Here is a 54,499-nt window from a genome sequence, read left to right as displayed (position 1 = left end):
CCGCCGCGATCGACTGGCGGGTCCTGCCCCTGCGCAGCCTCGGCGGTGATCCGGAGCGCACCGACCCGGGCGGCCCCGGGCCGGAGCCGTTCAAGGCGACGCGCTGGCTCGACCACCTGCCCTACCTCGCGGAGGTCCTGGACTCGGTCCCCGCCCCGCTGAACGCAGTGCGCTTGATGGCGCTGGGGCCGGGAGCCGTCTCGAACCCGCACTGCGACCCCAAGTACCGCCTGGACCGGGGCATCGTGCGCCTGCACATCCCCGTGGTCACCGACCCGGGCGCCGTCCTAGTCCTGGACGGCGTCGAACACTGCTGGCAGCCGGGCACCTGCTGGTACGGCGACTTCTCCCGCGAGCACCTGGTGCGCAACACCAGCCAGACGGTGACCCGGGTCCACGTCGTGATCGACGCCCTGCTCACCGCCGACCTCGCAGCCTGGTTCCCCGACTCCTGGCAGGACCTGCTGACCCACGGCGAGATCCTGCTCAACCACACGAGCCCGGCCGATGCCCCCGCATGGCCCGGTGGACTGCCGTACGAGGCGCTGCTGCCGTCCGGGTTCGCGGACTTCGACGCACCCGCCCCGCTGGACGGCTCCCTCATTCCCGCCCGCATCGACCGCGCCGACGGCGTCCTCGCCCTGACGATCGCCGGGCGCACCTTCGCCCTCGTCCCGGCCGATGGCACCGAGTTCCGGTTCTCCGGCTGGAGCGAGCAGCGCACCCTCCAGCCGGACAAGGACGGCACCGGCCTGACCCTGCGGGTCCGCCGCGGCCGCGCCCTTGCCGACCGGCATGTGACCGCAGCGCCCCGCACCCCCTGACCCGCACCGCACTCCCGAGAGGAACGCCCATGCCCCGCCTGAACAGTCACGACGACTTCACGCCGCTCCAGGAGGTCATCGTCGGGTCCGCCGCCAACTACGTAGGGCACGACCGCGACGTCAGTTTCGAGCTGTTCCACCACGAGAACCTGAAGGGCTTCCGGTCGGACTGGGCCTATCCGCGCCTGACGAAGGCGGCGGCCGGCCACCGGGAGAGCTGGGCCATCAAGGCGCGGTACGCCGAGGAGCTGCACGAGGACGTGGAGGCCCTGGCGGACGTCCTCGCCGGTCTCGGGGTCGCCGTGCACCGGCCGCTGCCCCTTCCCCCGGACGCGAAGAACATCGCGGGCCTGGGGTGGGAGGCTGCCCCGACCCCGGCGTTGAACGTCCGGGACAACACGCTGATCCTCGGCAACCAGATCATCGAGACTCCGCCCGCGATCCGCTCCCGCTACCTGGAGACCCGGCTCCTCTCCCCCGTCTTCAATGCCTACTGGGAGGAGGGTGCGCGGTGGACGACGATGCCCCGCCCGACCCTCACCGACAACTCGTTCGACCTGTCGTATGCCCGGGACACCGCGACCACCCTGGGCGGGCCGACGGAAGCCATCGAGGACCCGCGGCCGAGCCCGTACGACGTCGGTGTGGAGATGATGCTGGACGGCGCGCAGGTGCTGCGGCTGGGCCGCGACCTGGTCGTCAACGTCGCGCAGGAGAACCACACCCGGGGTGCCGAGTGGCTGGAGAGGCATCTCGGCCACGAGTACCGCGTCCACCGGGTGTGGCGGATGGCGGACAACCACATCGACAGCATGGTGCTTGCCCTGAAGCCCGGGGTCTTCCTGGCCCGCCACGACGGCATCCGGGACCTGATGCCCGAGCCGCTGCGCTCGTGGCGCTACCTCGTGCCGCCGGAGCCGGACGCGGGCGCGTTCCCGGTGTACGACGACTACGAGGACCTGGTCCTCACCAGTCCGTACATCGACCTCAACGTGCTCTCCGTCGACGAGCACACGGTGTTGGTCAACGAGGAGTGCACCGGCCTGGTCAAGCTGCTGGAGGCCGAGGGCTTCGACGTGGTGCCCGTACGGCACCGGCACCGGCGCCTGTTCGGGGGCGGCTTCCACTGCTTCACGCTGGACACCCGCCGCACCGGCGGCTTCGAGGACTACCTGTCGTGAGCCTCCCGGGCGTGCTGTTGCTGGACGCGGCCGGCCCCGAGGCGGGTCTCCTCGCCACGGCGGCCGCCGCCCGCGGGCACCAGGTCCACGCCGCGACCACCGCCGCGGCGTACGCGGACTACAGGCCGGAGTTGAAGGGTCTGCTGGCCGGGCGGGTCGTCACCGACTTCGCCCGGCCCGGCCGGGCTCTCGACGAAATCGCCGCGTTCGCGCGCCGCCGCGGTGTCGGCGCGGTGCTGACCGTGAACGAGTACCTGACCGAACTCGCCGCGCGGCTATGCGCCGAGTTGGGGGTGCCCGGCAACGATCCGGTCCGGGCAGGAGCGGCCCGGGACAAGGCCGCCATGGCCGGGGCGTTCACGGCGGCCGGGGTCCGCGCCCCGCACACGGTCCTCGTTCGAAGCGATGCTGAACTGCGGGCGGCGCTGGCAGACCCCCGGGTCGGCTTCCCGTGCGTGGTCAAGCCGCGGTCCGGGGCGGGCTCCGCCGGCGTCACGGTGGTGACCGACGCGGTCGGCGCGAGCGCGGCCGCCGATGTCGCCCGTGAGTCAGTGGGCATGTATGGGAGCGGTGGCGACTCGGGCCTTCTGGTCCAGGCGTACGCCGCCGGGACGGAGTACAGCGTCGAGTCCTTCACGCAGGGCGGTGCCACGACGCACCTCGCCGTGACCCGGAAGCAGGTGACCGGCGGCGCGAAGAGGGTGGAGACGGGCCACAGCCTGCCCGTCTCCCTACCCCCGGCCATCCAGGCGGCCGTGTACCGGGAGGTGGAAGCGGCCATCCGCGCGGCTGGGATCAGGCACGGGGCCTCGCACACAGAGGTCATCGTCAGTGGGGATGGGCGGTGCATGGTCATCGAGATCGGCGCCCGCCTCGGCGCCGGGCAGATCGGGCTCCTGATCCAGCACGCCCTGGGCATCGATGTGTGGGCGGCGCTGCTCGATGTCGCCCTCGGCCGTCCGGCCGCGCTCGCCCCTTCCGCCCTCGGATATGCAGCCGTGCGGTTCGTGACCAGTCCGCACGCCGGGCGGCTGACGTCGCTCTACGGCTTCCCGCGGACGGGGCCGGGCGTTCCGTTCGTCCGCTGGCGTGCGGCAATCGGCGGCCTCGTCCGCGAGCCGGGCGCCAACGGTCACCGGCTGGGGTCGTTCGTGGTCACCGGCCTTGATGCCGATGAGGTCGAGGAGCGGGCCGACGCTCTCCTGCGGCGGGTCCGTATCCACGTGGAACCGGCTCCGGAGAACACCGGTCAGGTCAGGCCGGCGAGCACCTCGGCCATCGCGCCGTAGCTGTCGCGGACCGCGTCCACCTTGGCCAGCCGGTGGCGCTCAAGGCGGATCGCGCCCAGGTGCCGGGCCTCGTAGACCCGTGCCCGCCACACCGCTGCGGGCGATCGGTCCGGCGCACCGTAGGAATCCCAGAACGCGGTCCGCTCGTCCTCCTTGGCCGTGGCCATGCGGATGGTCCAGTCAGCGGCCGGGTCACCGAACCATGTCCGGTCGAAGTCCAGCACCCCAGTGATCACCGGCTCCGGGGCTGCCGGGTCCATCAGAGCGTTGACGGTCCACAGGTCCCCGGTCAGCAGCCTCGGTTCGGTGACCTCGTCGAGCAGGGCACGGTCGTGCGCGGCCACTGCGGCGACCTTCCGTACGTCGGCCGCGTCCAGGCCGGCGCCGTCCAGGTCGGCGGCGATCTCCTCCAACGAGGTGATCACGGCCTCGCTCCACGTCCCGTGCCCCGGTCCGCCGACGGGCCCGAAGTGTGGGCCCCGCACGTCGTGCACGGAGCGGGTGACGGCTCCCATCTGCCGGAAGAACGTCGGCCACGCGGTACGCGGGTACGTCCCCAGGTGCTCCGGTGCCGGGACGCCTTCCAGGTGGGTCTGGATCATCCAGTCCCGGGTGATCACCTCGTGCGACCAGTCCGCGGCGAGCACCTGCGGCATCAGCGGCGCGATCACAGACAGCCAGGGCTGGCTCGCGTACTCGTTGCGCATCAGCTGGTGTTCGCTGCGGAACTGGCGGCTCTCCGGTGGCGCGGCGCGCAGGATCACAGGCTGGGGCTGCCCGGCCAGGGTCAGGCGATAGACGTTGTTATACATGCCCGTGCCCAGCTCGACCGCAGAGGTCACCACGGCCGAGGGACCGAAGGCCCGGCGACAGACCCCTTCGATCTCCCGTGCTGTCAGGGGCTGCTGAAACTCTTCCGAAGAGCGCTCGACCGGCTGGAAGTCCATCTCACTCACCTGTGTGCACCGTCCTGGACGCGCGTCATCCTGCCCTCCGCAACCTACGCTTCGCTGCTCCTCGTGGGCCGCCGAACCGCGAGAACCGCGCACGCGCCTCACTCCCAATCTCCGAAGCCTTTCCATGTATGGATACCTTGCTTTCCACTCATCGAGAGCTTACCTTTCCGATCATGGATAAGGGAGAGCTGAGCCGTAGGTTGACCAATGTCCGAACCAGCCACCGCCAGGTGCAGACCCTCAAGCGGGAGCTGCACGCTGCGGAGCGACAGCGGGACCGCGATGTCGCCGGGCTCGATGAGTTCGCCCAGTCCCACAAGGAGGCCAAGGCCGAGGCCAGCCGGCGCACGCTGGCCCGGGAGTTGGGGGTCACCCACCCGGTGATCAAGAGCATGATCGAGCGGGCGGGGAGGGACGCCTACCCGGTGGACCCGACGCGCCTGATCCCGGTCCTCTCCGCCTCCGAGGCCGCGCGGTACGTCAAGAGCGGCGCCTTCGGTCACGTCACGGGCGCGACCGCGGCCTTCACCGAGACCGACATCCTGCTGGAGTCCGGCCGGCACCCGAAAGCGTTCGCCGACGGCACGCGGATCGCGGCGCCGAACATGCTGCTGCGCAACGCGGAGGGCGAGCTGCTGGGGGTGGAGGAGTGCCTGGCCGGGTACGGCGGCACGGGGCCAAGCAACAGCTTCCGGCTGCTGCAAGAACTCGGTTGGCGTGAGGAGGTCGCTCGCGAGGTCCTGCACTACCGGTTCATCGAGTTCGACATCGAGCAGGGCGTCGTCCGGACGAGCGAGGAGAGCCTGCACCACTGCGGGGGGAGCCTGGAGTACACCGACGGGCACCTCGTCGCGCGCCTGCGTCGCGGCCGCCCCTGGACCCCCGTCGGCCGGACCGCCCCCGTCGGCGACCCTCTCGGGCTCCGCACGTGGGTCGACGAGATCCTGACGAAGCCGGAGACGTACCCCTGGGTGGCAGGTCCTCGCGTCGCCCGGGTCTATCTCAACCGGGACACCGCCACGGGGTTGCAGGACCGCATCCGCTACCGGCCCGGCGTGCGGAACAGCCCCTTCAGCGTCGTGATCGAACAGGGCGAGCTTCAGCTGTGGTGCAGCGCCATCTATCCGTCGGACTGGGCGGAACTGCTCTCCAAGGAGCAGCTCGACGTCCTGGCGGCCGTGGACATGTACCCGGCCGACGTCGAGCCGAGGGGCTGGCTGGACAAGTTCCTCCCCCGCCGCCGGGAACGGCCTGACTACATCGACATCTCCGCAGACGGCACGAGCGTGCTCCAGCACGAGCCGGACGGCTCGGAGCTGGACGGCGAGACCTTCGAAGGGGCCTGAACCGTACGAACAGCGCACCCCGACATCACGCATGGCGGACGGCCCGCGCCGGGCCCGTCCGCCATTGCGCTCTCACTCAACTCCCCCATCACCCCAGAACCGCAACCGAGAAGCCCCAAAGGTGGTATTGTTTTCCTTGCTGGAAGGGGATGGCACTCCGACCGGCTCCACCACTCGAAATCTCGTACCAGGGGGCTCATCCCCCGAATTGGAGAAGACTTGCTGAACCACAACGACACCGCGCACGAGACCGCTGCGGAGTCCGACGTCGCCCACCTCATGGAGGGCCGCAACATCACGCTCGACGAGATCGCGGTGGAGCTCGCCGCGATCGAGCTGCGGCTGCGGCAGGTCGCTTTCGCGGCCGAGACGCCCGCCACCCCGGTCGAACTGGAGCCGATGATCGACACGCTGCGCTCGAAGGCCGGGCAACTGCGCGAGATCAGCGACGAGGCCGGCAAGCTCGCCAGGATCGTCGAGGGCGATGTCCCGCTCGCCACGAAGTTCTCCGGCGTCGGCGATCCATGGGGGGCCGCGGCGCGCGGCACGGACCGCGAGGACTTCGGCGGGCCCGCCGTCGTGCCCTCCGCGCGACAGCTGATCCACCTCGCCCACGGGGCCCGGATGCCGGGAGCGGAGACGACCACGTACCCGGAGGCCATGAGGGGGATGCGGGTGATCTGGGAATCTAAGGCGGCACAGGCCCGGCGGCGGCGCGAGCGGGACGCGGCGGTCGACGTCGAGGTCCTGGCGCTGGAGTGCGAGACCTGCCACGTCGGATCGGGCGAGCACTGCGTCACCAAGAACGGCCGGATCTCCGAGCGGCCCCACACAAAGCGGATGCGGACGGCGGAGGCCAACGTCGACGCCCGCCTCGGCTACCTGGGCGACAACCCCGTAGCCGTGCCCGGCGTCGACTGATCTGCCGCTGACGGCCACAGCTGAAGGACCCCGTACCGGCTTCCGGTACGGGTCCTTTCGCGTGAGCGGACAGCCACCCGGTCGGGCGGCGCGAGGTGCGGAGAGCAGGGACAGGGCTGAGCCTGGGGGGATGACCCCCGCCGCGAAGCTGGTCGTGTATCCGCCTGATGAGAACGGCTGGCGCCGAGTCCGCTACGACGGCGTCGCGATCGGTGTAGCGCACCGCCCCTCGGATATCCGGGCCTTCCTCGCCGCGGCGGGGATGGAGGAAGCGGAGGACGTGGACCTGACCGACCCGGGGTTCGTTGAGTGGCGGGGCGCCGGCCCGGAGACATGGGAGCCCACCCGGTAGGTCGCGGGGCTGCCTTCTCGACACGACCGGTGTGAATTTTTACACCGGGGTCAGCCGGAGCGGTACGCCCGGCGGGCAGTGAGCGCGGCCGTTGCAGTGCGCGGGTCAAGGGCGATGCCGAACTCTGCGAGGGCGATGTCCTGCACGTCGCCGGAGCTCGCGGCGGAGTCCTGGTTGAGCGCGAGGTCGGCGGCGCCGAGCGCGAGGACCTGGTCGCGGTCGGCGGCGGCGGGATCGGTGAGTGCGGCCAGCACGGTCCGCCAGAGGGTGGGCATCAGTCCGCGAGCGGCGCCAGCGCCGTGTAGCAGTCGCGGCAGACGGTCAGCGGCCCATCGGACTGGGTGGCGGTCACCACTCGGATGAGCAGTCCCGGCTCGGCAGCAGCGAGACAGACGCCGGTACCGGGGATGTTGTGGAACATGCGGCACAGGCAGCGGCAGCCACCCGGCCGGTGCTGCTCCCAGCCGAACATCCAACGCATTCGGATCGTGAGGACGGGGCTATCGGACTCGCCGGTCACGACCGACTCCCTTCGCGGTGAGCATCAAGCATGGCAGGGCCGTCGACATTGAGGGGCCGGATCGGGCTGCCCCCTCGACCTCGGCGACGTACCAGCGCCCATTTTCAAGATCGCTAAGGCCACGCATAATTCCGGTTATGCGCGGGACCCAATGATCGACTTATTCGTCATGTACATGCTATTTCCTAGTAGGAAAAAAACGCGCTGGAGGCGGTACGCTACGGACTGCGACCACCCCACAGGCGGGCGCACCAATCCAAGAACACGCAGGTCAGAGCAGCTTTTCAGGAGAACCATGGTGCGCGGGACAAGCCCGTCGCCAACCCAACCCGGAGGACATACGCGTGCGCGCCAGTAAGGATCTCCTCGGAGTCACCGACACCATCACGGCCTGGCTCGAATGGGGGCTCTGGCTCGGGGTGGGCGCCGGGGTGCTCACGGCCGCGGCCGGTTGCGTCGGCGTCGCCCTGGCGCGGCAGTCCGAGAACTCCTACATGGCCCGCAACGCCGGGGGCCTGATCCTCCGGGGTGCCGCCCTCAGCATCGGATGCGGCGTCTTGAGCGCGGTCCTCCCCCTCCTGACCGGCGGGACGGACCGCGGGCCCTCCCGCGATCCGAAGCCTGTCGAGTCCGGCGGCGACAGCGGCCTGGCCGACGTGCTGATGTGGGGCGGTCTGGCCCTCGGCGGCCTGGCGGTGGCGGCGCTGGCCGGTTGGGGAGTCTGGAGCGTACGGCGTCGTCGCATCACGAAGCGGCGCCGGCGGCAGGCCCTGGAGCGCTCACACGACACGGTGGCCGCCGCGTACGGGGACTACCTCGGCGACGTCCTGGAGTGGCTGGACCGGCCGTCGCTGAGCGACGTGAGCGTGCCCGAGACGGCCACCCTGGTTCAGGCTCTCGCCATGGCGGACGACGCCCGGCTCGGTGACGACCTCGACCGCTATCAGCAGGCCGTCGCCGCACTGCGGACCGCATGGCAGGCGGCGGACGACCACGCCCGCCGTACCGGTCTGCGCCAGCTCCCCCCTATCGAGCGGAGCGCGGCCGAGCAGGCCCGCAAGCTCCTCGCCACGGCGCTGGACAACGGTTCCGGCAGCGAGCACGAGCGACGGAGTGCGTACGCGAAGGCCCGCAAGCTTCTCGACGGAATCCTCGTCGTCCCCCCGCAGGCCGTTGCCGCGCTGGAGAACAGCCACCGCCTGGCCCTCGCGCCCAAGCACCTCTGATCCGGGACACGAGACGACGATGCGACGCCCCCGCAGGACTCCGCCGCCGACCGCCCGCGAAACGCGCCCCGTACGGCAGGCTCCCGATGAGCAGCCCCTCGTGCTGGCCGCGCGGCTGTACGAGCTGCACCACGAGACCGGCAAGGACAAGCCGTATCTGGAGCGCTGGCCCGGCGACCATGAGCTGTTCGGCGTGCTTCAGTTCGCCCAGGAGCACGCCAGCCAGCTCAAAGGGGAGACGTACCGGAAGGCGGCGGTGCTGAGGATGCAGCTGGCCGAGTGGCTGCGTCTCGTCGCTGACCCCTTCCAGCTCTCCGCGATCGACGACGCCCGCGCCGGCGGCGTCTCCTGGAAGGAGATGGCCCTCGCCCTCCGGTATCTGGACCGGCTCGGGGAGCCGAACCCTGGCAGTGCGATGAACCTCCGCAAGCGGCTGTACGTAGCCGTCCACGGCCGCCCCGGCGACCGGCGACAGCCACAGGTCGCGCACCTCATCGACCGGCGGGCCATGGAGGCCCGCATCGCCGAGGCTCAGTTCATCGCTGCCGGAGAAGCGCGCTACGCAGAGCTGGACGCAGTCGCGCGGGCCCTGCTGAAGCACCACGAGTCCGGAGAGATCCCCGCGGACCCCGACGATGACGGGTTCTGGTGGGAGCAGCTCGCCGAAGCCGTGGACGACCGCCGCAGCGCCTCCGAGCGCGCCAACCTCCTGGTGTACGTGCGCGGTGTCGCGCGCGAGGCACGGGCCTACGGGAAGAGGACGGGACAAGCCCCAGCGACCACGGAGCAGGCGACCAGCGTCCTGGACGCGGCGGCCGGGCTGGTGGACCTCGACGCGGACGGCTGATCTCCCCGCCTGCCGGAAACGCGAAGGCCCGGACCGAGTGATCGGTCCGGGCCTTCGCGCCGTGTGCCCTTACGCCGTGGCGGACTGCTCCGAAGGGCAGCACCGGGCGGCCTGCTTGAAGCCCATGATCGGAGCGTCTCCGGATCGCGGACGGTGCGTGCTGCACTCGTCGAGCAGCTTGGTGAAGCCTCCGCACGCGGCTCGGGGGCAGGAACAGGCGGTCGGGTCGGGTTGGCCGTTGATTTGGAAGAGGTGCACCTCGAAGCCTGCGGTCATCCGTACGTCACCACCAGGATGAAGGTGACGGCCACCGCCGCCAGGATGGCCAGGCCGGCGAGCAGGGAACGGGCCTGCCCTTCCGCACGGCGCTGTTCGTGCGCCTGAAGCCCACGTGCCACCCCTCGCGCGATCTCGTCCTCGTTCATACGGTCGTCTCTCCTTCTGCTTCCGTCGTGACTGGTGACGCCTTCCGGCTGGAGCCGGTCCGCCCGTTGTTCACTCCGCGCCGCGCGGCCGGCCACGACAGGGCGGCTCCGTGCGTGTGCTGCCGGTGGACGACATCACGGGACAGGCCAGCCGCCGCACCGATCTGCTCGTAGGTGACCGGGGCGCTCTCCGGTCTGCCCACACCCTGCCGGGCGGCCCCGGCGGCTTCGTGAGCGGCGCGGCCCGCGGCGTCCGCAACGAGCATCAGCAGCTCGATGCGGCGCAGGGGGTCTATGGCGCGGCTGGCCGCGCGGGCCAGGAGCTCGACGCGATCGGCGCCCTGGACCTGGTCGGCCTGCCGCGCGAGGTGCTCGACTTCGGCGGCGAACATGTCGACGTCGTACGTCGTCAACGGGAACCCCTCTTGTTGGTTGTAGCCAACGGCACAGCTGAGCGTATCGAGTCCTGTTGGCTCCAGCCAACGAGTTCCGCGAACCTCTCCCCTCGCGCGTCACGGAGTGGTATGACTCAGGTATGACCGATTCGAAGAACCCGCCCAAGGCGAAGACGGCGATCACGATTCCGCAGGAGGTCCTCGACCAGCTCAAGGAGCGGGAGGCCGCGGGACAGATCAGCAGCGTGTCGGGGCACATCACGTCTCTGCTCCAGCGCGAGCAGGAGGCTGCCGAGGTGGACGCCGTACTCGCACGACTCTTCCCCGGCGAGCGCCCCACCGCTGAACACCTGGACTGGGCGGCGAAGGCTCTCGGCGTCAGCACCAGCGCCGGGCAGAGCAGCGCCGCGTGATCGGCGGCCGCATCCTCGACACCACGGCGCTGACGGCCGCCGCTCGGGGGAGTCTCTACATGCAGGCCCTGCTGTCGGTCGCGCACCAGCGCGTGATCCCGCTCCTCGTCCCTTCCACCGCCCTGTCGGACGCGTACGCCGACCTGAAGCCGGATGCAGCGCACGCCCTGTCGGCCATCATCCAGTTCCCCCTCCTGACCGTCGCGGCGCTGGACGAGGCGGACGCTCGCGGGGCGGGCCTCCTGCGCTCGAACATCGACAGCGAAGCCGGCACCGCGGCCGGGCACGTCGCGTACCTGGCGGCCGCCAGGCAGTGGCCGGTGATCACAGGGGAGCCCGACCGGCTCCGTGCGCTGTACCCGGACATCGAGCTGGAGGACCTGCCGTGACGATCGACCGCGAATCGAACCCGTCGGAACCGCGCACTGCGAAGTCGACCGGGATCACCCCCGACGGGTACACCGCGAAGTTGACCGCCCTCATCACTCCGACAGTCACCTCGGTCTCCCCTGCGGCTGTTTGCGCACTGACCACTGGTCCCGTGGCGTGCGGGTCCCCACGCCTTTCCGCTTAGCCCAGCATGACGAAGGCCCCCGCCAGCGGCGGGGGCCTTCGTCATGCTGCGGGCCGGTCAGGCCACGGCCTGGTCCTGGACCTCCTCGGGCTGCTCCGCACCGCCCGTCTCCGCGCGAGAGCTGGGGATGGCCTTCTTCGGATACACCTTGTCGATGATGCCGAGGTACTGGTCGAGCTGCGCGCGAGCGGCCTCCGCCTGGACGCGGATGGCGTCGACGTCACTTCGGGACATGGCCGCGATGTGCTTCTCCCTGACGCCGCCAAGCGCGGTGGTGAAGCGCCCCAGGGTGTGCTGGGTCCGCACGACGGCCGTAGGCGCGACGAGAGCGGCGGGGCTGTCGTCGGTGTCGTCGCTGATGAGCTTGACGGGGTAGCCGAGCTCCTTGGCCGCCTGCTCGAAGAGGGCGGCCGTGGGGCGGGTCCGGTTCTGCTGCGCCGCGAGTTCGTGAGCCTTGGGAATCACCTTCAAGGCCGCCTCGTCGCCGTACTGGTCGATGACCGCCGCGATGACGACCGCATGGGAGGGGCGGCTGATGCGGTGCACTTTTTTACACTGATCGTTCAGGGCCACCACCTTGGCCAGGGCGGCAGCCTCTCGGACCAGACGGTGCACGTACTTCGTGCTGATCTCCAGGACCTCGGCGCCCCACTCCTCGAACTTCGCGTGCCCCGAGTGCTGCCACAGGTCCTCTTCCTTGGCGTAGGCCAGGAGGAGCCCCTTGTTGACCGCGCCGACGGCCTTGATGTCGGCGACGGCCTCCTCGCCGTTCTCCTTGGCCTCCTTCAGCAAAGCGGTGACCTGCGCGAGCCGCTCCTGCGGAGACCCCTTGATGGCCACAGCGGGGTTGATGACGTTGGTTCCGGTGAAGCGGTTGGCATCCAAGCCAGGGACCTTCACCGGCTCCTTGGCGGCGGCGTCCCGCAGAGGGCTGCGGGTCATGCTGGGACGAGCTGTCATTTGGCGAGCTCCAAGACGAGTTCCTTGGCGAGTTGATGAAGAGGGGAGTCGGCCTTGAGGCGGGGCATCTTCCCGAAGCTGTGAGCAAGGCCGGTGCGCTTGTCCTCGGAGGCGGGGATCTGGGCCTTGAGCACAGGCAGTCCGTCCGCTTCGAGCTCGTTACGGACTTCGTCGACGGAGCTGGAACGAGGGTTGAACCGGGTCAGGAGACACACCAGCCGCGGCCGGTGCCCCGTCATCCCTTCGACCGTGTCCATGGCCCCGAGGATCGAACCGCCGCGATAGGTCTCCATCCCGCTGGGGTAGAGCGCCAGGACCAGCAAATCGGAGGTCCGGATCGTCGCATAGTGGAGATTGGCCGGGTCGTTCTCCCACGCCTTGGTGTCAATCGCCGAGATGCCGTGGGGCGACCGCAGGCGGTTCACCTCGGCTGCCAGCGAGGGCGCGTCAGGCACTCCGTAGACGGGAGAGCCGAGTCCTGGGCCCGTGACCGGCAGCATGTTGGCCCACGCCTTCAAGGAGCCGTCGGCCTTCTTGTCGGAGTCGTCGGCATCATGTCCCACAGCAGGGATGCCCATCACGCCCCAGTAGCGCAGGCAGTGGATCAGGGACGTCGACTTGGAGCCCCCGCCCTTGCCCACGAACCCAACTGTTCGTCCCTCGGCTGGGAGGGGGTTCTTCATCGTCCAGTCCATGGCCCGGAGGGTACCGAGGCAGGACTGCCCGGGAAGGGCTAGACGCCGGTTTTTGTACGACCAGCACCCAAACCGACTTCTTTGGTCCCGCATCCGTGTGACGGACGGACCGAAAAGAAGCCGCCGGGACTGCGGAGCTGGAGGAGGATGCTGCGGTATCAGGGGCTGTGGGTGTCGCGCCCTAGGGTTATGGAGCCCGAGCCCCAGAAACCGATGATCGGAGTGTCCATGCGTCACCAGGCGGCGGACATCAGCCGCAGGCCCATCCCGCCCGAGGCCCCGGCCGCGAACAGGGAGAAGGGTTCCCGAGGATGATGGACGAGAAGTTCCTGCTGCCTGCCGGCATCGGCTTCGCGGCGCTCTGTGTCTTCGGCATCGTGGCCCTGGTACTCCGCTCCCGCCGTACGCGCGAGCAGGACAAGCTGTCCGCGGAGGACCGCGAGAAGCTGGCGGAGGAGCGGCGCAAGACCTGGCGCCGTCGCCTCGCCGTCATCAGCCTCTCGGTCTCCTTCATCATCATCTTCTGCATCGCGGGCATCGCGGCCTGGCTGTCCTTCGGCGCACAGAAGGCGTACGCCTTCGACCGCAATGGAGGCTCGTGGACCGCAGCAACGGGCTTCGCGCTGCTGCTGGACGCCGGTGCGCTCGGCCTATCGCTGCTGCGGCTGTTCGAGGCGCTGACCGCCCGGTCCAGCCAGCTGACCCGCTTCTACCTGGTCGGGTTCATCGTGGCCTCGGCCGTGATGAACCTGCTGCACACCCCCCACGCCCCGGGGGAGTCGCCCACCCTCGGCGGCCGGCTCGTCGCGGTCATCCCGCCCCTGGTGTACGCCATCTTCCTGGAGTCCCTGCTCAAGAAGGTCGAGCAGCTGGTCCTGGGGAAGTACCCGAAGAAGAAAAAGAAGAACGCGGAGCGGGGCTACAGCCTGCTGCTGTGGGTGCCCTTCATCGGCTACCCCCGGGAGATGTGGAAGCAGTGGCGCAAGGACCTGCACGACACCTTGCAGTACGTCCGCGCCCCCGGCTCCCGCACTCCGCTCCCTGCACCGGTCACAGCATCGGGCGCGGAGCCGGACGAGGAGGAGACAACGCCGCGAGCAGAGCCCCGGCCTGTTCCGAGGGAAACGCCCCGCCCGGTGCCCGCTCCCCAAGCACCGCGAGAGCCCGGTCCCGCTCCGGCCCGGCATGTGCCGATCGCCTCCGCCGCCCCGGTCGCAGCGGAACCGAGCGGGGCAGCTGCCGGTCCGATAGGCCCCCCGGCACCGGTACCCGCGCCTTCCCCGGCCGCCGCCCCCGTCCAGCCAGAGCCGGTTCAGCCGTTGGGTGCTTCCAGCAGCAAGCCGAAGAAGGATCAGCTCCGGGACGCCCTGGTGGCACAGATTCACGCCGGTGACCTGAGAGTGCTGGACACCAACGCCCAGGTGGCCAACGGCGCGGCCTACCGGGCCAACATGGCGCTGGGCCAGGCCGCGGGGCTGGGTCTCGACGGCGACGGAAAGCAGGAGGGCCTCATGAAGGCGGGTGCGGTGCGTACCGCCGTCAAGCAGCTACTGCCGGAGCTGCGACGTGCGGCGACGGAGGCAGAGACCGAACGAGCTCGCCGCGCGGCGGCCGCCGCGGCTCCGGAGCCCGCGCCGCAGCACCACGCCGCGGAAGCCCAGGCGCTCGACCCGGACGCTCCCCGGGAGCGCCAGGAGGACGAAGAGCTCACCATCGGGCAGCAGCGATCGGCTGACGCGAGCGAGGCGGCGAAGGAGGCCGCGCTGGCGTAGGGGTGTGGTTCGGCACGACTGAGGGGCCCGACGAATCATCGGGCCCCTCAGTCGTGCGCGGTGATGTGTACGGCTACGACGGCAAGGACCGAAGCCACTGAGCCAGGTGCAGCGCCGAGGGCCGCTCACTCGGCCGCGCAGTGAGCACGGACCGCAGGACTTCCTCCAGCTGCGGCCACGCGGAGATCCGTCCGAGCGGAGGCCACCGGCGTACGAGGACCTCACGAAGCCCCTTCGCCGTGAACGTCGCCGGGTCGATCCCCAGATGGGTGTAGTCCAGCGGCCACGAGTTGGTGGCCGCCCACCACAGGCCGGCGGCCAAGGCATAGGTCTCGTCCGGCTGGCTGGGGGCGATCGGCCTCTGCTCGGATTCCACGCGGCGGATCAGCTCGGGGGACATGAGGTGCAGCAGCCCACTGTGGGAGGCGTAGGAGGGCGGGAGCTTCAGGTGCCAGGCCCAGGAGCAGCCGATCAGCCGCACGCCGCCCTGGGCGTGGATGGCGTGGTGGGGCTGGACGTCACCGTGCACCCATCCGCTCTGGTGCAGTGCACTGACCGCGGCCGCCAGGTCCACGGCGGCCGCGAGGGCCTGCGACCGGTCCACGCTGCCGTCCCGGACCGTACGGAAGGCATCCCAGGTCGACGGACCGGCCAGCCAGGGCGTGAGCTGCCATGCACTGTCGGAGGTCCTGCCGCTCTTGGAACGCGCACCGTACGACGTCGTGGGCACGGTGGCGATGTGCCGGAGAACCTCGGCTTCCCGGGCGACGACGGCCGCGTCCTCGCTGCGGCCGATCTTCAGGGCCCACTGCCCCGTCGGGCCGGTCACCTTCCACACGGTCGTGCTGCCGCGGTCCTTCTTCAGTTCCCACCTGGCGGGGGTACCCGCGACCTGCTCGGCCTCGGCTCGGCCTTCGACCGGCGCGGTCGACTGGCGCGGGATGCCGAACTGAGCAACAGCGGGATGCGCGGTGGTCTCCGACATGAGGGTGCCTCTCCTTGAGGGGTTCGGGTGCGGGAAGTCCTAGGCGGTGGCGCCGTGGGCCAGCAGGCGGTCGAGGTCGACGGTGGTGCAGCCGAGGAGCGTCACGACGTCGCGGGCCGCGAGGGTCCAGGGGAGTTGGGGGTCTTCGTAGCTCACGAAGGTGAGGCCGTCGCGGGTGTTCGGCGCGGGCATCGGCCTGAGCGTGCGCGGGTCGTAGAGGGTGCCGGCCACGCCCCAGGGCTGGGGGCGCTCGACGAGGGCGGCCGTATACCCCTTGCGCAGTTCGGGGCAGGCGCGGACGGACTCGGTGGCGCAGGGGTCGCAGATGGGCGGTGTCGCGGTTGTCTCGCCCTCGCGGATCGCTTGCCCCTTATCGGCTCGCACGAGGAAGAGGTGCCGACCGCCCCGGCGGCTGAACGCGTCGTCGTACGTCGACTTCGCGCAGACCTGGCACAGCAGGTGACTCATCGCCTGCCGTTGGCGCAGCGGGTGGACCCCGGCCAGGTTGGGTTTCCCGGCTCCGCGAAGAGCCGGGAAGCGGACCCACAGGGTGCCGTTCCTGCGGTCGGCGGCAGCGAGTTCGTCGGCGTAGGCAATCCCGGTCCCCTGGGGGGCCCGGACGATTGTGCCGGCCCGGGGGGTCTCGCGGCTCCAGGGGGCGATGAAGGGGACGTGCCATCCGTTCCAGGTGAGTTGGCGCGGGGTGTTCACGCGACCTCCTTTATGCTGCCGGTCTCCGTGAGCCGCTCCAGGAGGTCGTTGGCCGTGCTGGCCATCCGGCGCAGAGACCCGAGCGTCAGCTGGTAGTCGGCTGGCACGTCCTCGGCCAGCAGCCGGTCAGTGCGCTGGAGCAGGGCGGACACCTCGGGGTCCTCGTCCCTCGCGGCCAGGGCGATCCGGGTGAGCCTGATGAGGTCGGCTCGCAGCCGCTGGTCGAGGTCCTCGCATTCGGCGGCCGGTGGCGCCTGGTTCCCGAGCACGTCGCCGATGTCGTCCAGGATCTCGTCCAGCGGCTTCACCTCCCGGAGGCGCTGGGCCACGCGGGCGAGCAGGTCGACCGGCGGGCCCGGCGTCCGCCGAACGTGGGTGGGGGGCGCGGGCATGAGCGGGCGGGACATTAACAACTCCCGTGAGTGGAGGAGGTGAAGGGGGCGGCGGCGTCCGCCACCGGCGGCGAGCGGGGTGGTCACTCCGGGGCTCCCGGCCGGATGGCGGCCCAGACCCGCAGCCCGTTTCCCGGAGTGGGGTCAGCGCCCCACCGCGCCGCGAGCGCGTGGACCAGGAGCAAGCCGCGGCCGCCCTCTTCGAGGGCGGCGTTGGCGTTGGTCCGCGCGGCGAGGGAGGTCTGCGGCCGGGGGCCGCTGTCGCGTACGGCGACCTGGATCTCGTCGGGGTGACGCTCGACCTCCAGACGGATACGGCGGGACTCGGTGTGCTCGATCGCGTTCGTAGCGATCTCGGCAATCACCTGTTCCGCCGTGTCGATGTCCTCCGGGGAGACCTGCCAATCGGTGAGGGCGGCGCGGACCCGACGCCGGGCGAGGGCGGGCACGGTGGGGGCGCGGTCGAACACGTACACCCTGCTGTCGGGGCCGTTCGCGGCGGATGCAGATACTGGCGTCACGGGGTGCCTCCGGGATTGCTGTGCTGGACGGGCGTCCCGGTAGCGCGCCACCGAAGGGCGGGGGCGGCCAGGCGCATCGCTCGGCGCAGGTCGGTGACGGGGAGCACGCGGCCCCCGGACTCCGGCCGGTGGCGCCAGACCTTCAGGTCTCCGCAGGAGCCGTTCAGCTGGTGGGGGGTGGCGAGCCAGGTTCCGGCGTCGAGCGTCCAGACGTCCTCACCCCAGACACCCCCCTGTCCGGGCTCGGTGAAGAGGTAGGTACGCGCCCGGGGCAGCTCATGCAGGACGGCGGGCCGCAGCTGGGGGTAGAGGGCATCGAGCGTGTGGAGCACGCTGTCGCCGAGAGAGGCCGGTATGGCCACGGCGTCGCCCAGCAGGCCGGCGGGGAGTCGCGCGCTGAGGGCGCCGAGGCAGCACGCCCGGCCGATGTCCGAGGCGGTCACCGGGTAGCCCCGACGCACTTCGCGTGCGCACGCACGTCCCACGCGATGGGGTCGCGGTCGCCCGGGGAGACGGTGAACGCACGTCCGTCAGGGAAGAGTTGACCGCCCTGGATTCCGCACCTGATGCACAGCGCGCCTTGGAGCTGGCGTAAGAGCTCGTGGCTGACGGGAATCTCGAACCGTCGCCCCTCGGCGACCTGGCTGGGCTTCGACATCCGGGTTCCCTCCCGGTCGGTACGTACGCGGCAGCCCCGGGGTCAAGATCACTTGGAGTCGCGGGGCGAGCGCGTTCTGTGGTGACCCGACCCAGGATGCCACCAGATTCGATACCGTGAATACCCTTCCCGCAGAATTCTGCGCGGAGCATTGACGCTCGAACACCCGTACATGGAGGCGGTCCTGACAGATGTTCACGGACTGGCAGAATTCATCGCGCCGGTGCAGAAGATTTCTTGCCGTGGCAGAAGGGCGACCGACACACTGGCCCTTGCTCGACGAAGGGACGCGAGATGAGTGAAGAAGCAGGGTCGGCAGCACCTGCGTTGTGCCGTCTCCAGCTGGCGATCGAGCTGCGGGGCCTGCGGGAGGCGGCGGGACTGACCGCGGCGGCGGTGGCAAAGCGCCTGGTGGTCAGCCCGTCGAAGATCAACCGGCTCGAAGCTGCCGAGAACGGCATCGTGGAGCCGGCGGACGTCATGGCGCTGTGCGACATCTACGGGGCGGACACCGAGCACCGCGACACCCTGGTCGGCTACGCCACCGTCACCAAGACGAAAAAGGACTGGTGGCAGAAGCGCGAGCTGGCCCCGGTCATCAGCCCCGGCTTCAAGGCGTACCTGGGCCAGGAGGCCGTTGCCGCCGCGGTGCACAACTACGAGAACGAGTTCATCCCGGGCCTGCTCCAGACTGAGGCGTACGTAAGGGCCCTGCCGCTCCCGACACAGGAGCTCAGCCCTGCCGAGATCGACAAGCTCGTAGCCGTACGGATGACGCGTCAGGAAGCCCTGCACCGCGACGACTCCCCACTCAGGCTCACCGCGATCATCAACGAGTCCGTGCTGAAGCGACGCGTCGGCAACGCCGAGGTGATGCGCGAGCAGCTGGGCCACATCGCCGAACTCGCGACCTCCCTGCCCAACGTCCGCATCCAGGTCGTCCCCTTCGACCTCGGCGCGCACCCCGGCATGAACGGGGCCTTCACCATCCTGCGCTTCGGTGACCGCTCCCCGTTCCCGCCGATCGTCTACCTGGAGAACCGCGCCGACGCCTGGGTTCTGCGCAGGCCCGCCGACACCGACCGATACGACGAGAGTTTCACCGACCTGCAAGCGGCCGCTCCAGGACACACGGAGTCCGTGAGCATGATCCACAAGGCAATCAAGGAGTTCTGACATGGCCCACCGGGACGACGGCCCGCAGACCGGAGACTGGTTCACCTCCAGCTACAGCGACAACCAGGGTGGCCAGTGCGTCCAGGCCCGACGCCTGGCCACCGGCCCCGCCGGCAAGATGGCGGTACGGGATTCCAAGAACCCCGACGGTGGCACCTTCGAGTTCGACCGTGCCGCCTGGACGAACTTCGTCGCCTTCGCGACAGAGCTGGACGAGCCGTCCCCCTGAGCACCATCCGCTCGCGGCGGCCCGGCAGGAGATCCTCCTGCCGGGCCGCCGCCGTTTCCACGCGTCTCCCCCGCGATGGACGAGGTCAGTAAGCCATCCCAGGAAGAAACCCGCAGGACCGGTGTCTTTACCCAGTGATAGAAAACAGACAGTGGTGTGGGATAGATCGCGCCACTCTGGGCTGTCGTTCCCAAGTGGGTGCGATTGCCCGGTTGTTCGGTGCACGCGGGGAGTGAGGCAGCATGTCGGCAATGGTGAACACCTGGGTCCGCACGTCCACGGATCGCCTTGTACGAGCGGATCGCATCGTTGCGGTCGACCTGTGGGGACCACCGAACGGCGAGAAGCGGACCGATGTCGAGCACGGCGAGCCTGCGCGGATCATGCTCCAGATCGACGGCGACGAGGAGCCGTGGCACGAGGCCGCCACGGTCAACGCCGAACGCGGGGGAGAACTCATCACCTACCTGTTGAGCCTGTTGAACAGCCCGCTCCCGGACGGCAGCAAGGTCCGGTACGTCTACGGGCTGCACCGCGGGGAGGAGCTCTACCGGTGGATGCACGGGGCGAGCATCCCGATAACCCCCACCGGAAATGTGCGGCCGCTCCACGAGGTCCATGACCCCTATCCGGCCCGGGGACTGGTGTCCCCCCAGGCGTAGTCAGCACAACGAGAACGCCCCCGCCGACCGGCGGGGGCGTTCTGCGTACGGGAAGCCGGTCAGCAGGGATTCAGGCCCGCCGCGTCGGCCTCCTGGCCGACGTAGTCGCCGAGGTTGGACGCCTTCCAGCCCGGATGCGTCGCCGGGAGCGGGCCGCGGTGACTGCCATGCAGAGCGTCGTGCTTCCACAGCAGGCTCGCGGTCAACTCGGCATCCTCGCGCGCCTCCTGGAGGTCGCTGCCGGTGGTGCCGGCGGCCGCGAGGTGGCGCTGGGCGAGCGCGGCGCGGCACAGCCGGTACTCCCGTTCCTGCTCGGGCGTGGTGGTGCCGGCGGCGTCGCTGACGCGGAGTTCGTCACCCATGCGCTGCACCTCGCACGTCGAGCGCAGAAGGCTCCACAGGTCCTCGGTCATCGAGTACGTCCCTTCTTCAGCGAGCGGATGGTCAGCCAGGTCGTGGTGACGGCGGCGAGGGCGCCGATGGCGCGGTGGAGAGCCTGATCGAGCTCGAAAAGCGCGGTCCCGGGGCCCGACTCCTCCGCTCGGGCCGCGCCGTCCTCATCGAGGCGCCGCACGACGGTGCAGTGGTCGACGTATCCGCCCTTCCCCGCCCTGGCTGCCAGCCAGAGCAGCGGCTGGCGCTTGTCGATCACCAGGTGGGTGAGAGCGTTGATCCCCGCACCGACGACCAGCGCCGAGGCGGGTACGCGGTAGCCGAGCCCGCGGGTGAGGAGGACCGTCCCCGTCAGCTGGCCCGCGGAGTAGCTGGCCACGTGCCGTGCTGCGCTAACCCAGCCCAGGCGGGTGGCGGTCATGGTGGGCTGGCCCGCGCGGTCGTCCCCCTCGGCTTCCTCACCGACGGGCGTGCCGTCCCGGTAGACCAGGTGCTGCCCGCAGGCGCCCTTATTGGCCGCGTCCCTACTGTCCTGGAACCACTGGTCGAACAGAGGGTGCAGTGCGTCCCAGGTCGCCAGGAGAGCGCCGGTTAACGCCAGGGCCTGCGCGGGGGCGGGACGGTCGGTCATCATGGGTGTTCCTCGTTTCGTTGTTGCGGGACTGAGGGCCCCCGGGGCGGCCGCGACGCCTCCAAGCAGTCGGCAGCCTCGGGGTTCACGCGTTCGGATCGTCCTCATGGGCCTTCCCCTGCCGCGAGGCGGTCACGGTGTTGGAGCCGGCGGGGCCGGACCATCCGCAGTGGCAGCGGGCCAGCACCTTCCCCGGCTCCTCCTGGCTGTCGTAGACACCGGTCTCGTGCTCGCGCTGGGGCTGAGGCGTGCGGGGAAGCTCGCCGCCGTTGGCGTACAGGGCCGCGCGCTCCGTGTGCTGGGTCAGCCAGCCGCGCCACTGGGCGGTGTCGCCGTCGAGGATGCGCTGGTGCCGTTCGCCCACCGTGCTGTGGTGCTGTCCCAGCTCCTCGCCGAGGTCCCGGAAGGGGAGCCGGGCCCGGCCGGTCGGCCCGGTCTCGCGGGCGAACAGCAGCAGCTCCTCCTTCAAGGCGGTCATGCGTGTCTCCAGCCGCCGCACGTCGCGGAGGTACGCCCGGAGCGCGCCCGGGGTGATCTCCTCTCCGCTGCGCAGGGCCTCAAGGGCCCGCAGTGCGGTGTCGGCCTCGTCGGCGACGGTCCAACTGATGTGGCCCCCCTTGAAGTGGAGGACGTAGGACGTGGTGCCGTCAGGCCAGTAGACGGTGGGGCCGGCGAGCTCGTTCGGCTCCTGCACGGTCCTCGCGGGAGTCCCGGTTTCCGGGTCCAGCTCGACCTGCGCGATCTTCCACTGCGTGCCCTTGTAGTTGGGGCTGTAGGTGGTGGTCACAGATACCCTCCGCAATCCTTGTCGGGGTTCCCCGACAACTCAGAGTTTGGCGGGGAACCCCGACAAACGTCAAGCGGCTTGGATCGACAGGCGGTTGAGACTGGCGGGTTCCGGCCAGGACGCACGAGAGCCCCCGGCTGGGCCGGGGGCTCTCGTGGGAGGGGGCTGGCTACTGCGGCGGCTGCTGGTAGCGGGCGACCCGGGCCTGGATGAAGCGGACGGCGTCGGTGTCGCCACCGAGGACAGCGGCCACGACCTTGGCCAGATCGGCACCGATCTGCACCACTTCAGCCGGGTCCTTGACCTGCTGCCAGGTGTGGACGGCGCGTCGTACGGAGCCCTCGGTGTCCGCGTGGGTCGCACCGTGCAGGGCGATCTGGAGCCCGGTGGTGTGCAGATACCAGCGGGCGGCTACGGCTGGCTGCCCCACCAGAAGGGCGAGCCAACCGCGGATCTCGCGGATGCGGATGGTGTGGGCGTGCTGTTGCCCGTACTGCGCGGTGAACTCCTGGTCGAGCTTCTCGGCCTCGACGACTGCGGCAGCCAGACCCTCGCGGTCGTCGGGACGACTGAAGGCGGCGACGACGGAGTTGATGCGGTCCTGGTAGGCCGCTGGCGGCCCGTCGGTCGGAGCAGAGGACGACACAGCGGCCTGCTGCGCCGAGGCGGGAACGACTGCCGGTGCAGCCTCGGGCTTAGCGCCCTCCGCGACCACGGGCTTCGTCAGGACTGCGGGGGGTCGCTGGGCTTGTTCGGCCGAGGGGGCGGCCTGCTGAGGCACGGCGGCCTCCGCGGGGCGTACGGGGTGGTTCGCGACGGTGCCGGAAGCCGGGGCCTGTCCCCTCTCCCAGAAGTCGGGCGTGACGGTGCCCCACGGCCGGAGCTGCTGGTGTTCGTCGTGCACGGCGGTTCCTCGGGGGGTAGGTGCTTGGTCTGCTGCGCGCTCGCGGATGGTGCCGGCGGGCTAGAGGTTCACGCCCTTCTTGCGCAGGTAAGGCAGCGGGGCGATGTCCGTTCCGTAGTCGGGACTGGTGCGTACCTCGAAGTGGAGGTGCGGCCCGCTCACGTTGCCGTCGGCGCCCGACAGGCCGATGACCTGGCCGCCCTTGACGGTGTCTCCGGCCGAGACCTTCAGCTGCGACATGTGGGCGTACTGGGTGTACATGCCGTCGGCGTGACGGATGATCACCTGCCGTCCGTAAGCGTTGACTCGGGAGGCCGAGACGACTTTCCCGGGCCCGGCCGCCCTTATCGGCGTTCCGATGCCGGCGACGAAGTCGATTCCTGTGTGGTAGCCGCTGGACCACATGCCGCCGGACTGGTGGTAAGGCGTCCCCAGCGGGGCATTGACAGGCTTCGTCCATTCCCCTGACATCTCGGGGTCCCCGGATGTGTCCGGGGCGGTCAGCTTGGACTGTTCCGCCATGATGAAATTGACGTAGTTGTAGGTCTGCCCGTCCGCGAAGGATTCGGGCGGGACTCCCTTGTATTGCTGCACCCGGCCCCATCCCGCGTTATATCCGGCCAAGGCGAGCTCTATCGGGGAACCGTTGTACTCCGGATGTTTCTTAGCGGTCTTCAGGAGCTCGCACATCATCTTGCCCTGGGACGGAATGGCGTCCTCGGGGTCCCACACGTCTTTCTTTCCGTCGCCGTTTCCGTCGATTCCCGACGACTCCCAGGTGCCTGGAATGAACTGTGCTATTCCGTTCGCGATCGGATTCCCGTTAGCATCCTTGGACTGGGCCTTGGGATTGAAATTCGACTCGGCCTTAATCTGGGCGGCCAGGATTCCCGCAGGCAGGCCCTGGTCGCAGTCCGCCGCGGCCTTCTCGATGAGCGCCGCGTACTTGGCGGGCACATAGCCCGGCCCCACGCGCAGCGCGCCGCCGGCCAGGCCGAAGTCACCGCCGCCGCCACCGCCGTCGTCATCGTCGGATGCCGCGATGAGAAGGATGATGCCGAGCCCCAGTGCCAGCGGGCTGACGACGAAAGCCGCAGCCAGCAGCGCGATCCCCCGTTTGGCCTCCAAGCCACTCCCCCTTGCCTACGCCGTGCGCCGTTCGGTGCCGTCGCGAGGGAAGCCCGGACCCGTCAGCGCGTCGCCCGTTCAGCAGAACCCCCCGCGGCGGCGTCAACGTCACCCTGCCACATCGCATTTCCACCCCCAAAGCAAGTAAGACGGGTGGCCGAGGGATCACCCTCACGAGGCGCAACAGATCCGGGCAAAAGACAGTTAAAGATCATAAATGGCAACAAGTGCCGTGCCACATAAAGGAATTGACGCGCAGTCCGCCTCAAGGGCATCACTAGTGTTGCGCTTGCCCGGCATAGACTTCCGGACACGTGTTCACATCCAGTGACCGCCGTGGTGGTTACAGTTGCAATGCGGGGGAGCGTTGGCTAAGAAATCACAGACGGCCGTGACGTTGCCCGTCCAAAGCCGTTTGGTTGTACCGGTGTTGGGTGCGGGTGGCGGAAGTGGCCGCTCAACTATCGCGGGCCTGCTGGCCTGTTCACTGACCACTCTGGGAACCAGCGTCGTGCTGGACACAGCTCCACGCCTCACGTCGCCGTGGCCGTCCTGGCCCGACACGCCTGGCTCGGGTCTGGCGTCCGTGCCTCCGGACCAGCCGTTCACCCGTGCTCAGGTGGCTGCGGCCGCCTCGCGCTCGATCGGGCCGGGTGGCGAGTGGGCCGTACTCACCGATCATCGGGAGTGGAACCACGGCGCTCTGGACCTGCCTGCCGAGCCGGCGGCCTGGTACCAGCTGGCGGCTGGGGGCGGTTGGCAGACAGCCGTGGCCGACACCACCCACCCGATAGCTCACGACATCGTCACCGCGCGCACTCAGCGCCTGCCCGGCCTGACGGCCGCCTGGTGCTCGTTGCCCTTCTCGGTCCCCGTGCTGTGCGCACCGACGACCGGGCCGGGGGTGGCCGCGCTCCAGACCGCCGTCAAGGCCGCATCCGCCGAGGGGCTGCCGCTTCAGCGCATGGTCGTGGCTCTGACTACATCGGGCGAGGGGCGTCTTCCTGCGGCGGTGAAGGCGGCCGCGACGATGCTCCAGTCCCAGGTGTCGGCCGTGGTCACCGTGCCGTTCGACCCGCATATCCGCAATCACGGGATGGCCCAGGCCAACCGCCTGGGCCGCCGTACGGCGGAAGCGGGCGCCGCCCTGGTGGCGGCGATCCTCGCGTCGGCGTACCGCACATGGGGCGATCCGCTGCCTCCGGCCGCCGTTCCGGCCGGTCTATCCACCAATTCCGTTTCTGTTCGACCTGCCCAACCTGCTTCTGAAGGGGTCCTCACATCATGAGCCAGATGCTCCAGACCACCCACGAACTCGTCACGCTCGCCGCTGACGCACCGGTCATCCCGGGCTTCACCCCGTCCTTGCCCGGGACGCTCCAGAACCCGACGGGAAAAATCCTCGGCTGGACGGCGGGTGTCGGCCTCTCCCTGGCGGTGCTGGGCGGTCTCACCGGCTGGGCCTGCGTGGCGATCGGGCACAACTCCGAGCGCGCACAGCTCGCCTCGCGGGGCAAGTCCGCCATCGTGTGGTCGCTCATCGCCGGTATCGGCATCGGCGTCACGTCCGGCCTCGTGTGGGGCTTCTACTCGATGACGCAGGGGAAGTAGTGGCCGAGTTCGACAGCAAGGCCCGCAAGGCCCGACTACGCCTCATCCTCATGGGGGCCGCGGTCGTGGCCACTCTCGCCGCTGGCGGGGTCCTCGGCGTCATGACGCTCAACGCCGACGACGATGACCTCAAGCAGGACGCGAAGGCGTCGCCCAGCGCGTCATCGAGCAGTAGCTCCTCGGCGCCGCCGGCCACCAAGGAGTTCACCCCGGCCAACGCGCCCAGCATTCCGCGGCTCAAGCCGAAGTCGGACGCCGAAGGGATCGGCACGGGCTTCGAGCACTCCTCGCTCGGCGCGACGTCGGCCGGTATCTCCTACTGGGAGGACCTCGACCTCCTGGACGACGTGATCGCGCGGAAGCAGTGGACGGCCATCGCCGCCAAGGACTCCCCCGGCACCATCGACCAGGGCGTCACCGAGGTCCGCAAGGTCCGCGAGGGCGTCGGCCTGCCGCCGTCCGGCGGCACCCCCGACGGCATCACCTTCAGCACCAACGTGAAGGCCGCCCTCGCGCGCTCGCTCGACACCAGCGGGGACGTCATCAACGTGTGGATGGTCTTCGACCGCTATGCCACCATCCGCGACAAGGGCGCCGACGCGAACCCCCTGAAGGACGAGGTCACCAACCTGGTCCTGAAGTGGGAGGACAACGACTGGAAGGTCACCACCGACCCGCAGTACACGGCCAAGGTGAAGGGCCCCCACACCTACGACCCGGCCAGCAAGTACGCATGGGCGGACGGGTGGAGGGTGGTGGCCGATGGCTAGGCAGCTCGCGCGGCTGGTCACTCTGCTGGCCGCGGTCCTGATCGTGCTGAACTCGGGGACGTCAATAGCCCTCGCCGGCGCCAAGCCTCCGGACCCGTATCCGAAGGAGCTGAGCCACGGTGAGCGGATCGGCATCAACAAGCAGACCGGCGAATACTGCGACATGGACGCAGCGAACGAGAAAGACCGGCTGAACTGCCGGGCGCCCGTGGACTGTGAGGACTTCCCCGCGGGCATGACGGTCTGCATCGGCGAAGGATCGACTGATCCGGAGGACGCCCGCGCCTTCGAGCTCAACGAGTTGAAACGGTGGGAGAAGAAGGCCGACAAGAACGCACCCAATTACGAGAAATACCACGAGTATCTAGTCAAGTGCGTCAAGACGGATAAAAAGCCCTTCCAGCAGTGCAACACGGAAGCCGCCTACAAGTACCCGCCGCCAGCCAAGACGCCGCTGGACTGGGTGGCGGGCAAGATTTCCGAGATGGCGGCAAACGCCCTCGAAGAGGCTGCCTCGATGCTCGGGCATTCGGTGGTGTGGTTGTTGAAGCAGTTCGCCGAAGCCTTCAACGAGATCAGCACCATCGACCTGTCGAAGACCGGCATCGGTCCGGTGCTGGGTATCACCACCGGACTATCGCTGATCATCGCGACCTTCATGCTGTTGGTGCAGTTCTCGAAGCTGGCGATCTCCCAGTCGGGTGGGCCGCTGGTCACCGCCGTTGTCGGCCTGGCGAAATACGGGGTCATCCTCGGCGTCTACATCTTCGCCACGCAGGTAGCCCTGAACTGGTCCGACACTCTGTCGACGGCGTTGATCAACTACACGTTCGACAGCGGAAGCCCAGGCGGCGACGCGTCCAAGGCGATGGAGAAGCAGCTCGGTACGCTCTTCGCCGGTCTCGTCGGCGGCGGTGGCGCCACGGCGGCGGGTGGCGCGCTGATCACCGGTAGCGGCATCGCCCCGACCGCGGTGGGCTTCGTGATCGTGGTCTCGATCCTGTGCATCCTGGCCATCGGCGCGCTGTGGATCGAGATGCTGATCCGCCAGGCCGGAATCATGATCCTTCTGACGATGACCCCGATCGCTCTTGCTGGTTCCATGTCCGACTCCACGAAGGACTGGTGGCCGAAGACAAGGAACGCGATCATCGCGCTGATCTTGATGAAGCCGACGATCGTCATCGTCTTCAGCATCGGGTTCGCCGCGATGTCGACCGCCGAGGGCGTGCGCAACGTGATCGTCGGCCTGATCATCTTCATCGTGGCCGGCACCAGCTGGCCGGTGCTGGCGAAGTTCATCGTGATCACCAGCAACGGGGACGGGAACAGCACGGCCTCCGGAATGATCAGCAGCGTCGGAAGCTCTGTCAGCTCCATGTTCGGCGGCAACCAGCCCTCGCCCAGCGGAGCGGGTACCTCCGGCGGCGGTGCCAACTACACCAAGGCGCTCGAAGGCGAGAACTCCACCTCCTCCGACGGCGGAGGGGGCGGCGGCGGCTTCTGGTCCAAGGCAATGAAGGGCACCAAGGGCGGCAGCTTCATGGGCAAGGCCGCCGGTGTCGCCGGGGTCGGGCTCCAGGTCGCGGCCATGGGCAAGGACATGGCCGAGTCGTCGTTCCAGAACGCGGCGGCCAACGCTGGCCTCGGCACACCCGCGCAGGGCGGCCGCCACGTCGTCGTCCCGCCCCGGGGCGGCGAAAGCTCTCCGCCCGCGGCAGCCTCGGCTCCGGCGGAGCCGGCCATGCAGCCGGTCCCCCAGGAGACGCCTGCACCGCCACCGCCCCGGCCGCCGGACTCCGGGAACCGCGGGGTCTCGGCTACGCCTCCGCCCACCTCAACCGACGGGAGCTGATGCCCTGTGTCCAACACCGAACCGGCTCTCTACGGCGGATGGCAGTCGGAACGCTCCGGCTTCATGGGGGACCTGAGCGGCCTGGGGTTCGCCCTGGTCGCGTCCTCCGCAGTCATCGCGCTCATCCCCATCTACACACGCTCGTGGGGCTCGGCGTTCCTCGCCCTGCCCATGGCCGCCGTACTGCTCTTGCTCGCGTACGGCCGCGTACTCGGCCTGTCGGCAGACGAATGGATCATCCTCGCAGTAAGGCATCAGATCGCAGTGGCAACAAACCGCAACCTCTTCTTCTCCGGGGCCTTCGCCCCGCGGACCAAGGACGGCAGCCAGCCGATGGACCTGCCGGGCCGGCTCGCCCGGCTGCACCTGCTGGAGGCATCCGACGGGCTCGGCGGCCAGATCGGGATCATGCACAACCCGGTCGACAACACGTACACGGCCGTTTGCAGAGTCACCTTCCCGGGCCTCGCCCTGATCGACACGGAGCGTCAGAACATCCGCGTCAAGGGCTGGGCTGCCTTCCTGCGCTCCCAGTGCAAGGAGGACGGGGCAATCACCCGCATCTCCGTCCACCAGCGCAGCCTCCCCGACGACGGGGCGGCGCTGCGCTCGTGGACTGAACGGCACACCTCGCCGGACGCGCCGGCCGTCGCCGTCCAGGCGCTCGACGAGCTGATGGAAGGGGCGGGTCCGGCCGCCACAATCCGCGAGACCTACCTCTCCATCACCCTGTCGGCTCCGCGCGCGCGGCTCGCCGTCAAGGGCGCCGGCGGCGGCCAGATCGGCGCGGCCGCCGTCCTCGTCCGCGAGATCAACGCGATGGCGGGTTCTCTGTCGAGCGCCGGTCTCCAGGTTGTCGAATGGCTCCCGCCCCGCGGCGTCGCCCAGACGATCCGCACGGCCTTTGACCCCGAGGCACAGCTGGCACTGTCCGCCCGCAACACCGCGGCGGACGACCCGACATGGGACGGTGCCGCGAAGGGCGTCGACCCGGAGCTCGCGGGCCCGGCCGCGACGGAAACCGTCTGGGGCCTCTACCGGCACGACGGCGCATGGACCGTCAGCTACCAGGTCCGCGGGTTCCCGCAGTCCGAGGTCTATGCCACCTTCCTCCAGCCACTGCTTCGCCCCCGCAGCAACGCGCGGCGCTCGCTGACCCTGGTCTACGAGCCGATCGGCCCCGTGAAGGCGCGGCAGGAACTGGCTCGCGAGAAGACCAAGCGGGACGCGGCAAGGAAGCTGCGGGCGAAGACCGGCCGGGCGGAAAGCGAGGACGAGCGGCGCGAGGCGATGACCGCGCGCTCCCAGGACATCGCCCGCGCCAGCGGCCACGGTGTCCTCCGCCTTACGGCGCTGATCGCCGTCACGGTCACCGACCTGGAGCAGCTGGAAACGGCGTGCGCCGAACTCCAGGCGGATGCCTCGTCCGCGGGCCTGGAAATCCGGCGCGTGTGGGGCGCCCAGGACGACGCGTTCACCGTCGCCGCCCTGCCGCTCGGCCAGGGCCTGCCCGACCGACGGGTGGGCATCTGATGAGCTTCCCCTTCCGCCGTGGTGACGGCGGCGACACGAAACTGAAGGCGTCCCGTCTGGGGGACTTCCTCGACGAGATGGAGGGCGTGCCGATCCCCCGGCAGCTCTCCGCGCGCGAGCTGCGCCGGTCGCGTCTGCTGGAGAGTCCCGAAGCCGCCATGCGGATCGCTCCCCGGAAGGGCTGGGCCATGCCCTTCTCGGGCCGGGCCGCCTCGCTCGCGAAGGCGGAGGTCTTCCGGGCCGACACCGAGCGGGCCAGCGGGATCTACCCGTTCCTGCACGCGGCGAGCCTTCCGCCGATCGGCGTGTACATGGGGTGGAACACCCTCACGATGCAGGCGTTTTCGGCGCACCCGGCCGCCTGGGTCAAGGAGGGGCTCGTCACCAACCCCAACGTGATGATCACCGGAATCCCGGGCTCGGGGAAGTCGGCGCATATCAAGTCGCTCTGCTTCCGGCTGATGGCGCTGGGCCACCGGACGCTGATCGCCGGGGACGTCAAGGGCGAGTATCAGGGGTTGTGTGAGCACCTCGGGGTCGAGCCGGTTCGGCTCGGCCCCGGCCTGCCGGGCCGCCTCAACCCGCTGGACGCGGGTCCGTTGGGCTACGACCTGGAGAACATCAAGGACCGGGCCGTTCTCCAGGCCCGCCTCCAGGAGATTCACCGCAGGCGGCTGACCCTGCTGAAGGCGCTCCTGGAACTTCAGCTGAAGCGGAACCTTCGCCCACAGGAGGAGGAGTGCCTGGACGTCGCGGTCCGGGAGGTCACCGGTGAGCTGTACGGGCAGAGCAACATGAGCGTGCCGACTCTCCCTCTGGTCTACGCGAAGCTCCGGGACCCGAGCGAGGCCATGGCGCGTGAGCTCCGCGTCCGGGACGACGACATTCAGCTCGCCCGGGAGCACATGGCGTCCCTGCGGTCCGCGCTCGGCGGGATGATCACCGGTCACCTGGGCGGTCTGTTCGACGAGCAGACCTCGATCGGCCTGGACTGGGACGCCCCGATCCAGAGCGTCGACATCAGCGCGCTGGAGCAGTACGGCGATGAGACCGTGGCGATGGTCCTGACCTGTGTCTCCTCCTGGGCGCAGTCCGCGATCGACCGGCCCGGCGAGCGTCCGTGGATTGTCGTGCGCGATGAGCTGTGGCGGCAGATGCGTTCCGGTGGCGCCGCGATGGTCCGCAAGATCGACGCGGATCTTCGCCTGTCCCGCGCAACCGGCACCATCCAGCTGCTGGCCACGCACCGCCTCTCGGACTTCGAGTCCGTGGGCGCGGCCGGCTCGGAAGCAGTGGCCATCGCCAAGGACCTGATTGCGTCCTGCGAGACCCGTATCCAGCTGGCCCAGGACACCAAGCCGCTACAGATCACGCGCGAGGCGATCGGCCTGACTGATGCCGAGTGCGAGCTGATCGGAAGCTGGGGCGCCGGCCAGCGCGGCCGCGCCCTGTGGAAAGTCGGCCGCGGCGGCGGCAGTCACGCGGTCCAGCTGATGCTGTCCCACACCGAGAAGGCCCTGTTCGAGACGGACGAGCGGATGGTGGTCTGAGTGGCTAGCGACAAGAGCATGGACGACAGCACGCTCCTGGCCGCCATCGGCGCCGGGTTCCTCATCGGTGCCAGCGCGATCGTGCTCGCGGCCGCGCCGGTGGCAGGGCTGGTGACGGGCAACGGGTGGGCGACGTCGTCCAAGAGCCTGCCCGAGACCATCCTGCTGACCGTCAGCCAGGGGCCCGGATCGGTCTACGAACCGGCTCCGCCCACCTGGGCGTTCTGGCTCGTGGTCGCCGTCTTCCTGGTCCTCCTGATCGTCGTCGTGGCTCTCCTGCTGCGGACCTTCGGCGGCAAGAAGAACCTCGGTGGCGCCCAGTGGGGCGGGGTGAAGACGGAGAAGGAACTCGCCGTCGACCCCGACCCGGCCAACCGGCCGGACCAGATCACGGCCGGGCGGGGGCAGCTCACGAAGAAGATCCTCGCCGCGGAGCCCAACATCAGCGCAACCGTCTTCGGTGTCCCGGGCTCCACGAAGACGACCGGCCTGGTCCTCGGCAACGCGGCCGAGTGGCGGGGACCGCTGGTCGTGACCACCGTCAAGGCCGCGGACCTCGATGTGATCTACGAGAGCCGTCGGCACCTGGGGCCGGTGTACGTCGTCGCCCCGGCCGGAATCCCCGGCCGCAAGACCGCCCGGTGGTCCCCCGTCGACTACGCCAAGGACCCCAAGTCAGCGGACCGGATGGCGGAGTGGCTCGCCAACGCGTCCACCTCCGGCCACGACAAGCGCGCCGCCCCCTGGATCGACCAGGCCCGCGGCATCCTCAAGGGGCTGCTGCTCGCCGCCAACATCACCGGCGGCGGCATCAACTCCTTCCGGGAGTGGCTTGCCCTCGGCAAGGACGCAGTCGAGCACGTCAAGGCCGTCCTCGAACCGCAGTACCCCGAGGTCGCTCTGGACTACTCCCGGCCCTGGGTCACGCTCCATGACGACGGAATCGGCAGCATCCAGTTCACCCTGAACGTCATCGCCTCGGTGTACCGAGACGAGGAGGTGCGCGCCACCGCGTCCGGCACTGACTTCACGGTGGAGCAGCTGCTCGACAAGAACGCCACCGTCTGCCTGGTCGCCGCCCCTTCGGACGCCGAGCGGTACGCGCCGCTGCTGACCGCCATCATCGCGTCGATCATCCACGGAGCCGAGCAGCGCTACCTTCAGACCGGCGTCCCCCTCTCCCCCGGTCTCGGCGTGCTCGTCGACGAGGCCGGCAACATGCTGCGCTACCCGCAGCTGCCCGGCGTCCTCACCACGGGCCGGGGCATGGGCATTACCGTGCTGACCGTCTGGCACGACCTGTCGCAGCTGCGGACCCGGTTCGGGCACGACGCCGCCAACACCGTGCTCAGCGCTTCGGGGCTGCGGATGCTGCTCCCGGGCTGCGGCGACCCCGAGACCCTGCGCCACTTCTCCGGCATCTACGGCCGTACGTACGTGGAGCGCACCACGAAGTCGACGGGCCGCGGACAGAGCTCCTCGTCGACCACCCAGGTCGAGACGGACCTGGCCCCGATCCACGAGCTGATGCAGCTGCCCAAGTTCACGGCCATCGCGCAGTACAGCAACCTCCCGCCGGTGAAGGTGAACATGCGGCTCACCTGGCGCGACGAGGACCTGCTGAAGTGGCTGGCGCGGCCCGTTCCCGGGCCGTCGCTGACGAAGTCGGTCCCGACTGCTCTGGAGGCGTCCGATGTCTGATCCCACCGCCGTGGCGGCGCCGGCCCCGGCTCCGAGTGCCGTGAACGGCGAGGAGAGTAAGCCGGAGCCGATCACCCGCTGGGTGTGGCGGGCGATGGAACCGGCAGAGCGGGAGGCGCGGCTGCTGGAGCTGACCGGCTGGGTCGACTGGCTGCTGACGGCCCACCCCAAGCTGCACTCCAAGATGCCGAAGTGCTGGCATCTGCACGAGGACATCATCGAGCACCTGACTGCTCTGTTCCTGGGGTGGGTCCGTACGTACGCGGGCGACCCGGCCAAGATTTCCACCCGGGCCGAGATCGAGTGGCTCACCTCGCTCCACTCGCTCACCCCGCACCTGGGTAGCCCCGGCTGCCAGGCCAACAGCACTCACCAGGACCCGCCGCCGCGCCCCAAGCCGGACGGCGAGCTCCTGGAGCAGTGGATGGACGGCGACCCCGAGTTCCTCGCGGCCCCGGCCCACCACCCGGCGCAGGCGGAGGTGTCCCGGATGGTGGCGGCCGCACGGGCTGCGGAGGCGGCCAAGGCGCAGGGCTGATCGGCTCCTCGCCACGTAGAGCGGCGCCCCACCGAAGTTCGGTGGGGCGCCGCTCTACGTCCGGCTACGCCTTTGGGGTGCCCCGGCTCGGCCCCTGGTCCGGCCCCGGCATCTGCGGTCCCTGCTGCTGTTGCTGACGCTGCTGCTCGGCGGCCATGGCCTGCTGCTGTACCTGGATGCGCTGGGCGTCCTCGGCGACGCGCTGCGTGTACGGCTGGCCGTCGCGCAGGTTCATCTCCTGTCGGAGCTGCGCGGCGGCACCGTCGAGCTGGCCCACGCGGTTCCGGGCCGTGCCGGCTTCCGCGAGTGCGTTCTCCGCGCGGCGCTGGCGCGCGGCCGCCGTGCGTTCCAGCACCGCCTCCCGCGATCCTCCCGCCTTCTCCCAGTCGGCCAGGACCCTGTCGTGCTCGGCCGGGTTGCCCGCTGTCCGGCGGCTGTCCTCCTCCTGGCGGCGGGTGTTCTCGATCTCGGTGTTCGTGTCCGCGGACGCAGTACGCAGCTGGCTGAGGCTCGTCTCCATCTGCTGCCGCTCGTCGCCGCGCACTGCGGGCCTGCCCAGCCGGTTCTTCTCCTCCAGCCGGGCCTCGATGCCGCGCATCTGGTCGCGCTGCTGCTCCGCCTGGCGGCTCAGCTGTTCCAGACGGCCCGCTGCCGCCCGCAGGTCCTGGATGGCCTGGACGCGTTCGGCGCGCTCGTTGACGTTCTGCTCCACCGGGCCACCGGGTGCGATGGCGGCGAGGAGCTCCGCGGCGCGTGCCTCTTGAGCGGCGGCCTGTTCCTGGGCGGCTTCCGCAGCCTCGACGGTCTGGGCCAGGGCCTCGGAGAGCGAGGAGTCGGACAGGGTGCCGTACGGTCGCGTCTCCCATGCGGCGACGGCCGGGGCTGCTTCCTCCTGGTCCTCCTCGTCCCTGCGCTGGGGGTCCTCGGTGGTTGCCTGGTCGTCGTCGGCACGGATCTCCTCCGCGTCGGACGCGGGGGCGACGTGCTGAGGCTCTTCCTCGGGAGCGGTGAGTTCCGGCGCCGGCGGTTCGGCGTGCGTGTCCTCGGGCCGCGCGGGCTCTGCCTCCTCGGCCCTCTCGGCGGTCGCGGGCATCTCGACGTCGTCGGCCGACTCGACCAGTTCGTCCTCGACGGCAGGCTCGGGGAGCTGCTCGTCCTCAACGGCCTGTGTTTCGTCGACGGCAGGCTCGACCGCTGCCTCGGCGACGTCCTCGCGGTCCACCTCGGCGGCAGGCTCGGGGAGCTGCTCGTCCTCACGAGTCGCCTCAACAGGCTCGTCCTCAACGGCCTGTGCTTCGTCGACGGCAGGCTCGACCACTGCCTCGGCGACGTCCTCGCGGTCCACCTCGGCGGCAGGCTCGGGGAGCTGCTCGTCCTCACGGGCTTGTACGGCCTCCGGCTGGACTGCCTGTTCCGGCTCGGGCGCGAGGGCCAGGTCCTCCCCTTCCTCCATGACGTTCTCCGTCGACTCGATGCTTTCCTCAACGACCGCGACGGGCGCAGGCGCAGGGCTCGTGTCCCGGGCAGTGGTGGTGTCCGGGGCGGTCCAGGTGTCGGCGAGTGCTTCGCCTCGGCGGGCGGCGGCCTCGGTAGCACGGGCCCGGCGTCCGACCTCGGCGACCTGGTCGTGAAGGACCTGCCAGGCGTCCGCGTCCCGGCCGCCGACGGGCTGGCCTCCGATGCCGTTCTCGGAGTCGCGCAGCTGACGCTGAGTCCTCCACGCGTCCGCGAGAGCGGCGGTCCTCTCCCACTGCTCACGCAGTTCGGTGCCGGGCGACGGGACCGGTCCCAGGGCCTTGGCCCATGCGGGCGGATCGGCGGCCAGGGCCTGGCCGGTCTGCGCCAGGCGGGCGTCGATGACCTGGCGGCGGGCGTCCAGGTGCTCCAGCCAGGCCATGGGGGTGTGCTGGTCGCGCTCGACTTCGCGCGGGGTCAGCCACTCCGGCAGCGGCCCGGTGTTGTCCGGGGTCGGCGCGGGGCCGTCGGGCAGGAGTCGGCGCAGGCGCTGTTCGGCCTGTACGCGCTGGTCGACGACCTGGGCGCGGTCCAGCTTCTGGTGTGCCTCGTCCTGGGCATGAAGGTTGGTCCGCATTTCGGCGGCGACGGTCTCGCCGTCCATGCCGGCGGTGTGCGCGTGACCGACGCCGGGCTCGCGCTGCCACTCCTCGCGGGCGCGGTCGCGCCAGTCCATTGAGGAGCGAAGGCGCTGCTCGTCCTTCAGCGCACCCAGTCGAAGGGCTGCCGCACGGGCCTCCTCCCGGTCGCCTTCCCGGCCAGCCATCCGCCCGTCACGACGCGCCTGGGCGATGGCTTGGGAGAGCTGCGTGCGGGTGAGATCGCCGTGCTCCCGGCCGGGCCAGGCCGGAGCCGGCAGGCCGTCGACGACGACCGGGCGGGGCTGGCTGTCTACCCGGGCGTCTGCGCGGTGCAGCTCGTCCAGGGCCTGGGTACGGCGTTCACCGGCGCGCTCCGCGAGGCTGTCCAGCTGCGCGTCGGTGAGGTCCTTCAGCGGGCGGCTGACGCCCTGCTCCTCCAGGCGGCGCAGGGTGTCGCGGGCCTCCGCCACGTGGTTGTCGATGCGCCAGCTCAGTACGGCGGCGTTGTCCTCGGCGTCCGCGAAATCCCGCTCGTAGAAGGCCGTGGAGAGGATGCGTTCGGGCGCGAATCCGGCCCGCTCGGCGTCGCGCAGCGCGCGCTCGACAGCGGGCCAGGCGTCCTCAGCAATGATCGACTCGGCCCCGAACCCGAGGACGTTGCGGGCCATGCTCTGGTAGCGCAGGGACAGGGCGCGGGCGTGCACGTCGGTGTACTCGGCGGACAGCTGGCCGATGCCCCAAGCACGGTCCTGCTCGGCGCGAATGGCCTCGGTGGCGGACACGGACGCCTGGCTGTTGCGGGCGATGGTGTCGAGCACGTCGCGCATCGTCATGCCCTCGTCGAGCACGATGTAGAGGCGGTTCTCCTGGCGTCCCCGGGTGGTCTGGACGTACGCCGACTCACGGGCGGTGCGGCGGGTGAGGAGGCCGCTGCCGGTGTCGACGGTGGCGCCTTGGCCGCGGTGGCCGGTGCTCGCGTAGCCCAGCTCGACGTACTTGCCGACGTAGTCGGCGGGCAGCACGGTGCGCCCGCCGTGGTCGGTGTGGCGGACCTCGACATCCCCGTTGTCCAGGACTCTGGTGATCATCCACTGATCACCGTTCTTGACGAAGTCCTTCCCGCTCCTGAGCAGGTTGGTGCGGGCGTTCTTCCTGGTGACGACAAGGTCGCCGCGGTGGGCTTCGACACCCTCGCGGACGGCCACGGCGCGGCTCGTGTCGAGCTGTCCGGCGCCCATCCGGTATGCCTGGGCGAGCGCGTTCAGCTCGGCGACACTGGCGTTGTCGTCGGCCATCATCAGGGCGGTTCGACCGGCCTCGACGTCGCCCTGCCAGTCCGCGAAAATCTGGTGGATCATCTGTTCCCGGGTGCCGGCTACAACACGGCTGTTGTCCAGGTACCAGGTCCAAGCGGTGTCGGGCTCCCCGTTGCGCAGGGTCAGAGATGCGGCGGCTTCTCCGGGCGTGCGGAAGCGGTGCACGCTCTCCAGCTCGACCACGTCGGTGGTGTTCGCCAGGAGGCGCAGTGCGCCGCCACTCTCCACGGCGGAGAGCTGGAAGGGGTCACCGATCAGGCGCACGAGCGCGCCCGCACGTTCGGCTTCCGCGATGACGGCGGCCAGACGCTTGCTGCCCGCCATGCCCGCCTCGTCGACGATGATGACGTCTCCGGAGCCGAGGGCGTATTCGGGTCCGATGCGCTTGCCCGCCTGGGCGCGCTCGCGTGCACCGAGCCAGTCGTGCACCACGAATGCGGGCGCCTCCAGACCGGCGGAAAGCTCTGCGGCGGCGCGGGCCGAGGGGCCCATGCCGATGACGCGGCCGCCGCTGGCGCGTACCGCGTCGGCGGCCACCTTCATGGCGGTCGTCTTGCCCGCGCCGGCGGGTCCGATGCCTGCCGCGACGAGAAGCTCGGACGTCGCGAAGGTCCGGGCGAGGGCGCGCTGTCCGGCGTCCAGGCGGCGGTTCGGGTTGGCTTCCTGGTATGCCGCTTCGACCGCCGCGTACACCTCGCTGGACACGGCGGGAATCACTCGTGTGCGGGCGGCTGCGACGATCCGGTCCTCGGCCGCGAGGACTGCGGCGCTCGTGTAGAGCTCGCTCTCGCGGCGCCGGTAGATGCTGCTGCCGTCGTCCCGGGTGAGCGGCGCGAACGTCGGGTTCAGGTCCGGCGGGGTGATGTCGATGCTCTGGGTTCCCAGGACCCGGTCCGTGATCCGGTCGGCCAGATCACCGCCGGGTGCGGCGCCTGTGGTGGCCTGGAGAACCCAGCGTCGGGCCTCGGCGAGCACCTGCCTGCGACCCCACACGCTGCGGTGGTCGGAGACGGTTTCCAGGACCTCCCGCGCGGCCTTTTCGATGTCGAGATGCGGCACGGCATCGGCACTGGGCCGGGCCTGGGCGGCCGCCGCTCGGGCGGTTTCGAGCAGGCCGTCGATCCGTGCGGAGCCGAACGCTTCGATGGCCTGCTGGCGCCAGTCGTCGCGGAGGTCGGACAGCGGCTTGGCCGCTTCCTTGTCCGGCCTCGTGTCCAGTGTTGCCTGCTGTGTGATGGCGAGCAGGGCCTTGGACGACGGCTCGTAGCCGTGCCGCTCGCGGTACTCCTCGACCAGCTCGGCGGTGCGCTCCTTGATGGAGATGGCCCGGCCGGAGTGAGCTTCCATCAGGTCCAGGCCGATACCTGCGATCTCCATGACGGGACGCTTTCCGGGTGTCACTTCGCGGGCTTCGGCGCGCAGGCCGAGACGCTCGCACACGCCCTCGACGACGCGCTGGTTGTAGAGCTCGCTGGCGGCCACGCCCTGCATGAACAGCAGTTGTCCGTCCAGGGCCCGCCACTTGCCGTCACGCCCCTGAACCTTGTTACTGACCACGAGGTGGTCGTGGAGCATGGCCTGTCCGAGGCGGTTGCTGTAGTGCCGGAACCGCGTCGCGATGAGCCCGCCGGCGATGTCCTCCTGGGCGATGCCGTTGGTGCCCGTGCGGGTCATCGCGGCCTTCTGCTCCAGCCACTCCAGGGTCTCGGTGAGGGCCTGCACGTGGGCCTGCTCGACCAGCTTGCGCACGCCGTCATCTCCGAGTCCCCAGAGGACGCTGACGGACTTCGGTGCACTGAAAACCAGGTCGTATCCGGCGACCGCATTGCGCTGCTTGCCGCTCTCCTGCTCCTTGATGAACCGGCCCAGTTCCTCCTTCGATGCAGGGCTGCGCCCGTGCTCGGAACGGAAGTGCACGGCCCCGGCCTTACCGCGGAGCTCCGCCCGCTCCTTCGCGTTCGGCTCCCGGTGGTGCAGCCGCTCGAAGGTCTCCAGTTCCTCGTTGAGCTTGCGCCCGAACGGGGTGTCCTTCTCGACGAACGTCATGTACTTGCGGCCCAGCTTCGCGGCCCGCATCGCCTGCTTCCTCGTGTCTCCGGCGGCGATGCGCTCGGCGATGATGCGGTCCGCATCCGGGTGGAGGCCCTCACCGTAAAGGGCCTTCATCTGCGCTTCGCTGACGTTGCCTGAGACGCCCAGCGCCTCGATGCCGGAGCCCATCCAGAGGCCGGGCGGATTGCCGCTGGCGGTGTAGTAATCGCCCAGCTCTTGACCCCGTTCGCGCTGCTGGTCGGCGCTCACGGTTTCGCTGATGTAGTAGGCATACCCGTCCCCAGCGCTGAGCTTGTGGACGGTCATCATGCGGTGGATCTTACCTGGGACATTCATAATGCAAGAGGTGTGACCGTAATGATCTTGAAGCGCGTTGCGCGTTCAGACGAGACGTGGAGGAGCTTGCGACGATCACGGTGAGGCTGGACGGCGACGTGCTGAAAGAGCAGGACGGTCACAGACTTCGTCTGGCGGCTTTCCATAGTCAGGTCCTCCGGACATGGCTGTGGAAAGGCGTACCTGGAGCGTCACCTGTGGACGCGTCAGGTGCTGAGCCGAGACGACGTGGCGTATCGCTCCCGCAGCGCTTTGCCGCTCGTGGCTCTCGCGGCGGTGCGTCGTAGGTGCACTACCGACGTGCGGGCCCATGCGCTCGCTCCGTGCAGGTGGATGCGGCCGCACCGACGATGTCGGTGCGGCCGCGGTGCAGTTGCTCCGCATTGGCCCGCCCTCCTTCACATGCGGTACTTCCAGCGTCGCCGGTGCACCCGGCCGCCGCACCCCGGCGCCGCCGCACCGGCGGAGCCGGTGCGGCGGCGCGTGCACTCCCCCGCATCACCGCCCCGTATCGTCACGGGCCGTGGTGCCGCACGGCCCGCTGCACCGGGCTGGCTCGCGCGGCCGGCGCGACAGAGCACCTCGCGCCTGCGGCGCGGCGTGCACCCTTCCGCCAGGATTGGCGCACGGACACATGCGGTGCCGTGGAGGCTTGGGCCCGCTGACGTTCCGGCATCCACTTGTCCCGTCATCGGCGGTGCGGGTGCATCTTCGGCCGCATCGCCCAGGAAAGGCTCTCGGCTCCGCCACGCGGGGGCGCCTGAGTGGGCGGCCATGGGAAGGCGGACCGCGGCAGGCAGAATGAGCCGAGCAGTCACACGACACGGAGGTGCAGCAGCACATGACGCAGAAGCCGCAACGCAGGTCGAAGGCAGTGCTGGCGAGGGAGGCCGCGCGGGAGAAGGCGGCGCGGTTCCGGGAGCTGGAGGCCGAGCGTCTTCGCATCGCCGAGTCAGCGATCCTGATTCTGGAAGAGATCGACGACTTCGACGAGGAGACTGAGCGCCGCGTCGCCAAGCTCCGTGAGGAGCGGGATAGTCAACTGGGCGAGAAGCGGCAGAGGCTCGACGCGCTCGTGGTGGAGATGCTCGACACGGAGATTCACGCCCAGGAGGCTTCCGAGCGGCTGGGCATGTCGGTCGGTCAGGTCCGTGCGGCGAAGAGGTCGTTCGAGCAGACGGTGGCAGCGCTCGCCGAGAATCCCGCCGACGACGTCACCGCGACGGCCGCCGCCCCCGCGACGACGGGCGATGCGGCCGCTCCGTCAGCGCCGTCCGCCGACGAGCCAGACGCTGCGGCCCCCTCGACAGAGACGGCCGCGGCAGCGGAGTCGTACGACTTCCCGCCTCCTGGTGGATCGCCTGCGGTGCCGGCTCAGGAAGGCTCACCGGAGAACCTCCGGGACGCGACCCTTCCGCCAGGGTCGGCGGGCTGAGGACGCACCAACGCGTAGGGCCCCGGCCCGGGATGGTTTTCCATCCCGGGCCGGGGCCCTACGCGTTGCACGTGCGGACCGGTCAGAACAACGACATCTGTCCGTCGTCCTCCACGTCCGGAGCGGCGACGCTGTGGTCCGCAGAGAAGAGCGGGACCATCGCGGCACTCGGGTCGGACGCACGAACGGCGGCAAGGTACGCCTCCGCGTCGTACCCTCCGGCCAGTGCTTTGCGGACGAGCGGACGTGCTTCGCCCTCCAGCATCGCGGCGGCCAGCGCGTCCAGGTCGAGCCCCTCGCGGAGTGCGGCCTGGAGGGCCTGTGCTCGCCCCAGGGAGCCGCGGGTGTCGGCGTAGCCGAGGTGAGCCCGGCCGGCCGCACGGCCCTGGTCGGCCATCTGCCTCATGTTCGTGCGCTGCGTCGCGCTCGACAGGTGGTCGATGTGGACGCACAGCGATTCGTTGCAGCTATGCGCGGTGATCGCGCGTGCGGGAAGCGGGCCGTGCACCTGCTCCATCAGCCACCGGTGCACCCGTACGGTCCGTTCGCGTCCGGCCTCGGTGACGACTGCCTTCGCGTAGCCGTCCGTGGTAAGGCTCCTGGTCCACAGCCGACACCCGTGCGGCACAAGGATGCTGCGTTCGGCGACGTAGTCCAGTGCTCGCTCGGTGTCCCTGCTCACGCTGCCGCTCCCCCGCTCGTCCCGCTCCGGCGATCTTCATCCTGCCAGGGCTGGACGGGCGGGGTTCACTGCGCGTCGGTGCCGGCCTGGCGGGCCTCGTCGAGCAGCTTGCGGGCGTGCGAGGTGACGTGCAGACCAGTCTCTCGCTGGACGTCCTCGGCGGTCAGGTCCGGGTTGGTCTTCAGCAGACTGATGACCTTGTCCAGACGAGCGGCCCGCAGGAGTCGCTCGGCGTGGACCGGGTGCACTCCGAGGTCCTCGCCAAGCATCTTCGCGGTGAGGGTGGTGGGGTGCTCGACGAGCAGCTGGCGGGCCCGCTCCTTGCGCTCCTCGGCCTGCGGGTTCGGCGGGCGGGACTGCGATTCCTTCCGGCCGGCCGGACGTCCCTTGGGGTTGCCGCGACCGCGGCGGTCGGCAGCCCAGTCGAGGATGGTCTGCCGGCGCCAGAAGTCCTCTCCGCCGACGACCTCGCCGTCCACCTCCTTGCCACCGAGGTTGAAGTCGGGGTCAGGGAGGCGCGTCTTGGTGCCGTAGCGGTAGCCCTTCCATGTGGGCAGCGTGACGCGCTTGTCCTCGGGGAGTGCGTAGAGGGACTCCTCCAGGTCGAGCAGGTCGCCGGGGTGCTCCTCGGTCGGCACCGGGGGGAGGTCGTACCGCGGCTGCTCGTTGACGGCCTTGGCCCGCTCCTCCTCCGTGCGCGCGGCCAGCAGCTGCTCCTTGGAGTAGAGGCGCCGGCGGCTGCCCTCGCGGTTGAGGAGCTTCAGGCCGCGGATCTCCTCCCAGTGCTTGGTGTCCTGCCAGTAGCCGACGCTGACGCCGAAGATGTCGGCCGCGATCTGGTCGTCGGCAGGGGTGACGCCGTTGGGAATCATGAGTGTGGTGCTCCTGTAGGTAAGGGTTTCGAGGTGCAGCAGGTGGTGCCGGCCAGGTGCCACCCTAGCCAACATTGAAAAAAATACCGTACTTGGGCCATGCGTGGGAAGTCGGGTGCCGAGGAGAATGCTGCGCGCCCGAAGTAGGCGCCCCGGGTCCTGGGTCCGTTCCAGGTCAGAACAAGGTCTCCTGCCCCCAGCCGGCACTCGCTCCGCGCGTACGTCGAGGGGCGGCGCCTGCCGTCACTCTGGTCCGCTGGCGGCCTCTGGAACGCGGCTGCGCTGAAGTGGCTTCGTCCCGCGCTGGCGAAACTCCGGCGGCGTTCTGCGCCTGCGGCTTGCGGTCGGCGTCCGAGGCGAACGGCCACCGCAGGGCTTGGCCCTGCGGTGCCTGCGCGGGAAGGTTCGCGGTGACTGCGGCTGCGCGGGCGGGTGCCGTGTGGGCACCGGGTGCCGGTCGGGGCGTCTCGACGCCGGGGCAGTAGCCGCCCTCGTCCTCCCACTGCTCGGCAGCCTCGCGTACGGCGCGGGCCTCCTGCTCGACGAGCGTCACCGGGCGCCGGTAGCGGCACACAGTGCCGCCGGCCAGTGCCGGGAGGCGGCGGGCGGCGGCCTTCTTGTCGTCCATGCGCTTGTACCGCTTCGCGACACGGGCGTAGCGGGCCTCGTACGCCGCCTTGTCGCTCTCGTGCAGGCCCGCCGGGCACAGCCGTGCGAGCTCCAGCGCGACCTGGCCCATCGGGGTGAGCGCGAGCACGCTGACGCCGTCGGCTGCGTCGACGGCGACAAGGAAGCCGGCGGCGCGCAGGTCCTGCGCCCGCTCCCGGCTGATCCGGCGTCCGCCGCTCCACACTCCGTGCTCGGCAGCCTTCCGGGCCTTCCCGTCGAGCCAGTACAGGCGGCCGGTCTCCGCGGCCTCCAGCACCCGCACGTGCCCGGCGGTCCAACCGAGCGCGGGCACGATGCCCTGGGCGAGGTAGACGTTCGTCGCGGCCAGGTGGCGGTTCTCGCTGTCCATGCCGGTGGCGGCCCGCTCGGCCGCCTCCTGCTCCGCCTCCTCGCGGCGCCGCTGGCTCTCCCGCTCGGCGTGCTCCTGGGGCGTGAGCTTGCGCTCCAGCGCGGTCCGCAGCGCGGCGGCCGTCACCTCGACCCCGGCCGCGGCCTGGGCTCGCACGGCATGGTCGACGGCGCCGCGGGCGCAGTAGTTCAGCGCGCTGTCCGGCATCTCCGGGTCGGCCGCCCACTGCTGTGCCCGCGCGGCGTATCCCTCGGCCTCTCTGGCCTCCCGGTGCGTCACGTGCATGACCTGCTCCAGGCGGGCGGCATTGCCGGAGCGGCTGCGGCACACGGCGTTCATCGCCTCGTCGGCCGCAGCAACAGCGAGTTCGGCCGCCTCGCGGGCGACCCGAAGGCAGGTCTGCGGGGTCGGCTCCCCCCGCCTCGGTCTCGGTCATCGATCGGTCCTTGTCGTAGAGGTTCAGTTGGTTGCGTGGGCGGCCCCTTGCTCCGCTGGCGGACGACGGCGCGGGGAGGGATTGCTGCGCGCCGGGTTGAGGGACTTCGGGTGCGGCCGTCGCTGGCGGCGCGATCCCCATCGGGCAGGCGCGCGGCGGGAAGCGACCTCGCAGGTGTCGGCGCGGCCGCGCCGGTTACCGCCCGGCGGCCTGGGCGGCGTAGGCCAGGGCGGCGGCCCGCGGGTCGCGGGCCACGGCGATGCGGGTGAGCCGCTGGAGCTGGGTGCCGATGCCGGCCCCGGCAAGGGGGCGCAGAAGATGGGGCCAGACGGCCGCCGCGGCGTTGGCGTAGTCCCTGCCGGCGAGCGCGATCACCTCGGGCGCGTGCAGCAGGGCCCGGCCCATGGCGGCTGCCTTGGGCGCGGTGCTTGTCGTGGGCGACGGCCCGCGGGTCCAGCCGCTTCTCGTACGGGCGGATCGGGGTGTCCGGAGTGATCAGCCCGTACTCGGCGCTGACGATGACGACCCATCCGCCAGGAATGGCGTGGGCGGCCGCGAGGCATTTCGCGAAGTACGGGCCTGTGTAGAGCTGAGCGGCAGGGAGCTCGTCGACCCCGTCGGGCAGGGGCCTTTTACCGGCGCTGCACGGGATGACCACCACGGGGCGGCCGACGGCGGGCGGCGCGAGGTCCTCGCGGGCCTCGGCACGGGGCTGGGGCAGGTCGGCGGCGGAAAGGGTGCTGGCGTGCACGGTCGGGATCTCCTCGGGTGGGTTCGGGTTTCGAGAGAGCCCGGGGCGGCGGTGCCAACCGCCGCCCCGGGCAGGGGGCGTTCAGAAGAGACGGTGCGCGGCGTCGGCGAACTCGGCCGCCTCGCGCAGCGCGGCGGCCGCCTCCTGTGCGGTGCGGTGGGGGGCCAGGCTCCACTGGTGGACGATCACCCGGCGCCACTTCTTCGGGTCGGCACCCTCGGGGGTCTGGACGGGGGCACCGTTCAGGTGGTCGGCCAGGACGCGGTACGCCTCTTCGAGGACGGCGCCGATGGCGTCCATGTCGTACGTGCGGTCGGGGGTCATGCGGTCGCGGCCGGCGGCGATGTCGACGGCGCCGCCGACGGAGCACCGCCGGTTGATGAGTCGGCCGGGGCCGGAGAACAGGCTGTGTCGGCTCTGGTAGATCCCCACGCGCGCGATGTGCGCGGCGGCCCACTCCAGGAGGGCCCCGGGGGTGGTGGGGATCAGGACGCTGTCGGGCGCGTAGCGGGTGCCGGGCACGGTTCCTCCTCGTGCGGTCGGGGTTCGAGCGGGCCGGGGGCGGCGGTGCCAACCGCCGCCCCCGGTGCGGGTCAGGTGCGCAGGACGTGCTGGAGCTGGAGGGTGCGGCCGCCGGGCAGGCGGCGGCTGAGGCACTCGGTGCTGTCCAGCGGTGCCGGGGTCTGCTCCAGGGCGGAGGTGTAGAGGGCGGTGCCGCAGTGGCCGCAGTACCCGCGCAGGTGGGCGGCCTCGGCGTCCTCGCCTCCGCAGACGTGGGCCAGGTAGGCGACCAGGAACGCCAGGTCCTCGGGGGCGCGGGCGATCAGGTCGGCGTTGGCCCGGGTGGCGGCGATGTCCTCCTCGGGGGTCTCCGTGTCCTCGGGTCCGTCGTGGTTGACGGCGATCTCGGCCACCCGGATGTCGTCGGCGTCCGAGACGACGAAGTCGGTGTGCACGGCGTCGGGGTCACCGGCGCTGACGAGTCCGCCGTCGCGGTTGTAGACGAACTCCTCGCTGGACCAGGGCCCGCGGGTCGACGCGGCCAGTCGGTCACGGATCTCGGTGACCCGGGCGCTGTTCTGGATCTCGGCGGGGAGGACGGCGGCCTGGGCGAGGTCGAGCCGGTAGTGCGTCGAGTCGCCTTCCTTGCCCTCGTGCTGGCACAGGGGCTCCCACACTGCGCGGTTGTAGTGGTCGAGTTCGGTGGTCCACTCGGCCAGGCCGAAGAGGTCGAGGTGGTCGGTGATGCGGCGTTCCTCGCCGGACGCGGTCCAGTAGGTGCCATCGGTGATCACCCGCTGGTGCTGGTTCACCGTGAGCCGGAAGGTCGCGGCGTCGAACGGTGCGGCGGGGTCGGGGTCGTAGTCGGTGAGGATGTCGCGGACCGATGCGGCGATGAGCGCGCAGGCGACGCGGGCCATACGCGCCTCGGCGCGGTGGACCCGGTCGCGGGCCTCGTCCACGGCCTGGGTCAGGTTGCTGGGGTCGAAGGTGTACGGAGCAGGGTGGGTCATGGGTTGTGGGTCCTCCTCGTTTCGGGACGGGTTTCGAGTGGGGCCGGGGCGGCGGTGCCATCCGCCGCCCCGGCGGGGCGGTCTACGGTGCGTGGGTGTTCGCCTGGGCGACTAGGGCCCGGTGCTGGTCGTGGGTGGCGTTGGCGCCTCGGACGTCCTCGGTGCCGCCGTAGCCCTCCCACGCGGTGATCTGCGCGAAGTAGCGGCCGCTGGGGTCGATCTCGACGTAGTAGGCGTCACTGCCGTGGGACACGCGGACCTGCTGGCCGAGGTTGGTACGCAGCCAGTTCGGGCTGGCGGCTGCGGCGGCGAAGATCGCGGCGGCGGTCTGGTGGTCGAGGGTGAGCACGGGTTCCCTTCGTTCGGGGTCGGGTTTCGAGCTGGGCCGGGGCGGCGGTGCCATCCGCCGCCCCGGGGGTGAGTGGGTCAGTTCTGCGGGCGGCCCTTGCGGACGATGGCGGACGGGTCGGGGCCGAGGAAGCGGACCAGGTTGATCACGACATCGGCGAAGCGCTGGGCGATGCCGGCGGGGCGTGCGGTCGTCTGCTCGGCTGAGGTGCTCACGGATATGCCTCCGGTGACGGGTTTCGAGTGGTGGTGCCGGTCGGGGTGCCACCCCCTTCCAACAGATTTAATAATACCAGCTTTAACCCTGATTCCCAAGGGTGGGGGGTCGCTGGTCTGCACGGGTTTGCCGGGGCCCGGCCGCCGGTCTCGGCGGTCGGGCCCCGGCTGTACCGGCTACGCCGTGGCGGCGGCCACGGCCTCCCGGGCGGCGGTCCACTCGCGGCGCGGGGTGATGCCCAGGTCTTCGAGGACCGGGTCAAGGCTGCCGTTGTCCGGCACCCATTCCCAGTCGGTCCCCTCGTCGCCGGGGCGGTCGGACCAGGTGAGCATGTACGAGCGGCCCGACGTACGGGAGTCGCCGCACACGGCTTGCGCCTCTCGCCGGGTCATCGCCCACAGGGCCCGCTTACGGGCCCGTCGGGTGTTCTTCGAGACGATGAACACCATGGCCATGCCCTCCTGCCAGTCCTGCACTCCCGCAGCGGGGGCCGGCGCGGGCGTCGGCGTCGCCGCCGGGTTGTGGTGGCAGTGCCCGCAAACGCGCGCCTGCGGGTTCCACTGGCCGGAGTGACACATGGGGCACGTCTCCGCCGGGACGGACTGCCCTTCGACGGCCGGGGCCTGCTCAGCTCGCTTCTTGTCCTCGACCGCTTCAGGCGCGGGCTCCGGCCGCCGGGATCTCCTCAATAGCTCGGCTGGCACCCTGGATCGACTCGCCGCTCCACCCCGCCTCTCGGAACCGGAAACCGCGCTCGGCCAGGTACTCGGCCGCCGCGGTCCGCAGCGTGTTCGCCCAGATGGTCTCAGTGAACTTCTCGCCCTCCGGGGGCGTGAGGGTCACCGGCTCGAAGTCCTTGTGCGGCTGGCTGCGCCCGGTCAGGAACGTCAGGGTGGCCGCGGTGCGGTCCGGGGCGCACTCGACCCTGACACGCTTGGGAATCTTCGGGTCGCTGCGCTTCTTCGCCTTCGACTTCGCGGCCTCGGCCGCCCGGACCGCGCCCGCCGGCAGCTTCTCGGAAGCCTCGTGCGCGGTCTTGGTGCCGGGGACCTTCCCGTCGGCGAGGAAAGCGCGCATCACCTCACCGGGGCAACGGCCCCGTACGGTCGTGTAGTCCACGGTGAAGGTGCCGAGGCGGTAGCCGGGCACGGTGGCGTCCTCCCGCGTCATGACCTGCTTCGGGGCGAGTCGCAGGTTCCACGCGATCGACAGCGTCTTGGGGTTGACGCGGATCACCTCGTGCCAGGAGCCGCCGGTCCGGACGAAGTCGCCTGCGGTGAAGTCTTCCGGGCCCCAGACCTTCACGCCTTCGGCCTTGGCCTTCTCGACGACGTCCTCCCAGTGGGTGATCTCCTCGGTCATCTCCTCGATGAGCCGGGCGTGCCGGGCCCCGTCCCGGCCCGCTGCGGTCGCGGCCGCAAGGTGCCGCTCCTGGGCGCGCAGGTCGGCGCGCAGCTTCTCCAGGCGCCGCAGTGTGCGGTACGGGTCATTGCGGTGCTGGGTGTAGCTCTCCGATGCCTGGGCCCGGTTCGACCAGTACCCCGCACGGTCCCGGTCCTCGAACGAAGCCCTCATGTTCGCGTCGATCCGGGCGGCATCGCGGCGGGCGCGGCCCTCGCTGTGGTGACCGACCAGGATCGGCTGCCCGAACTCGAACCGCTTCGAGAGCTGATCGGCGGCCGCTCGCCGAGCGTCCGCCGAGGCGGCGGCCCGGCCCGCGCGGCCGCCGAACCGGTCGGCCCTCTCCGCTGCGCGTTCCTCGCGGTCGGCCTCGGCCTCGGCGAAGGACCGCCGGGTGTCCTCGTCGATTTCGACGGTCACCTCATGGCCAGCCGCCCGGAGAGCTTCGGCCGCCGCGTTGATCCGCCAGGTCTGGCCCTCCCTGTCGCGGGAGCGCTTGAGGAACAGGCCGTCCACGTTCCGGGAGAACCAGAAGTTGTGATCGCGGACGATCTCGAAGATGCCGTCACCCTTGCTGGAGCCGGTGAGAATCGTGCCCTCCGCCCGGGTGTGGGTGATGGTGATGACGCCCTTCTCAGGGGTTTCAGTCACGGGGTATTGCCTTTCGTTCGTACGGGTTTCGAGTGGTGGCGTTGGTCGGGGTGCCACCCCCTTCCAACACACTCAATATTACCAGTCTTGAACCTGATCGTCTAGCGGAATGGGGCCCTTGAGCAGGCGTTTTAGCTGTGGCCATTCCTCGGGCGCAGGGCTCCGGCGCCGGCGCTGGGAGCGGAGGGGCCGGACCTGCGCCGGGTGTGGCGCGAGCCCGGCCCGGGGGGTCAGAACAGGGCCGACTGTCCGGCGTCCTGGGCGTCCTGTTCGTTCTGCTGGCGGCGCAGTTGGGCGACGAGCGGGGCCTGGCGCGCGGCCGCGGTCCGCTTGCGGGCCTGGAGTTCCTCGCCGGTGGCCCAGCGGACGAGCTGCTCGTGGTCGGCCAGGCCGGGGGCGTCGTCGGTGACGGTGTACCGGATGTAGGGCTGTTCGAGCCGGTTGCGGATCTCGGCCCGGGTCATGACCCAGTCCGGCCCGTAGGCGCCGGCCACCGTGAGCAGGGTGCCGTCCGGCGCGTGGTAGCTGCGGACGGAAAACCCGTCATCGCGGTAGAGGCCGGGGCGGTCCTTCTTCTGCGCGGCCTCGGTGAGCTTCAGGTCAATAAGGCCGCCCTGGACCAGGTGGTGGGCGACGGTGTGCTGGCGGGTGACGCGCGGCATCGCGCTCCTCTCCGTTGGGGCGGTGGGGCGGCGGCGCGGCCGCCGCCCCACCTGGTCGGGGTCGGTCAGTTCTTGGACTTGGGCTTGGGCAGGAAGGTCTTCATGGACTCGGCGCGGGCGCTGCTGGCGGGGCAGGGTCCGAGCAGCTGCGTCAGCAGCGGCCGCAGGGTCTCGACGTCGTCGGCCTTGCGGGCGCGCTCGGCGCGCTCCAGCAGCTTCTCGATGTCCTCAGCCGTGGTCGGGTGGTTGATCTCCCGGCAGGGGCAACTGGTGGGGGGCTCGCCCACCAGGGCGGCGACCTTCCCGGCCTGGTCCTCGAAGTCGATGCACCCCTCGTGCCGGTACACCGGCCGGGGGGTGTTGTCGCCGTTGCGGCCGCGCAGGTGCGACCACCAGCGGACGACGACCTTCCCGTCCAACCGGCACTTCAGCTCCCACGGGTTGTCAGATCCCGGGTAGCCGGTGGCGTTGCCGTCCTCGTCCTCCGGCAGCCAGGCGAGTTCGGCGACGCGGGCGAGCGCGATGCCCGCGCTCAGGACGTTGCGCCGGGTCGGCTTCAGGCGCGGGGACAGCCACGGGACGATGCCCTGCACCCCGGCGGCCGGGGCCTTGGCCGGGGCGGCCGCGGGGTCGATGGCGCCGGAGTCGACCAGGTCGACCAGGTGCGAGGCGGCGGCGTCCTTGTCGTCGTGGCGGCTCTCCTCGGCGTGACCCTGGGGCCGGGCGTACCACTCTCCGTGGAAGCGGTGGATGTCACCGGCGGGGCGGCCGCCGACGGTGACGGGGTAGCGGCCGCTGGCGTCGCGCGTGCCGAGCTCGTAGCGCTTCGGGGTGGGCGTGGTGGTCGTGGTCGTTGTGGTCAAGGAGTGTTCCTCTCGTCGGGTGCGGGTTTCGAGCGGGGCCGGGGCGGCGGTGCCAACCGCCGCCCCGGCAGGGCGGACCGGACTTCGGTCAGGGGGTCTCTTCCGGCGGGCCGCCGGGGTTTGCCCGCCGGTTACCTGGCGGGCAGAAGGAGCCGGTCCGTGGGGGCGTCCTGGGGAAGCTGTCGATCCGGAACGAGGATGTGGCAGGAGGAGCCCCTGCGGCCGTCTCCTCGCATGGTCCAGGCGGAGAGGTCTCCGGCCTTGTGCGGCTGCGGGCCGCCACCGGTGAAGAAGCTCCCGTTTTCGAGCATGACCGGGTCTTCGGTGACCCAGTGCCGATCGTCAGCGGTCCACCGGAGGTAGATCGTCCGCAGGGAGAGAGGGCCGCCGGTGCGGACTTCCCAGGTCTCCGCCTCGACACCGAGGTAAGTGCGCTTCTGGGGCTTGGTGAGGCGGAGCGAGCTCGGATCGGGCTCCGCGATCGTCTCGGCGCACTCGATGCGGGCGGCGTACCGGGACGGCCAGTGCGTCAGGGTCTTGCCGACGTGCATGTGGGTCGCCAGGTAGTCCGCGAACGACTGCGCTTCGCCCTTTGGTCGCGCGCCGGTTGTCGAGGAGCGACTGGGCGGCCAGGGCTGCGGCCTTGCCGACCGTGGGCATCGGCACGGATACGGGCTTCTCGGTGCCGTTGGGGAAGATGTGGACCAGCGTGAACTTCACGGTTCCTCCGTGGTGTGGGTTTCGAGGGGGCCGGGGCGGCGGTGCCATCCGCCGCCCCGGTGGGGGCCGTCTTCTACCAGCCGGGCGGGACGGGCTCCTCGTACTGCGAGGGGGCTTCGATCTCGCGGGTGTACCCGCCGTGGAGCTCCTCGTCGTAGTGCTCGCACTCGGGGTCGCAGGGCTCCCCTTCGTCCGCGCCGCAGTCGTCGCAGGGCTCTTCGAGGTCGTCGATGTATGCAGGCATCAGATGCCTTCCGGTTCGGGTTTCGAGTGGTGGCGTTGGTCGGGGCGCCACCCCCTTCCAACAAGCTCAATATTACCAGCCTTGGACCTGATCGCCTAGCAAAAAGGGGCCCTGAGCAGGGGTTTTCAGTCGGTGACGGCGGGGAGGTTGAGCGGCTTCCACTGGTCGCCGGTCCAGAATTCCCAGACAGCTACGTCGGGGTCGCTGGCCTTCAGGTCGCGGGCGAGCCGGGGCAGGAACGGAGAGTCGGCGCGGTCGAGCCAGACCGGCGGGCTGCCGATGGCGATGGTGACGGCGGGCAACCCGTCCTCCTCGAATCCGCGGATGAGGCTTGCGCGCCGACGCGCGCACTTCGCGACTTCCTGGGCGGTCTCGTGCTCGGTGATGAGGTGGTCCAGTACCTCCTCCTCGGACAGCGGTTCCCCGTCCATGCGGCAGGCGGCGGCGAACTCGTGGACGGCCCGGTGGTCGGCGGCGGTGGCCGGGCGGAACCAGGTGCCTCCGCCGTTGCCCTGATTCTCGATGACGCCCACGCAGCGCTTCCCCTCGTGGACGGTGGCGTTGTAGGCGATACCGCAGGGCGTCGTCATCTGCTGGAAGTCGGCGAGGGTGTAGCGGCCGTGGGGGACGTGAAGCCCGGTGTGGGGCAGCTTGGTCAGGTCGGTCATGGGGTTCCTCTCGCAGGGTGGGGCACCACCTGTAGGTGGTGCTGGGATGTGGCGGCGCACGGTGCCGGCCACGGGCGACGGTTCGTCGCCCGTGGTGGTCAGTGACCACCGTGGGGCGCGGCCGCGCCGGGGGCCTGGGGCCTGTCGGCGCGGTCGCGCTCCGCGATGGTCAGTTCCGAGCGGGGCCGCAGCGTCCCGGCGGGGTGCCGGGGCGCTGCGGCCGGGTCGCTCGTCAGGCGGCGGCGGGCGGTGCCTGCGGGGTGGAGGTGGCGGCCTGCTCGGCCTCCTCCTTGACCACATCCAGAGCGGCGGCCATGAGGGGGGCCTCGCGGTCCTCCCGCTCGATCTCCTCGGCGGTCTTGTACTCGGCGCGCACGGCCTTGTAGACCGCTGCCGTTACCTCCGCCGTGGCGAGCCTCGCCCGCTTCATGTGCCGCGCGGTCGCGGTCGTGGCGGCCTCGTACTCGTTGCGGGCCCGGGTCACCTTCGTCCCGTAGTAGAAGGTGCTCCCGAACTCGTGCCGCTGAAGCTCGGTCCGGATGACCCGCTCGATGATCGGCAGCCCGTCCCGCATGGTCTTGTTCACTTCGCTCTGCCGCATCTGCCCGGCCTTCACGTACGGCTTCAGTGCGTCTCGGGCAGCGCGCTCGGCAGCGGTCATAGTTCGGCCCATGGGGTCCTCCAGCGTGGGTTTCGAGTGGTGGTGCCGGTCGGGGTGCCACCCCCTTCCAACAAGCTCAATATTACCAGTATTGAGCCTGATTCGGAAGCCGGAAAGGGCGTCTCACCTGGACGTTTCCGGGTCAGCCGCCGGAGTGGATCGGGCGATGCGGAGCAGAGTGTCCACCACGGCCACCGGCTCGTAGAAGAGCGTGACGGTGATGCGGTTGAACGCCAGGCGGGCGCTGCCGCGTTCGTCCTCGTCGGCGCGGCGGTAGTCGATCCGGCATTCCTCGGTGGTCTCGGAGAGGAAGGCGAGTGTGGGCCACGGGTCGTCAAGGCAGACGCAGCCGTGATCGTGGCGGCAGTCGTCGCGGTCCTCGGCCCATGTCCGCATCTGCTCGTAGGCGGCCGGGGTGATGCCGGTCAGCGTGACGTGCGCGCGGTCGCCGTGCGACTCGGACAGGATGTGCGCGGTGAAGTGCGCGGACCTGACCACGCACCAGGTATCGCCGTGCTGCTCGTGCGAGCCGTCGTGGATGCTGCCCCGGCCGCCGTCCGCCTCGATCAGGATCAGGGCGGCGGTGTGCGCGGCGGCCTTGGCGGCCGCGCGGGCGGCCTCGACGGCCATGCGCAGGCTGGTGGAACTGGCTTCGGGCATGGTGGTGTTCATCGGGTTCCTTGTCGTGAAGAGGGTGTTCCGCGGGCGCGGCCCGAGAGGTACCGAGTGCGGGATGCGCGCCGGGGGGCGCTGAAGACGTGCGGCCGTCGCCCGGCGGCCGGCTGGCGGACGGACAGGCGCGCGGCGGGGTCGGTCGGGGAGTGGTCGGCGCGGCCGCCGCCGGTTACCGCTCGGCGGCGGCCGCCGCGCTCACCACGTGCGGTGGGCCCACCGGCCGGGGTCGGCCTGGACGGCGGCCCGGTGGGCGGCAATGGCCTGAGAGCTGAAGAACTCGGCGCGCATCCGCTGGTAGGCCGTGTGCACGTCCCGGTGCAGCTCGGCGTACGCGGTCACCCGGTCGCGGTCGGTGCCTCCGCCTCCCGCGTATCGCGGGCACTCGTCGCAGACCACGCGGTAGATCGGCACCTCTCCGACCTCTTGGCCGCGCGTCGCGGGGCGGGGCGCGACGCTGCCGGGCGTCCACACGGCTCCGGCGGTCGGGTCCGGGTGCGTCGCCGCGTGCATCCGTACGTCCCACATGTGGGCGTCGCGGTCGTCCGTGACCTTCCCGGCCCATGAGGGGCACCGGTCGCAGGTGGCCCCGTACAGCGGCGTCGTGGCGACTGCGCGGACGTGAATGGTGGGGGTGGCGGTCGCGTTGGTCATCGGGGGCCTCTCTCTGGCTGAACGGGCGGGTTTCGAGGGGCCGGGGCGGCGGTGCCATCCGCCGCCCCGGCCGGGGTGTCAGCTCATGTCCCAGTCCACGCGGCGGCGCGTGACCGGGGTAAGGGCGCGCTCCATGCGGAGGGCCTGGCGGCGGGCCGGGTCGCGGCGGTACGCGGCGGTGGACAGTGCCGCGCGAACGGCGGCGCGGTCCGCCCGGTGGGTGGCGGTCTGGTACGCCTTCCGCGTGCCGGGCTTGGTCGCCCACACGCTCGCGCTCCGGCTGTACTGCGGGTTCCCGTCGTCGAGCCGTACGGCCGTCGTCAGGATTCCGGCGCGGGCGGCGGCCTGGTCGTTGACCCCGAGGACGCGGGTGGGGTTGCCCTTGCGGACCGGGCGGGGACGGCGGTGGTGGTCGGTGCGGGACATGGTGTCCTCCTGCGGTTTCCGGGTTTCGAGTGGTGGTGTCGGTCGGGGTGCCACCCCCTTCCAACAAGCTCAATATTACCAGTGTTGGGCCTGATTTGAAAGCGGGGAAGGGGGCCTGACCAGGTATTTTCAGGCCCCCGCCTCGCGTTTCGTCAGGCCGCGTCGTAGAAGAAAGTCGGCCGGTCGACCGGGCGGCGCTCGCCCCATGCGGGGCGGTCGGCCGGGTCGGTGAAGATCAGGTTCGCGCTCACGATCTCCTCGCCGCGCGGCTCCTCGGCAATGCCGTTCGCGGCGGCCCAGGCTCGGGCGGCGGCGACCGTTGCGGTCTCCTCCCCCTCCTGGAACGTGACGACCATGAACACGTCGGAGCCGT

62 protein-coding genes and 1 pseudogene (1 of these 63 cut by a window edge) are annotated in these 54,499 nt (G+C 70.5%); 23 read left to right on the top strand and 40 right to left on the bottom strand.

Annotation, left to right across the window (positions count from 1 at the left end):
• The 3 genes in view from OG306_RS40470 to OG306_RS40460 are tightly spaced (at most 29 nt apart) and all read left to right on the top strand, a layout consistent with a single transcriptional unit that may run on beyond the window.
• A protein-coding gene (locus OG306_RS40470) for an aspartyl/asparaginyl beta-hydroxylase domain-containing protein (protein WP_331720858.1) crosses the window boundary here: on the top strand, window positions 1–824 show its 3' portion. The gene continues 148 nt to the left of window position 1, outside the view; the window shows 824 of its 972 coding nt (coding positions 149–972); its start codon lies off the left edge, out of view; the stop codon is at window positions 822–824.
• A 29-nt stretch (window positions 825–853) separates the two neighbouring features.
• Complete coding sequence (locus OG306_RS40465; protein WP_331720857.1) at window positions 854–2,005, top strand: glycine amidinotransferase; 1,152 nt, start codon at window positions 854–856, stop codon at window positions 2,003–2,005.
• On the top strand, window positions 2,002–3,294 hold the full coding sequence (locus tag OG306_RS40460; RefSeq protein WP_371666330.1) for an ATP-grasp domain-containing protein: 1,293 nt from the start codon (window positions 2,002–2,004) through the stop codon (window positions 3,292–3,294). The genes OG306_RS40465 and OG306_RS40460 overlap by 4 nt, the downstream gene beginning before the upstream one ends.
• Here OG306_RS40460 and OG306_RS40455 read toward each other — a convergent pair.
• Window positions 3,255–4,241, bottom strand: coding sequence for a phosphotransferase family protein (locus OG306_RS40455; protein WP_331720855.1), 987 nt, complete (start codon window positions 4,239–4,241; stop codon window positions 3,255–3,257). The two genes, OG306_RS40460 and OG306_RS40455, sit on opposite strands and share 40 nt — an antisense overlap.
• Before the next feature lie 182 nt (window positions 4,242–4,423).
• Between OG306_RS40455 and OG306_RS40450 the strand changes: the two genes are divergently transcribed.
• From OG306_RS40450 to OG306_RS40440, 3 genes are all read left to right on the top strand, one after another.
• On the top strand, window positions 4,424–5,596 hold the full coding sequence (locus OG306_RS40450) for a hypothetical protein (RefSeq protein ID WP_371666329.1): 1,173 nt from the start codon (window positions 4,424–4,426) through the stop codon (window positions 5,594–5,596).
• 219 nt (window positions 5,597–5,815) lie between these two features.
• Complete coding sequence (locus OG306_RS40445) at window positions 5,816–6,517, top strand: zinc finger domain-containing protein (RefSeq protein ID WP_331720853.1); 702 nt, start codon at window positions 5,816–5,818, stop codon at window positions 6,515–6,517.
• Window positions 6,518–6,647: 130 nt separating this feature from the next.
• Window positions 6,648–6,869, top strand: a complete 222-nt coding sequence (locus OG306_RS40440) for a hypothetical protein (protein WP_331720852.1) — start codon at window positions 6,648–6,650, stop codon at window positions 6,867–6,869.
• Window positions 6,870–6,919: 50 nt separating this feature from the next.
• Here the strand turns inward: OG306_RS40440 and OG306_RS40435 are convergent, their stop codons facing one another.
• Window positions 6,920–7,144 carry a hypothetical protein gene (locus OG306_RS40435; protein WP_331720851.1) on the bottom strand — a complete coding sequence of 75 codons (225 nt, stop codon included), beginning with the start codon at window positions 7,142–7,144 and terminating at the stop codon, window positions 6,920–6,922.
• Complete coding sequence (locus OG306_RS40430; RefSeq protein ID WP_371666328.1) at window positions 7,144–7,389, bottom strand: DUF6372 family protein; 246 nt, start codon at window positions 7,387–7,389, stop codon at window positions 7,144–7,146. The genes OG306_RS40435 and OG306_RS40430 overlap by 1 nt, the downstream gene beginning before the upstream one ends.
• Before the next feature lie 344 nt (window positions 7,390–7,733).
• On the opposite strand from OG306_RS40430, the gene OG306_RS40425 reads away from it, so the two are divergent.
• Window positions 7,734–8,615 (top strand): hypothetical protein, encoded by an 882-nt coding sequence (locus OG306_RS40425; RefSeq protein WP_331720849.1) that lies wholly within the window; start codon window positions 7,734–7,736, stop codon window positions 8,613–8,615.
• 19 nt (window positions 8,616–8,634) lie between these two features.
• Entirely contained in the window at window positions 8,635–9,462 is an 828-nt protein-coding gene (locus OG306_RS40420) for a hypothetical protein (RefSeq protein ID WP_371666326.1), read from the top strand.
• Between the two features lie 272 nt (window positions 9,463–9,734).
• On the opposite strand, the gene OG306_RS40415 is transcribed toward OG306_RS40420, so the two are convergent.
• The gene (locus tag OG306_RS40415) at window positions 9,735–9,887 is read right to left on the bottom strand and encodes a hypothetical protein (protein WP_331720847.1); all 153 of its coding nucleotides are present in this window, start codon (window positions 9,885–9,887) and stop codon (window positions 9,735–9,737) included.
• Entirely contained in the window at window positions 9,884–10,300 is a 417-nt protein-coding gene (locus tag OG306_RS40410) for a hypothetical protein (protein WP_331720846.1), read from the bottom strand. Before OG306_RS40410 ends, OG306_RS40415 begins: the two co-directional genes overlap by 4 nt.
• Window positions 10,301–10,422: 122 nt before the next feature.
• Between OG306_RS40410 and OG306_RS40405 the strand changes: the two genes are divergently transcribed.
• On the top strand, window positions 10,423–10,695 hold the full coding sequence (locus OG306_RS40405) for a hypothetical protein (RefSeq protein ID WP_331720845.1): 273 nt from the start codon (window positions 10,423–10,425) through the stop codon (window positions 10,693–10,695).
• Window positions 10,692–11,084 (top strand): hypothetical protein, encoded by a 393-nt coding sequence (locus OG306_RS40400; RefSeq protein ID WP_331720844.1) that lies wholly within the window; start codon window positions 10,692–10,694, stop codon window positions 11,082–11,084. Before OG306_RS40405 ends, OG306_RS40400 begins: the two co-directional genes overlap by 4 nt.
• A 242-nt stretch (window positions 11,085–11,326) precedes the next feature.
• Here the strand turns inward: OG306_RS40400 and OG306_RS40395 are convergent, their stop codons facing one another.
• A complete protein-coding gene (locus OG306_RS40395) occupies window positions 11,327–12,211 on the bottom strand; it encodes a hypothetical protein (protein WP_331720843.1) in 885 nt (294 codons plus the stop codon).
• Between the two features lie 14 nt (window positions 12,212–12,225).
• On the bottom strand, window positions 12,226–12,924 hold the full coding sequence (locus OG306_RS40390) for a hypothetical protein (protein ID WP_331720842.1): 699 nt from the start codon (window positions 12,922–12,924) through the stop codon (window positions 12,226–12,228).
• Between the two features lie 311 nt (window positions 12,925–13,235).
• On the opposite strand from OG306_RS40390, the gene OG306_RS40385 reads away from it, so the two are divergent.
• Complete coding sequence (locus tag OG306_RS40385; RefSeq protein ID WP_331720841.1) at window positions 13,236–14,696, top strand: DUF2637 domain-containing protein; 1,461 nt, start codon at window positions 13,236–13,238, stop codon at window positions 14,694–14,696.
• Between the two features lie 73 nt (window positions 14,697–14,769).
• Here OG306_RS40385 and OG306_RS40380 read toward each other — a convergent pair whose 3' ends face one another.
• The 6 genes from OG306_RS40380 to OG306_RS41050 all read right to left on the bottom strand — a co-directional run bounded on the left by OG306_RS40380 (window position 14,770) and on the right by OG306_RS41050 (window position 17,963).
• Window positions 14,770–15,681, bottom strand: coding sequence for a hypothetical protein (locus OG306_RS40380; RefSeq protein WP_331720840.1), 912 nt, complete (start codon window positions 15,679–15,681; stop codon window positions 14,770–14,772).
• A 39-nt stretch (window positions 15,682–15,720) separates the two neighbouring features.
• Complete coding sequence (locus OG306_RS40375; RefSeq protein WP_331720839.1) at window positions 15,721–16,392, bottom strand: hypothetical protein; 672 nt, start codon at window positions 16,390–16,392, stop codon at window positions 15,721–15,723.
• A complete protein-coding gene (locus OG306_RS40370) occupies window positions 16,389–16,799 on the bottom strand; it encodes a DUF6415 family natural product biosynthesis protein (RefSeq protein WP_371666325.1) in 411 nt (136 codons plus the stop codon). Before OG306_RS40370 ends, OG306_RS40375 begins: the two co-directional genes overlap by 4 nt.
• A gap of 68 nt (window positions 16,800–16,867) precedes the next feature.
• On the bottom strand, window positions 16,868–17,305 hold the full coding sequence (locus tag OG306_RS40365; RefSeq protein WP_371666324.1) for an ATP-binding protein: 438 nt from the start codon (window positions 17,303–17,305) through the stop codon (window positions 16,868–16,870).
• Window positions 17,302–17,748, bottom strand: coding sequence for a hypothetical protein (locus tag OG306_RS40360; RefSeq protein ID WP_331720836.1), 447 nt, complete (start codon window positions 17,746–17,748; stop codon window positions 17,302–17,304). The genes OG306_RS40365 and OG306_RS40360 overlap by 4 nt, the downstream gene beginning before the upstream one ends.
• Window positions 17,745–17,963 carry a hypothetical protein gene (locus tag OG306_RS41050; RefSeq protein ID WP_432762259.1) on the bottom strand — a complete coding sequence of 73 codons (219 nt, stop codon included), beginning with the start codon at window positions 17,961–17,963 and terminating at the stop codon, window positions 17,745–17,747. Before OG306_RS41050 ends, OG306_RS40360 begins: the two co-directional genes overlap by 4 nt.
• A gap of 294 nt (window positions 17,964–18,257) precedes the next feature.
• On the opposite strand from OG306_RS41050, the gene OG306_RS40355 reads away from it, so the two are divergent.
• The 3 genes from OG306_RS40355 to OG306_RS40345 all read left to right on the top strand — a co-directional run bounded on the left by OG306_RS40355 (window position 18,258) and on the right by OG306_RS40345 (window position 20,030).
• Window positions 18,258–19,139, top strand: a complete 882-nt coding sequence (locus OG306_RS40355) for a helix-turn-helix domain-containing protein (protein ID WP_331720835.1) — start codon at window positions 18,258–18,260, stop codon at window positions 19,137–19,139.
• Between the two features lies 1 nt (window position 19,140).
• Window positions 19,141–19,368, top strand: a complete 228-nt coding sequence (locus OG306_RS40350) for a DUF397 domain-containing protein (protein WP_331720834.1) — start codon at window positions 19,141–19,143, stop codon at window positions 19,366–19,368.
• A 242-nt stretch (window positions 19,369–19,610) separates the two neighbouring features.
• Window positions 19,611–20,030 (top strand): hypothetical protein, encoded by a 420-nt coding sequence (locus tag OG306_RS40345; RefSeq protein ID WP_331720833.1) that lies wholly within the window; start codon window positions 19,611–19,613, stop codon window positions 20,028–20,030.
• 59 nt (window positions 20,031–20,089) lie between these two features.
• On the opposite strand, the gene OG306_RS40340 is transcribed toward OG306_RS40345, so the two are convergent.
• The 5 genes from OG306_RS40340 to OG306_RS40320 all read right to left on the bottom strand — a co-directional run bounded on the left by OG306_RS40340 (window position 20,090) and on the right by OG306_RS40320 (window position 23,873).
• Window positions 20,090–20,443, bottom strand: coding sequence for a hypothetical protein (locus OG306_RS40340; RefSeq protein ID WP_331720832.1), 354 nt, complete (start codon window positions 20,441–20,443; stop codon window positions 20,090–20,092).
• Window positions 20,440–21,057: a hypothetical protein gene (locus tag OG306_RS40335; RefSeq protein ID WP_331720831.1), complete on the bottom strand. Its 618-nt coding sequence runs from the start codon at window positions 21,055–21,057 to the stop codon at window positions 20,440–20,442. The genes OG306_RS40340 and OG306_RS40335 overlap by 4 nt, the downstream gene beginning before the upstream one ends.
• 82 nt (window positions 21,058–21,139) lie before the next feature.
• Window positions 21,140–21,841 carry a hypothetical protein gene (locus OG306_RS40330; protein ID WP_331720830.1) on the bottom strand — a complete coding sequence of 234 codons (702 nt, stop codon included), beginning with the start codon at window positions 21,839–21,841 and terminating at the stop codon, window positions 21,140–21,142.
• A 169-nt stretch (window positions 21,842–22,010) separates the two neighbouring features.
• Window positions 22,011–22,745: a hypothetical protein gene (locus tag OG306_RS40325; protein ID WP_331720829.1), complete on the bottom strand. Its 735-nt coding sequence runs from the start codon at window positions 22,743–22,745 to the stop codon at window positions 22,011–22,013.
• Between the two features lie 60 nt (window positions 22,746–22,805).
• Window positions 22,806–23,873: a peptidoglycan DD-metalloendopeptidase family protein gene (locus OG306_RS40320; protein WP_331720828.1), complete on the bottom strand. Its 1,068-nt coding sequence runs from the start codon at window positions 23,871–23,873 to the stop codon at window positions 22,806–22,808.
• A gap of 391 nt (window positions 23,874–24,264) precedes the next feature.
• On the opposite strand from OG306_RS40320, the gene OG306_RS40315 reads away from it, so the two are divergent.
• From OG306_RS40315 to OG306_RS40280, 8 genes are read left to right on the top strand one after another with little or no spacing between them, the layout of a single operon-like run.
• Window positions 24,265–25,161 carry a hypothetical protein gene (locus OG306_RS40315; protein WP_432762258.1) on the top strand — a complete coding sequence of 299 codons (897 nt, stop codon included), beginning with the start codon at window positions 24,265–24,267 and terminating at the stop codon, window positions 25,159–25,161.
• A complete protein-coding gene (locus OG306_RS40310; protein ID WP_331720826.1) occupies window positions 25,158–25,484 on the top strand; it encodes a hypothetical protein in 327 nt (108 codons plus the stop codon). The genes OG306_RS40315 and OG306_RS40310 overlap by 4 nt, the downstream gene beginning before the upstream one ends.
• Window positions 25,484–26,254: a hypothetical protein gene (locus OG306_RS40305; protein WP_331720825.1), complete on the top strand. Its 771-nt coding sequence runs from the start codon at window positions 25,484–25,486 to the stop codon at window positions 26,252–26,254. The genes OG306_RS40310 and OG306_RS40305 overlap by 1 nt, the downstream gene beginning before the upstream one ends.
• On the top strand, window positions 26,247–28,109 hold the full coding sequence (locus OG306_RS40300) for a hypothetical protein (protein ID WP_331720824.1): 1,863 nt from the start codon (window positions 26,247–26,249) through the stop codon (window positions 28,107–28,109). Before OG306_RS40305 ends, OG306_RS40300 begins: the two co-directional genes overlap by 8 nt.
• 6 nt (window positions 28,110–28,115) lie before the next feature.
• Window positions 28,116–29,642, top strand: a complete 1,527-nt coding sequence (locus OG306_RS40295; RefSeq protein WP_331720823.1) for an SCO6880 family protein — start codon at window positions 28,116–28,118, stop codon at window positions 29,640–29,642.
• Window positions 29,642–31,192, top strand: coding sequence for a type VI secretion protein (locus OG306_RS40290; protein WP_331720822.1), 1,551 nt, complete (start codon window positions 29,642–29,644; stop codon window positions 31,190–31,192). Before OG306_RS40295 ends, OG306_RS40290 begins: the two co-directional genes overlap by 1 nt.
• A gap of 18 nt (window positions 31,193–31,210) precedes the next feature.
• The gene (locus OG306_RS40285; protein ID WP_331720821.1) at window positions 31,211–32,893 is read left to right on the top strand and encodes a type IV secretory system conjugative DNA transfer family protein; all 1,683 of its coding nucleotides are present in this window, start codon (window positions 31,211–31,213) and stop codon (window positions 32,891–32,893) included.
• Window positions 32,886–33,431, top strand: a complete 546-nt coding sequence (locus OG306_RS40280; protein ID WP_331720820.1) for a hypothetical protein — start codon at window positions 32,886–32,888, stop codon at window positions 33,429–33,431. The genes OG306_RS40285 and OG306_RS40280 overlap by 8 nt, the downstream gene beginning before the upstream one ends.
• Window positions 33,432–33,495: 64 nt before the next feature.
• On the opposite strand, the gene mobF is transcribed toward OG306_RS40280, so the two are convergent.
• On the bottom strand, window positions 33,496–39,204 hold the full coding sequence (mobF, locus tag OG306_RS40275) for a MobF family relaxase (protein ID WP_371666322.1): 5,709 nt from the start codon (window positions 39,202–39,204) through the stop codon (window positions 33,496–33,498).
• Between the two features lie 868 nt (window positions 39,205–40,072).
• Between mobF and OG306_RS40270 the strand changes: the two genes are divergently transcribed.
• A complete protein-coding gene (locus OG306_RS40270; protein WP_331720818.1) occupies window positions 40,073–40,666 on the top strand; it encodes a hypothetical protein in 594 nt (197 codons plus the stop codon).
• Between the two features lie 82 nt (window positions 40,667–40,748).
• Here the strand turns inward: OG306_RS40270 and OG306_RS40265 are convergent, their stop codons facing one another.
• From OG306_RS40265 to OG306_RS40165, 21 genes and pseudogenes are all read right to left on the bottom strand, one after another.
• Complete coding sequence (locus tag OG306_RS40265) at window positions 40,749–41,348, bottom strand: HNH endonuclease (protein WP_331720817.1); 600 nt, start codon at window positions 41,346–41,348, stop codon at window positions 40,749–40,751.
• 65 nt (window positions 41,349–41,413) lie between these two features.
• On the bottom strand, window positions 41,414–42,220 hold the full coding sequence (locus tag OG306_RS40260; protein ID WP_331720816.1) for a hypothetical protein: 807 nt from the start codon (window positions 42,218–42,220) through the stop codon (window positions 41,414–41,416).
• 175 nt (window positions 42,221–42,395) lie between these two features.
• Complete coding sequence (locus OG306_RS40255) at window positions 42,396–43,577, bottom strand: hypothetical protein (protein ID WP_331720815.1); 1,182 nt, start codon at window positions 43,575–43,577, stop codon at window positions 42,396–42,398.
• A 292-nt stretch (window positions 43,578–43,869) separates the two neighbouring features.
• The gene (locus OG306_RS40250) at window positions 43,870–44,079 is read right to left on the bottom strand and encodes a hypothetical protein (RefSeq protein WP_331720933.1); all 210 of its coding nucleotides are present in this window, start codon (window positions 44,077–44,079) and stop codon (window positions 43,870–43,872) included.
• A 103-nt stretch (window positions 44,080–44,182) separates the two neighbouring features.
• Window positions 44,183–44,332, bottom strand: a pseudogene (locus OG306_RS40245) (DUF6884 domain-containing protein); the annotation flags it as partial.
• Window positions 44,333–44,506: 174 nt separating this feature from the next.
• Window positions 44,507–44,947: a DUF6197 family protein gene (locus OG306_RS40240; protein WP_331720814.1), complete on the bottom strand. Its 441-nt coding sequence runs from the start codon at window positions 44,945–44,947 to the stop codon at window positions 44,507–44,509.
• A gap of 71 nt (window positions 44,948–45,018) precedes the next feature.
• Window positions 45,019–45,939, bottom strand: coding sequence for a hypothetical protein (locus OG306_RS40235; protein WP_331720813.1), 921 nt, complete (start codon window positions 45,937–45,939; stop codon window positions 45,019–45,021).
• 82 nt (window positions 45,940–46,021) lie between these two features.
• Entirely contained in the window at window positions 46,022–46,288 is a 267-nt protein-coding gene (locus tag OG306_RS40230; protein WP_331720812.1) for a hypothetical protein, read from the bottom strand.
• A gap of 77 nt (window positions 46,289–46,365) precedes the next feature.
• On the bottom strand, window positions 46,366–46,503 hold the full coding sequence (locus OG306_RS40225; protein ID WP_331720811.1) for a hypothetical protein: 138 nt from the start codon (window positions 46,501–46,503) through the stop codon (window positions 46,366–46,368).
• A 177-nt stretch (window positions 46,504–46,680) separates the two neighbouring features.
• Window positions 46,681–46,980, bottom strand: a complete 300-nt coding sequence (locus OG306_RS40220) for a hypothetical protein (protein ID WP_371666321.1) — start codon at window positions 46,978–46,980, stop codon at window positions 46,681–46,683.
• Between the two features lie 178 nt (window positions 46,981–47,158).
• On the bottom strand, window positions 47,159–48,556 hold the full coding sequence (locus OG306_RS40215) for a DUF3560 domain-containing protein (RefSeq protein WP_331720809.1): 1,398 nt from the start codon (window positions 48,554–48,556) through the stop codon (window positions 47,159–47,161).
• A gap of 230 nt (window positions 48,557–48,786) precedes the next feature.
• Window positions 48,787–49,218, bottom strand: coding sequence for a hypothetical protein (locus tag OG306_RS40210; RefSeq protein ID WP_331720808.1), 432 nt, complete (start codon window positions 49,216–49,218; stop codon window positions 48,787–48,789).
• Between the two features lie 65 nt (window positions 49,219–49,283).
• Window positions 49,284–50,081: a hypothetical protein gene (locus tag OG306_RS40205; protein ID WP_331720807.1), complete on the bottom strand. Its 798-nt coding sequence runs from the start codon at window positions 50,079–50,081 to the stop codon at window positions 49,284–49,286.
• A gap of 131 nt (window positions 50,082–50,212) precedes the next feature.
• Entirely contained in the window at window positions 50,213–50,632 is a 420-nt protein-coding gene (locus OG306_RS40200; protein WP_331720806.1) for a hypothetical protein, read from the bottom strand.
• A 242-nt stretch (window positions 50,633–50,874) separates the two neighbouring features.
• Window positions 50,875–51,045, bottom strand: a complete 171-nt coding sequence (locus OG306_RS40195; RefSeq protein ID WP_331720805.1) for a hypothetical protein — start codon at window positions 51,043–51,045, stop codon at window positions 50,875–50,877.
• A 125-nt stretch (window positions 51,046–51,170) separates the two neighbouring features.
• Window positions 51,171–51,713 (bottom strand): hypothetical protein, encoded by a 543-nt coding sequence (locus OG306_RS40190; RefSeq protein WP_331720804.1) that lies wholly within the window; start codon window positions 51,711–51,713, stop codon window positions 51,171–51,173.
• A 232-nt stretch (window positions 51,714–51,945) separates the two neighbouring features.
• Entirely contained in the window at window positions 51,946–52,386 is a 441-nt protein-coding gene (locus tag OG306_RS40185; protein ID WP_371666320.1) for a hypothetical protein, read from the bottom strand.
• Between the two features lie 111 nt (window positions 52,387–52,497).
• The gene (locus tag OG306_RS40180) at window positions 52,498–53,046 is read right to left on the bottom strand and encodes a hypothetical protein (protein ID WP_331720802.1); all 549 of its coding nucleotides are present in this window, start codon (window positions 53,044–53,046) and stop codon (window positions 52,498–52,500) included.
• A gap of 198 nt (window positions 53,047–53,244) precedes the next feature.
• Window positions 53,245–53,700, bottom strand: a complete 456-nt coding sequence (locus OG306_RS40175) for a hypothetical protein (protein ID WP_331720801.1) — start codon at window positions 53,698–53,700, stop codon at window positions 53,245–53,247.
• 78 nt (window positions 53,701–53,778) lie between these two features.
• Window positions 53,779–54,126, bottom strand: coding sequence for a hypothetical protein (locus OG306_RS40170; RefSeq protein ID WP_331720800.1), 348 nt, complete (start codon window positions 54,124–54,126; stop codon window positions 53,779–53,781).
• Between the two features lie 152 nt (window positions 54,127–54,278).
• Complete coding sequence (locus OG306_RS40165) at window positions 54,279–54,482, bottom strand: hypothetical protein (protein ID WP_432762257.1); 204 nt, start codon at window positions 54,480–54,482, stop codon at window positions 54,279–54,281.
• Window positions 54,483–54,499: the final 17 nt, after the last annotated feature.

It is taken from the genome of Streptomyces sp. NBC_01241 (assembly GCF_041435435.1).
Lineage (GTDB): Bacteria > Actinomycetota > Actinomycetes > Streptomycetales > Streptomycetaceae > Streptomyces.
This window is presented reverse-complemented; position numbering and strand designations above follow the sequence as displayed.

Coding starts and splice junctions, on each gene's coding strand:
- OG306_RS40235 (WP_331720813.1), bottom strand. CDS start 45,939: ATGACCCACCCTGCTCCGTACACCTTCGACCCCAGCAACCTGACCCAG.
- OG306_RS40350 (WP_331720834.1), top strand. CDS start 19,141: ATGGCCCACCGGGACGACGGCCCGCAGACCGGAGACTGGTTCACCTCC.
- OG306_RS40440 (WP_331720852.1), top strand. CDS start 6,648: ATGACCCCCGCCGCGAAGCTGGTCGTGTATCCGCCTGATGAGAACGGC.
- OG306_RS40255 (WP_331720815.1), bottom strand. CDS start 43,577: ATGAACGCCGTGTGCCGCAGCCGCTCCGGCAATGCCGCCCGCCTGGAG.
- OG306_RS40450 (WP_371666329.1), top strand. CDS start 4,424: ATGGATAAGGGAGAGCTGAGCCGTAGGTTGACCAATGTCCGAACCAGC.
- OG306_RS40200 (WP_331720806.1), bottom strand. CDS start 50,632: ATGCACGTCGGCAAGACCCTGACGCACTGGCCGTCCCGGTACGCCGCC.
- OG306_RS40195 (WP_331720805.1), bottom strand. CDS start 51,045: ATGCCTGCATACATCGACGACCTCGAAGAGCCCTGCGACGACTGCGGC.
- OG306_RS40285 (WP_331720821.1), top strand. CDS start 31,211: ATGGACGACAGCACGCTCCTGGCCGCCATCGGCGCCGGGTTCCTCATC.
- OG306_RS40370 (WP_371666325.1), bottom strand. CDS start 16,799: ATGTCCCGCCCGCTCATGCCCGCGCCCCCCACCCACGTTCGGCGGACG.
- OG306_RS40380 (WP_331720840.1), bottom strand. CDS start 15,681: ATGTCGGAGACCACCGCGCATCCCGCTGTTGCTCAGTTCGGCATCCCG.
- OG306_RS40165 (WP_432762257.1), bottom strand. CDS start 54,482: ATGGTCGTCACGTTCCAGGAGGGGGAGGAGACCGCAACGGTCGCCGCC.
- OG306_RS40175 (WP_331720801.1), bottom strand. CDS start 53,700: ATGACCAACGCGACCGCCACCCCCACCATTCACGTCCGCGCAGTCGCC.
- OG306_RS40455 (WP_331720855.1), bottom strand. CDS start 4,241: ATGGACTTCCAGCCGGTCGAGCGCTCTTCGGAAGAGTTTCAGCAGCCC.
- OG306_RS40345 (WP_331720833.1), top strand. CDS start 19,611: ATGTCGGCAATGGTGAACACCTGGGTCCGCACGTCCACGGATCGCCTT.
- OG306_RS40465 (WP_331720857.1), top strand. CDS start 854: ATGCCCCGCCTGAACAGTCACGACGACTTCACGCCGCTCCAGGAGGTC.
- OG306_RS40185 (WP_371666320.1), bottom strand. CDS start 52,386: ATGGGCCGAACTATGACCGCTGCCGAGCGCGCTGCCCGAGACGCACTG.
- OG306_RS40405 (WP_331720845.1), top strand. CDS start 10,423: ATGACCGATTCGAAGAACCCGCCCAAGGCGAAGACGGCGATCACGATT.
- OG306_RS40385 (WP_331720841.1), top strand. CDS start 13,236: ATGATGGACGAGAAGTTCCTGCTGCCTGCCGGCATCGGCTTCGCGGCG.
- OG306_RS41050 (WP_432762259.1), bottom strand. CDS start 17,963: ATGTCGAAGCCCAGCCAGGTCGCCGAGGGGCGACGGTTCGAGATTCCC.
- OG306_RS40390 (WP_331720842.1), bottom strand. CDS start 12,924: ATGGACTGGACGATGAAGAACCCCCTCCCAGCCGAGGGACGAACAGTT.
- OG306_RS40395 (WP_331720843.1), bottom strand. CDS start 12,211: ATGACCCGCAGCCCTCTGCGGGACGCCGCCGCCAAGGAGCCGGTGAAG.
- OG306_RS40435 (WP_331720851.1), bottom strand. CDS start 7,144: ATGCCCACCCTCTGGCGGACCGTGCTGGCCGCACTCACCGATCCCGCC.
- OG306_RS40340 (WP_331720832.1), bottom strand. CDS start 20,443: ATGACCGAGGACCTGTGGAGCCTTCTGCGCTCGACGTGCGAGGTGCAG.
- OG306_RS40290 (WP_331720822.1), top strand. CDS start 29,642: ATGAGCTTCCCCTTCCGCCGTGGTGACGGCGGCGACACGAAACTGAAG.
- OG306_RS40210 (WP_331720808.1), bottom strand. CDS start 49,218: ATGCCGCGCGTCACCCGCCAGCACACCGTCGCCCACCACCTGGTCCAG.
- OG306_RS40335 (WP_331720831.1), bottom strand. CDS start 21,057: ATGATGACCGACCGTCCCGCCCCCGCGCAGGCCCTGGCGTTAACCGGC.
- OG306_RS40270 (WP_331720818.1), top strand. CDS start 40,073: ATGACGCAGAAGCCGCAACGCAGGTCGAAGGCAGTGCTGGCGAGGGAG.
- OG306_RS40190 (WP_331720804.1), bottom strand. CDS start 51,713: ATGACCGACCTGACCAAGCTGCCCCACACCGGGCTTCACGTCCCCCAC.
- OG306_RS40180 (WP_331720802.1), bottom strand. CDS start 53,046: ATGAACACCACCATGCCCGAAGCCAGTTCCACCAGCCTGCGCATGGCC.
- OG306_RS40355 (WP_331720835.1), top strand. CDS start 18,258: ATGAGTGAAGAAGCAGGGTCGGCAGCACCTGCGTTGTGCCGTCTCCAG.
- OG306_RS40300 (WP_331720824.1), top strand. CDS start 26,247: ATGGCTAGGCAGCTCGCGCGGCTGGTCACTCTGCTGGCCGCGGTCCTG.
- OG306_RS40310 (WP_331720826.1), top strand. CDS start 25,158: ATGAGCCAGATGCTCCAGACCACCCACGAACTCGTCACGCTCGCCGCT.
- OG306_RS40250 (WP_331720933.1), bottom strand. CDS start 44,079: ATGGGCCGGGCCCTGCTGCACGCGCCCGAGGTGATCGCGCTCGCCGGC.
- OG306_RS40260 (WP_331720816.1), bottom strand. CDS start 42,220: ATGATTCCCAACGGCGTCACCCCTGCCGACGACCAGATCGCGGCCGAC.
- OG306_RS40170 (WP_331720800.1), bottom strand. CDS start 54,126: ATGTCCCGCACCGACCACCACCGCCGTCCCCGCCCGGTCCGCAAGGGC.
- OG306_RS40415 (WP_331720847.1), bottom strand. CDS start 9,887: ATGAACGAGGACGAGATCGCGCGAGGGGTGGCACGTGGGCTTCAGGCG.
- mobF (WP_371666322.1), bottom strand. CDS start 39,204: ATGATGACCGTCCACAAGCTCAGCGCTGGGGACGGGTATGCCTACTAC.
- OG306_RS40420 (WP_371666326.1), top strand. CDS start 8,635: ATGCGACGCCCCCGCAGGACTCCGCCGCCGACCGCCCGCGAAACGCGC.
- OG306_RS40280 (WP_331720820.1), top strand. CDS start 32,886: ATGTCTGATCCCACCGCCGTGGCGGCGCCGGCCCCGGCTCCGAGTGCC.